Genomic DNA, 54,167 nt, shown 5'->3' on the forward strand with positions numbered 1-54,167 from the left:
CCTGATGACGGCGGCCGGCTTGCTTTAGTTGCCGTTCGTCCTAATAAGGACACCGGCCGTGCTCCCGCGGGAATTCCGCGGGAGCGTTTTGTTTTTTCGAGATGGCATTCGTCGATGACGACACGCTGTATTCCCGACCATGATCGTGGTCTTTCGATTGCCGCCGCCGGGCGGCAAGGGCGCGAAGTCTGAGCCGATGCAGTTCGCGGCCGACATCGCAAGCCCGGGCCTGCCGCCGAGGACGCGCCGCAGGGCGCGCCGGCGCGCTGCGTCATGGATCGTTGCCGCCGCTATCTTCGTTTCGCTGCTGGCCCTGCTGCCGCTTGCCTTCATCGTCTGGGTCGCCGTGCAGACCGGTTGGGAAACCGTCTCGGCGCTGGTTTTCCGGCCGCGTGTCGGCGAGCTTCTGGCCAACACCGTCCTGCTTGTCGCGCTCGCCGTGCCGATCGCCATCATCCTGTCGGTGGCGCTGGCCTGGCTGACCGAACGCAGCGACCTGCCCGGCGCCCGGCTGTGGGCCTGGCTATGCGTGGCGCCGCTCGCCATTCCCGCCTTCGTGCACAGCTATGCCTGGATCACCATGGTGCCCGGGCTGCATGGCTTGTGGGCCGGCGTGCTTGTCTCTGTCATAGCGTATTTCCCGTTCCTTTATCTGCCGGTATCGGCGGCCCTGCGCCGGCTCGATCCGGCGCTCGAAGACGCCGCGGCCGCACTCGGCCTTGGTCCCTGGCGTGTGTTCTGGCGCGTCGTGCTGCCGCAGCTCAGGCTTGCCATCTGTGGCGGCGCATTGCTGGTCGGCCTGCACCTGTTGGCCGAATACGGCCTTTACGTCTTCATCCGCTTCGACACCTTCACCACGGCGATCGTCGACCAGTTCCAATCGACCTTCAACGGGCCGGCCGCGAATATGCTGGCCGGCGTGCTGGTGAGCTGCTGCTTCGTGCTGCTCGGGCTGGAGGTGCTGGTGCGCGGGGAAGAGCGCTATGCCCGCGTCGGTTCGGGCGCCGCGCGCCACCAACAGCGCGCGCCGCTCGGCCGGGCGACCGTGCCTTGCCTGCTGCTGCTTGCCGCCACCACGCTTCTGGCGCTCGGCGTACCGTTCGTCACCATCGGACGCTGGCTTGCCGCCGGCGGCGCCGAGGTCTGGCGGCTCGACGAGATCGGCCTGGCGCTCGGCCAGACGTTGTTCCTGGCGCTCGCCGGCGCGCTGCTCGCCACCGTCGCCGCCATGCCGATGGCCTGGATCTCGATCCGCGCGCCGGGGCCTCTGCAGCGCTTGCTGGAGGGCTGCAACTACATCGTCGGATCGCTGCCCGGGGTCGTGATCGCACTGGCGCTGGTCACCATCACCGTGCGCATCGCCCTGCCGCTCTATCAGACCCTGTTCACCATCCTGGTTGCCTATGCCTTGATGTTCCTGCCCCGCGCCCTGATCAGCCTGCGGGCGTCGATCGCGCAGGCGCCGGTCGAGCTCGAGCGCGCCGCGTCCAGCCTCGGGCGGTCGCCGCTCCATGCATTGTGGTCGACGACGATCCGCCTGTCGGCGCCGGGTGCCGCCGCCGGCATGGCGCTGGTGGCGCTCGGCATCATGAACGAGCTGACCGCGACCCAGATGCTGGCGCCGAACGGCACCCGCACGCTCGCGATGGCATTCTGGTCCTACAGCGGCGAGATCGACTACGCTTCGGCAGCACCTTACGCCTTCATCATGGTGGCGATGTCGCTGCCCCTGACCTGGCTGCTCTATGTCCAGTCAAAACGGATGGCAGGACGATGAGCTTTCTCGAACTCAGGGGCTTGCACAAGCATTACGGCCCCGTCGCGGCGCTTGCCGGCATCGATCTCGACGTCGCCAGCGGCAGCCGCACGGCCATCGTCGGGCCGTCCGGCTGCGGCAAGACCACCTTGCTGCGGCTGATCGCCGGTTTCGAGGCGCCCGACCAGGGCAGCATCGTGCTTGACGGAAAGATGCTGGCCGACAGCGGCGGCGCCGTTCCGGCGCACCGCCGCGGTATCGGCCTGGTTGCACAGGACGGCGCCCTGTTTCCGCACCTGACGATTGGCGACAATATCGGTTTCGGGATGGACCGCCGGCTGGACAAGCGATCCGAGCGCATCGTCGAGCTCGCCTATATAGTGGGGCTGGACAAGGCGATCCTGAAGCGCCGCCCGCACGAACTCTCCGGCGGTCAGCAGCAACGCGTGGCGCTCGCCCGCGCCATGGCGATGAAGCCGCGGCTGATGCTGCTCGACGAACCGTTCTCGGCGCTCGACACCGGCCTGCGCGCCTCCATGCGCAAGGCCGTGGCGGAACTGCTCGAAGCCGCCGGCATCACCACCATCCTGGTGACGCACGATCAGGCCGAGGCGCTGTCCTTCGCCAGCCAGGTCGCTGTGATGCGCGAGGGCCAATTCTCGCAGGTCGGCACGCCGCGCGAACTTTATCTCAAGCCGAAGGACAGGATGATTGCCGAGTTCCTTGGCGACGCCATCATCCTGCCGGCGAAGATAGCGGGTGGTTTCGCCACGTCGCCGCTTGGCCGCATCGCCGTCGATACATCGGACAGCCGCGATGTCGCCCGCATCATGTTGCGGCCGGAGCAGATCGGACTGAAGCGGACATCGCGCGAGGGCATGTCCGGCACGCCGGACATGCTGTTTGGCGAGGTAACGGAATCCGAATTCGCCGGCTCGACCTGCACGGTCGCGGTGCGGTTGCTCAACAGCCCCGACCCGCCGGACGCCGCCGCCATCGGCAGTACGCCGCTGATCCTGCGCAAGTCCGGCATGGACGCCCCGGCGGTCGGTGAGATCGTCCGGCTCACCGTGTCGGGACAGGCGCATGTATTCGCCTGACCGGCCGACGGTTCGCGGCTCGCTAATCGGCATGCAAGATTGGCGTCAGTCGACCCTCTTTGCAGCCTGATCGAACCAGTGAAGTTTCTCGGCCTTGGCCACGACGCGCAACTGGTCGCCGGGCTTGGCTGTTGCGCGCGCGGCCACACGCACGACGATGCGGTCGCCTCCTGCCGCACAGTGAAGAAAGCTGTCCGCTCCCACCGGCTCGACCGCCTCCACCATTGTCGGCAGCACGAGCGCGCCGGACGGTGCCTCGGCCGCGAAAGTGACATCGGCATCCTCGGGGCGGAAGCCAAGCGTGACGGCATTCGCAGGCGCAAAGTCGCTCGTCTTGCTGCCGGTCAGCGCCGGACCCGAAAGGGACAGAAGATTCATCGGCGGTGCGCCGATGAAAGAGGCGACGAACGTCGAGGCCGGCTTTTCGTAAATGTCGAGTGGCGCGCCCGACTGCTCGACCAATCCGCCATTCATGACGACAAGGATGTCGGCCAACGTCATCGCTTCCAACTGGTCATGGGTGACGTAGACCGAGGTGACACCGAGCGAGCGCTGCAAGTTCTTGATTTCGACCCGCATCTGGCCGCGCAGCTTGGCATCGAGATTGGAGAGTGGCTCGTCGAACAGGAAGACTTTCGGATTGCGCACGATGGCGCGGCCCATGGCGACGCGCTGGCGTTGACCGCCTGAAAGCTCGCGCGGGCGCCGGTCAAGCAGCGCTGAAAGCTCCAGCACCTTGGCGGTCGAACGAACCCTGCTGTCGATCTCGTCCTTGGGCGTACCGCGATTGCGTAGCCCGTAAGCCATGTTGTCGTAGACTTTCATATGCGGATAGAGCGCATAGTTTTGGAACACCATGGCGATGTCGCGCTCGGTCGGGCCGATCGTGTTGACGATCTTGCCGTCGATAGCGACCGTGCCGGAAGAAATGGTCTCCAGCCCGGCGATCATCCTCAAAAGCGTGGACTTGCCGCAGCCGGACGGCCCGACCAGCACACAGAGTTCCTTGTCGGGAATGGCAATGGAGACGCCCTTCACGGCTTCGACGCCGCCGGCATATACTTTCTTCACGTCCCTCAGATCGACCGTCGCCATCGGCTTCTCACTTTTCGGTGTCGACCAGTCCGCGCACGAACCAGCGCTGCATCAGCACCACAACCAGGATTGGCGGCAAGATTGCCAGGATCGCCGTGACCATGACCAAATGCCATTGGGTGTCGGCATCGGCGAAGGAGACCATCTTCTTCAGTGCGATGACGATGGTGTTCATATCGTTGCTGTTGGTGACCAGCAGCGGCCACAGATACTGCGTCCAGCCGTAGATGAAAAGAATGACGAACAGCGCCGCGATATTGGTGCGCGACAATGGCAACAGGATATCGAAAAAGAACCGCCATGGACCGGCGCCGTCGACGCGCGCCGCCTCGACCAACTCGCCCGGGATGGTCATGAAGAACTGGCGGAACAACAACGTTGCGGTGGCCGAGGCGATCAGCGGGATGATCAGTCCGGCATAAGTGTCGATCATACCGAGGTCGACCATTACCTTGTAGGTCGGCAGGATGCGCACCTCGACGGGAAGCATCAGGGTGATGAAGATCAGCCAGAAGAAAGTCATGCGCAGCGGAAAACGGAAGAAGACGATCGCATAGGCCGACAGGATCGAGATGAATATCTTTCCGACCGCAACGCCGAGCGCCATGATCGTGGAGTTGAGGAGCAGCCTGCCGACGCCGAGCCCGCCGATGCGGCCGACGCCGCCGAACAGCGCCTCGCCGTAATTGTTCCAGAACTCGCTGCCCGGCCGGAAAGGCAGTGGCGGCCTAAGGATGGTTTGCAGCGTCTGCGTCGAGGCAACGAAAGTGTAGTAGATCGGAAAGGCCACGATCAGTATGCCGAGGATGAGCACGGCATGTGCAAGGAAAATGCGAAACGGGGATTGACCGATCATCGCGCTCCTCAGCCGTAATGAACCTTCCGTTCCACGTAGCGGAACTGGATGGCGGTGAGCGCGATGACGATGACCATCAGGATGACCGACTGCGCCGCCGAATCGCCGAGGATCAGATTGACGAAGCCGTCATTGTAGACCTTGTAGACCAGTGTCTCGGTGGCCTTGCCCGGCCCGCCGCCGGTGACGGCGTGGACGATGCCGAACGTGTCGAACAGCGCATAGACGGTATTGACGACCAAAAGGAAAAACGTCGTCGGCGCCAAAAGCGGGAAGACGATGGTCCAGAAGCGCTTGGTTTCGCCGGCGCCGTCGATCGCCGCCGCCTCGATCAGCGTTTTCGGCACCGCCTGCAGCCCGGCGACGAAGAACAGGAAATTATAGCTGATCTGCTTCCAGGCGGCCGCCGCCACCAGAAGGATCATGGCGTCGGTGCCGTTGAGCAGCGGATCCCAGGCGACGCCCAAACGTCTCAGCAGATAAGACAGCGAGCCGATCGATGGATTGAACAGGAACAGCCACAGCATGCCTGCAATCGCCGGCGCCACCGCGTAGGGCCAGATCATCAGCGTGCGGTAGAGGCCTTTGCCGCGCACCACCTTTTCCGCCATCACGGCAAGGAGCAGCGCCACGCCCATGGCAACGATCACGGTCGCGAGCGAAAACACCACTGTGACCTTGATCGAGTTGAGATAGGCCGGGTCGGCAAGCACCTTGCGGAAATTGGCAAACCAGACGAACCTGCTCCTCAGCCCGAACGGGTCCTGCCTCAGCATCGACTGGTAGAGCGCCTGCCCGGCCGGCCAGTAGAAGAACACCAGCGTGATGGCAAGTTGCGGCGCCACCAGGAGATATGGCAAGACTTTGTTGGGAAAGACGACGCGCGGGGTCAATGCGCCGCTCCGGCGTGGAAAGCCGAGCGGCACTCTACGGCGCTCACCGCTGCCCTGCCGGGCATCTCCCCCTCTTGGAGGAAGATTGGCAGTTCCTGCGGCAGCTGCCATTCTCCAGCTTTGACAATTGCCGAAAACGGTCGCGACAGCCAGTCTCCCCCCTCCAGGGGGAGATGCCCGGCAGGGCGGAGGGGGGTCTCGTAGAGCAAGGACTATAACTCGATAGGCTCGACGCGCCCTAATTCCCCAGCGCTTCCTTGATCGCCGCGTTGCCACGCGTGACCGCATTGTCGAGCGCCTGCTGGGCGGTTTCCTGGCCGGCAAGCATCTTTTCGAACTCCTCGTTCTGGATGTCGCGCACCTGCGGCAGGTTCGGCAACCGCACGCCCTTCGAATTGTCGGTCGGCGCCTTGCCCGTCATCTGCAGGATCGGCGTCTCGCGACCGGGATTCTTGTCGTAGAAGCCGGACTTTTTCGTCGCCTCATAGGCGGCGAGCGTCACCGGCAGGTATCCCGATTTCTGGTGCAGATATTCCTGCACATCGGTCTTGGACAGATAGGCGAAGAAAGCCGCGACGCCTTTGTACTCCTCGTCGGACTTGCCGCCGAAGACCCAAAGGCTGGCACCGCCCGGCGTCGTGTTCTGCGGCGCGCCCTTGGCGTCGCTGTCATAGGGCAACTGGCCAATGCCGTAGTTCATGCCCGACTTGACGATGTCGCCTAGGCCGCCCGAGGATTCGGTGAAGATGCCGCATTCGCCGGCGAGGAATATCTGCTTGGCTTCGGAGGTGCGCCCGCCATATTTGAAGGTGCCGTCCTTGGCCAGATCGGCGAGCGCCTGGAAATGTTTGACGAAGATCGGCGAGTTGATCTTGAGTTCGACATCACCGCCGGCCAGGCCATTCTGCTGCGTGGCCCACGGCACATCGTTCCACGCCGCGAAGTTTTCCAGGTGTATCCAGGTCAGCCAGGTCGAGGTGTAGCCGCAAGCGGCGGCGCCGCTCGCCTTGATCTTTTTGGCATCCTCCCACACCTCGTTCCAGGTCTTGGGTGGGTTGTTCACATCGAGCCCCGCCTTCTGGAAGATGTCCTTGTTGTAGTAGAGGATCGGCGAGGAGGAGTTGTAGGGGAAGGACAGCATGGTGCCGTCCGGCGTCGAATAATAACCGACGATGCCTGGCAGATACTGGCTCTTGTCAAAGTTCATCCCGGCGCCGGTCAGCACCTCGGCCACTGGCTTGATCGCGTCCCGGGCCGCCATCATCACGCCGGTGCCGACATCGAACACCTGGATGATGTCAGGCGACTGGCCGGCGCGATAGGCGGCGATGCCGGCATTCAGCGTTTCGGGATAGGTGCCCTTGAAAACCGGAACAATCTGGTAGTCGCCCTGGCTGGCGTTGAAATCCTTGGAAATCTTGTCGACGACCTCTGCGTTGGCGCCGGTCATGGCGTGCCACCAGCTGATCTGCGTGACGGCGAAGGCGGAGGTTGTGGAAAGCAGGGTCACGGCGACACCGGCCGCGAAGCCAAAGAACTTCATGTTTCGTCTCCCGTTCTCATTGCTTGTCATTGGCGAAAGGGGCACTCCCGCAATGGCACTATGTGTCGTTCGCGCGCAGCGGACAACGGTTTTGTTGCGGGCAGGCGCACTTCATGTCCGGCTAAAGTAGCGTTCACTTCCGGATGAAAGTGACCCGGAAAAGGATTGCATAGCGGCTTGCTGCTTGAATTGATGTACCAGGGACCTGTCTCGAGACGGTCAGCGACCTCACCGACGAACGGCGTCTAACAGCACATGACAACGCTGACATGACAACGCTGAAAAAGGCGTCGGTTTGCTCGGTCGATGCGTGGAAATTCCCGTCCCGCGCTCAGCCTGACGGATTTGACATCGGCCAATCAGTCTGCTGGCCGGGAATGGGTCTGCCGCCGCTCAGTTCTGCTGCCGCTGGGTTCCAGAAGCGCGCGGCAAGTAGAGATGCAGGCTTGTTCCCTGACCGATTTCGCTATCGATTCGGACATGCCCACCGGATTGCTTGATGAAGCCGTAAACTTGGCTTAGCCCGAGTCCCGTACCCTGCCCTTCCGATTTTGTTGTGAAGAACGGCTCGAAAACGCGCGCCAGGGTGTCCTTGCTCATTCCACAGCCGGTATCGCGTACAGTCACGCGAACAAATGAAGCCGCCGCTGAACGCAAATCCTCCAGATCATTTGGAAAATTGCTGGTCTCAATCGTGAGGGTGCCACTGCCTTTCATTGCATCTCTGGCGTTCACCGCAAGGTTAAGAACGGCGATGTCGAGCTGGTTGGCATCGATAAGGATAGGGTCCAAGGCTGGATCCAGATTGCATTGCACCCGGATACCGCTCCCCAACGTCCGTTCCAGCAGCGTCGTCAGCCCCTTGATACGTTCATTGAGATCAATCTGTTCCGGGACCAGGGATTGGCGTCGCGAAAAGGCAAGCAGTTGCTGTGTTAGCGCTCCTCCATTTTCGATCCGCCTGAACATCTCCTCGACCAGCAGAGTGACTTTCTCATCCGCAGGATCTTTAGCGATCTGTTTCTCCAGAAGCCGAAGGCCAGACCCGAAAACGGCGAGTAGGTTGTTGAAGTCATGGACAATGCCAGCTGCGAGGCGTCCAATGGCTTCGAGCTTTTGTGACTGGCGTGCGTTTTCTTCTCTTGATCGCTGGGCCGAGACATCGCGCAGGCTGGCAAGCAATGCGGGCCTGCTGTCCCAGGTAACCTCGACCGTACGCATTTCCACTTCTGCCGGCTTGCGGCCGGAACGGTGAACGGTGATCTCGGCGATCTCTCCGGAGACGACCGGACGGCCGAGCGGAACGTGGAGGAGTTCGTCAAGCGGCTGTCCAAAAATTACGGCTGCCGCAGGATTGGCATAGAGCACTGTTCCGTCCAAATCGACCACCAGCATCCCGTCGGCGGTATTTTCGATCAACTGGCGAAAGCTGAGCTGGCTGATGCCAGCCGGAGATGCATCTCCGGGCGATTCCAGCATTTCGGCGGCGTTTTGCGCCGTATTCAAGGCGCTCTTCATGTCGACGTGTTGTCCACGGCGGAGTCGCCGAACACATCAGGCGCGCTGTCAAAGGGCTTTCCAAGATGCATACCGCCACTGTCGATGGTGAAGCGCCGTATCTGTTTGTCGTGTTCGCTGCCGCGCATTTTCAGCACCATCATGCCGCGATGCATGAATTCTTCCTGCTGAATGTAGCGCAACAGAATGATCGAATCGGTGAGTGTGGAAATATGCTGCTCGCTAGCGCTCTGGCCTCCGACAAGCGATTTGTTGGTAGCGGTGCAAAGGCCGGCAATTTCGCGCTTCTTTATGAAGGAGGTGACGCTGATCAAGAACTCACGAAACCCGGTTTCTGGCGCGATGCGCTCCAATGCCGACAAGCTGTCGATTGCCATGCGATCGGGTTTGAACTCCGCCACCAGTTCGCGGATCATCAGAAGGTGATCCGGCAAACTCTGCGCTTCCGGATAAAGGCAGACTACCTTCAGGCGACCATCCGCCTCCATCGCTTCGAAATCGACGCCCCAGCTACGCGCGTTGCGGAAAAGCTGGCCGCGGCTCTCCTCATAGCCGACGAGCAAGGCGCGTTCGCCCGCAGCCACTCCGCCCGCTAGAAAGTTGGTGACAAGTAGAGTCTTTCCGGTGCCTGTGGCTCCACTGACAAGGGTTACGCTGTCGCGAAAGAACCCGCCGCTGCACATTTTGTCGAGTTCGGAATTACCACTGGTGACCCGTTTCGTGCTTGATTGCTGCTCCAGGCGCAACGATGACAGAGGCACAGCTACGATGCCCTGTTCGGCGACCAGCGTTATGGGCACTTCGCCCTCAACGTGACGGCTGCCGCGCATTTTCAGGACTTCTATGGTCCGCCGACGGCGCTCGCGATCAAGGGCATTGCGAAGGATCACGACATTGTCTGCGACGAACTCCTCTATTCGGTGACGGGAGATTTCACCATATTCACTGTTGCGTTCCGCGGTCATAAGGACCGTCAGCCCTTCTTTCTTCAGCGCGGTCGCAATACGTAGAAGTTCGCGGCGCACTGCCGTCTGCTCGGCTACGAAATGATCGAAAAGTTGGGTAACCGAATCGAGCACGATGCGCTTTGCCCCGGCGCTTCGGCTCGCGTGCAGAATGCGGGTCAGAAGACCGGCGAGGTCGAAATCGCCCACAACCACCTGGTCCTGATCGCGCGGGCTCGCATCGACGAAAACAAGCTTGTCCGCCGCTCGCCAGCCGCGGATGTCCCAGCCGAAGCTCGCCATGTTCACCTCGATCTCGGTTGGCGACTCCTCGAAGGTGACGAAGACACCGGCCTCATTGAGACCGGTGATGCCATGCGCCAGGAACTGCGTGGCGAATACGGTCTTGCCGCTACCGGGCGTGCCGCCCACGATGGTGGTGCGTCCGCGCGGCAAGCCACCCATCACCAAGTCGTCAAAAGCTTCGATCCCTGTATTGACGCGTTCAAGAACCGGGTCGATAGAGATCTCATCCGTCGCGGTCATGAATATCATCCTTCTTGCGAAAACCGAAATAGTCCAGAACCTGAGCGATATTGCTGATGTCGCCCACCAGACGGCGCGGGGGATCGGCGGATTCGTCGGAGAGCGTCGGCGTTGCTAGTATCCCTGCTCGCTCCGCCTCATGAGGATGTTCCAGGATATCGAAGATCTGGATTTCAATGGATGCGCTCATCTCCTCGATTATCTTCAGGCGGCTTTCCAGTGCCCGACGAGCACCGGGCGTGTCTCCGGCGATGTAGAGCCGGAGAAGGGGATGGGCCCCTGAAGCGGGCGGTTGTTCCGGGTTCATATCTCACGCTGGTTGCACGGGTTCAGTATCGACGTGCTCTACGCGACACGCCAGCAATTCAACCGCAGGGCTTTGTTGTCCGCCTTGGGCGATCTTCTAGCATTTCGCCTGGAGCCGACGCGCCACAGCTCGCGCTCGATGGGGTCTGGATCAGCACCCCTGTCACTTCTTAGACATTCGCGCTTTGCGCGTCTGCGCACTAGTGGACATTTCTCCGGTTATTGGGATATGGGCCGCAAGCGATCGTTCGGAGGAGTGTAAATGGAAGCCCGCGCCCACATAGACTCCGGCATGATCGGCAACAATCTTCTGCGGGCACTCACCGCGGCAGATTGGGCAATCCTCGAGCCTTGGCTGGATGAGTGGTCGGCCCCCACCGGAACACTGCTTTATGAACCTGGTGACACGGTTCGCCATGCATACTTCCCGAGAGGTCCCAGCCTGATTTCCTATCTCGTCGTGCTGAGCGACGGGCGTGCGATCGAGACGGCTCTGGTCGGACGAGAAGGGGCAATTGGCGGAGTTGTCAGCCAAGGCAGGCTCCCAGCTTACGCTCGCGCTGAAGTACAATTGGGAGGTTCGTTCTTCCGCATCGACCTGCTTAACCTTGAAGAGGCGAAGTCCAGGTCGTCGACGCTACGGAATCTGTTCGCGCGGTACGCGGACTGCCTGATGGCGCAGATGTTCCAGTCCGTCGCCTGCAATGCCGCGCATTCGATCGAGCAACGGACAGCGAAATGGCTGCTGGCCGCCATTGATCGGACGGGCACTCCCGATCTGGCGCTGACACAAGAACAGCTCGCCGTAATGCTCGGAGTCGGCCGGAGCTATTTGAGCCGCGTCATACGCGATCTGAAAGAACACGGTCTCATTGAGACCCATCGTGCCCGGATCGTCGTTCGCAAGGTCGACGGCCTGCGGTGGCTTGCTTGCGAGTGCAATGCGGCGGTCAGTCATCACTTCGACGAAGTATTGAAGGGCGTCTATCCCCTGCCGACCAACGGCTCGTCTGGCCGATAGCACAAACGGCTCCCCATATATGTCCTTAAGGTGAGTCCCTGGACGCCGAGGCTTGGACTACTATCTCGGCAAGCCGGCGCTGATCCAGGCATTCGACGAATTGACCGGGTCGGCTCAGGCCGCCGCGGATGGGCTGGGCGGAACCGTTGCGTGGTCAAGCCGCGCTTGCGCCCAGCCTTGTCCCAGCCTCTTCAAGACCCGAGCGCGGCCTCGACAAGCCGCTTGGCGTCCGGCCCCGACCACTCGGCCGGGCCGTTCATATGGGCGATCAGGCAGCCTTCGCCGTCGATCAGCATGGTGACGGGCAGGCCGAGCGCCAGGCCGCGCGTCTTGAGTTCGTTGAACAGCGCCATCGTCGAATCCCTGTAATAGCCGAGCGCCTCGACGCTGGTGTCCTTGAGGAACTTCTTCGGCTTCACGTCATCGCCGGCATCGACGTTGACGGCGACGACCTGGAACGCATCGCTGCCTTTCTCCTTCTGCAAGGCGTCCAGCGCCGGCATTTCGGCGCGGCATGGCGCGCACCATGTCGCCCACAGATTGAGCAGCACCGTCTTGCCGGCATGGTCGGCGATGGTCATCGGCTTGCCGTCCGGGCCGTTGAAGGCGAGGCTCTTCATCGATTGCGGCGGATCGGCTGGCAAGAGCGCCGCGACCTCGCCGGTGGCGGCTGCGGCGATCTTCTTGGCGCGTTCGCTCTTGGCGGCGCAGGCGACATCGTCCTTGCTGTCTCCGACGGCGACTTGCGACGCGGCGTTGTTGCCAGACCGGCTCTCGCTGACATATACCGCGACCGCGCCGGCCAGCGCTCCCGCCACCAGGGCGGCGAGGATCAGGCGCGGGGCCGGGAAAAATCTGTTTCCGTCTGCCATTTTCTCAAAACTGCTCCGAGCACGGGTTTTATAGCCATGAGCGACAAGAAGACCAGCAACCAGATGTGGGGCGGACGATTTGCCTCGGGTCCGGCCGCGATCATGGAAGCGATCAACGCGTCGATCTCGTTCGACCGCAAACTCTATGCGCAGGACATCAGAGGTTCGATCGCCCATAGCGCGATGCTGGCGCAAACGGGCATTATTTCGGCGGCCGATCAAGAGAAAATCGCTCACGGCCTGAACACGATCTTGAAAGAGATCGAGGCGGGCACGTTTGAATTCTCGACCAGGCTGGAAGACATCCACATGAATGTCGAGGCCCGCCTCGCCGAGCTGATCGGTCCGGCCGCCGGCCGGCTGCACACGGCCCGCTCTCGCAACGACCAGGTTGCAGTGGACCTCCGGCTCTGGGTCAAGGACGAGTGCTTTCGTGTCGCCGAGGCCTTGAAGGGCCTGGTCGGTGCGTTGCTGGAGCGGGCCGAGCAGCATGCCGCGACGGTGATGCCGGGCTTCACTCATATGCAGGCGGCGCAGCCGGTGACATTCGGCCACCATTGCATGGCCTATGTCGAGATGTTTTCGCGCGACCTGTCGCGGGTGCGCGACGCCGTCGAACGCATGGACGAGAGCCCGCTTGGTGCGGCCGCCCTTGCCGGCACCAGCTTTCCGATCGACCGCCACCAGACCGCCAGTGCGCTCGGCTTCCGCGAGCCGATGCGCAATTCGCTGGACAGCGTCTCGGACCGCGATTTCGCGCTGGAATTCCTGGGACTGGCGGCCATATGCGCCACGCATCTGTCGCGGCTGGCGGAAGAAATCATCATCTGGTCGACGCCGCAATTCGGCTTCATCAGGCTGTCGGACAGCTTCTCCACCGGCTCCTCGATCATGCCGCAGAAGAAGAACCCCGACGCCGCCGAACTGGTGCGCGGCAAGACCGGGCGCGTCACCGGCCATCTGGTCGGCCTGCTGACGGTGATGAAGGGCATGCCTTTGACCTATGGCAAGGACATGCAGGAAGACAAGGAATCGGTGTTCGATGCCGCCGAGACGCTCGACCTGATGCTGGCGGCGATGACCGGCATGGTCTCCGATATGACGGTGAACGCGGCGGCGATGAAGAAGGCTGCCGGCTCCGGCCACGCAACCGCGACCGACCTTGCCGACTGGCTGGTGCGCACGCTCGGCCTGCCGTTCCGGGAAGCGCATCATGTCACGGGACGGGCGGTGGCGCTGGCCGAAGAGAAGAAGCTGAGCCTGGAGAAGCTTGCGCTGGAAGACTTGCAGTCGATCCACCCCGGCATCACGAAGGACATTTTTTCGGTGCTGGCCGTGCAGAACTCTGTGAAGAGCCGCACCTCCTTCGGCGGCACCGCACCGTCGGAAGTCAGGAAGCAGATCCGCTACTGGAAAAAGCGGCTGGCCAAGGCGTGATGCCGGACATTGCGGCCAGCCATATCCCGGATATTGCAACCGCCAATATCCACGATATTGCAACGGCAATATCCAGGGTGCAATGCGCCGAGAACTCGGCTAAAAGCAGCGGCGGAAAAAAGTTTCGGACGGATGGATCGATGACCGGAAGCAGGATTTTGGTGACACTGACGCTGCTTGCGGCGGTTGCCGCCGTTACGGCTTGCGGCAGAAGGTCCGGTCTCGACACGCCTTACGAGGCGGCCGTGCAGGCGCGCAAGGACGCCGAGAAGGCACACCAACCCGTGCCGCCGGAACCGGAAAAACCGGTCGCGGACAAGAAGTTCATTCTCGACCCGCTGCTCTAGAGCCGGTCAGAGCGGTTTAGAGTGCTAAACCCGCTCCTACCCTGCTCCAACTTTTCGGAACCACTCTCGTGAACCATTTCGACTACCGCGACGGCGTGCTTCATGCCGAGGACGTGGCGATATCGGACATCGCCGCAACCGTCGGCACGCCATTCTACTGCTATTCGACGGCCACGCTGACCAGGCACTACCACGTCTTCGTCCAGGCATTTGCCGGGCTCGATGCACTGGTCTGCTACGCCATGAAGGCGAATTCCAATCAGGCGGTGCTCAAGACCTTGGCCAGGCTCGGCGCCGGAGCCGACGTGGTGTCGGAAGGCGAGTTGCGGCGCGCGCTGGCAGCCGGCATCCCGGCCAGCAAGATCCTGTTCTCCGGCGTCGGCAAGACCGCGCGTGAGATGGACTTTGCGCTGGCAGCCGGCATCCTGTGCTTCAACGTCGAATCCGAGCCCGAACTCGAACTGCTCTCGTCGCGCGCAGTTGCCCTGGGCAAGGTGGCGCCGGTCTCGCTGCGCATCAATCCGGATGTCGACGCCAGGACACACAAGAAGATCTCGACAGGCAAAGCCGAGAACAAGTTCGGCATCCCATGGCGGAAGGCGCGTCAGGTCTATGCGCGCGCGGCTGAATTGCCGGGCATCAAGGTCACCGGCATCGACACCCATATCGGCAGCCAGATCACCGAGCTGCAACCCTTCGACGATGCCTTCGCGCTTTTGGTGGAACTGGTCGGCGCGCTGCGCGCCGACGGCCATGCCATCGAGCATGTCGATCTCGGCGGCGGTCTCGGCATTCCCTACCGCGTCGACAACAACCCGCCGCCCTTGCCCGATGCCTATGCCCAGGTCGTCCGCAAGCACGTCACCAAGCTCGGCTTGAAGGTGATGTTCGAGCCGGGCCGGCTGATCGTTGGCAATGCCGGTATCCTCGTCTCGCAAGTGATCTTCGCGAAAGAAGGTGATGCCAAGAATTTCCTCGTCGTCGACGCCGCCATGAACGACCTGATCCGGCCGACGCTCTACGACGCCTTTCACGACATAAGACCGGTGGTGCTGCCGCCCGCCGACGCGCCGCGCATGACGGTCGATATCGTCGGCCCGGTCTGCGAGACCGGCGACTATCTCGGCCTCGACCGCGACCTGCCAAGGCTCAAGTCCGGCGACCTGATCGCCATCGCCACCGCTGGCGCCTATGGCGCGGTGCAGGCCGGCACCTACAACACCCGCCTGCTGGTACCGGAGGTGCTGGTCGACGGCGATCGTTTCCACGTCGTGCGCCCGCGCCAGACCTATGACGAACTGATCGGCCTGGATTCGATCCCCGACTGGCTTGCATAGAAGCCAAACGACGGAGGTCCTACAGTCGGTTCTGGATCAGCGCTCTCGCCTCGGCGATCCTGCCCTCGTCGCGGCGATAGAAGGTCCATTGCTTGGTGCGCTTGGTCCGTAACAGCCCTGCCTGCGTGAGCACACGCATGTGCTCGCTGAGCGTCGCCTGCGTAATGCCGAGCTTTTCAGCGATCAGCAGTGCACAAACACCGTCCTCGACCAGATCGCCATCCGCCTGGGCCGGGAAATGCGCGCGCGGATCCTTCAGCCAGTCGAGGATCCGCAGCCTTCGTTCGTTGGCAATCGCCTTGAACACGTCAACCTCTTGCATTTAGGCATTTTGCCAAGTTACTAATTGCTGTCAATCCCAAGGAGATGGCCATGACCGACGGCAGCACCATAACGCGCGAACGCATCGCGGCGATGGAACCGCGCATCCGCCCCTATGTGCGCCAGACGCCGGTGCTGCGCGTCGACATGGCCGATTTCGACCGGCCGCCGCTGGCGGTCGACCTCAAACTCGAATGCCTGCAGCATTCCGGTTCGTTCAAGGCGCGCGGCGCGTTCACCAATCTTCTCGAGCGGCAGGTCCCCGAGGCCGGTGTCGTCGCCGCCTCGGGCGGCAATCATGGAGCGGCGGTGGCGTATGCCGCCATGCGGCTCGGCCATAGGGCGACCATCTTCGTCCCGGAAGTGAGCCCGCCGGCCAAGCTGGAGCGCATTCGCAGCTACGGTGCCGAGCTGGTCGTCGGCGGCGCCCGCTATGCCGAGGCGCTAGCCGCCAGCGAACGTTTCGCCGAGCAAACCGGCGCCTTGCAGATCCACGCTTTCAACCAGGAGGAAACGCTTATCGGGCAAGGCACGCTCGGGCTGGAAATCGAGAACGACGTGCCTCAGATCGACACTTTGCTGGTCGCCGTGGGCGGCGGCGGCCTGATCGGCGGCATCGCCGCCTGGTTCGCCGGCCGTATCCGCATCGTCGCCGTAGAACCCGAGGGCGCGCCGACACTCTATCGCGCCCTCGAGGCCGGCCATCCGGTCGATGCGCCGGCCGAGGGCATCGCCGCCGATTCCCTGGCGCCCAAACGTGTCGGCGAGATGATGTTCCCGATCGCCGAGGCCTTCGTGGAACGCTCCATCCTGGTCAGCGACGACGACATCGCCGCCGCCCAGAAGGCGCTGTGGGACCGGGTGCGGATCATCTCGGAACCCGGTGGCGCCGCGGCGTTCGGCGCCATCCTGTCCGGCCGCTATGCGCCTGCACCCGGCGAACGGCTCGCCGTCCTGGTCTGCGGCGCGAACGCAAACCCGGCGAAATTCTGATCGCCGCGCCTTTCTCTCCTTCACGTTTTTCAGGAACTGCCTCGCCTTCGCCGCGTTTGCTGGGTATTCTTCGAGTCGTGAGGTTCGGGCCATCCCGCCCGCTCCCGTGGAAGGGCCGATGACGGAACGACCGATCTTCAGCAGCGATCGTGGTCTCGCCGGGCGCCTGGCGCTCAGCCGGCTGGCGACGCGGGTGTCGATGATGGTCGAACGGGGCTGGCCGCTCCTGCTGCCGCTTCTCGTCGTCGCCAGCCTGTTTCTCAGCATTTCCTGGCTAGGGCTTTTCCCGCGCCTGCCCGATGCCGCGCGCATCGGGCTGGTCGCCGCCTTCGGCGTCGCGACACTGGCCGCGCTCTACCCGCTGCGCTTTTTCCGCATGCCGGGCGGCGCCGAGATCGACCGCCGCATCGAGGCGGCCAATCACTTGCTGCACCACCCCGTCCAGACCCAGACGGACCGGCCGAGCGGCCGCGAAAGCAGCTTCTCGCAGGCGCTGTGGCGCGAGCACCAGAAGCGCATGGCCGACAGGCTCGACAGCCTCGGCGCCGACGTGCCGCGCACGCGCGTGCCGGAACGCGATCCCTGGGGATTGCGCGCCGTGGCAGCGCTTCTGCTCGTCACCGCCTTCGCTTTTTCCTTCGGACCGACTGGTGGCCGGATAGCCGACGCGTTCAGCGCCCAGGACGCGCATGACGCCGTGCCGCCGCGGATCGATGCATGGGTGACGCCGCCCGCTTATACCGGCAAGCCCCCGATCTTCCTTACGGCAGACGCCAACCAGGCGGCGCCGGCTTTCCACGTTCCCGAAGGCAGTGATGTTTCGCTGCGCGTCACCGGCGGCTCGGGCGAGGAGACGCTTGCCTATGCCGACAAGGATGGCAATGCCCGCGCCATCGATCCCGCCGACCCGCAGGCGGCCGCGGCCAAGCCGGCGGCAAGCCCGGCAGCGCAATCCAAAGTGCGCCAGTTCATCGGCAAGCTGACGAGCGATGGCACGCTGACGCTGAAGTCGGGCGAGGACCAACTCGGCCGTTGGGCCTTCGCGGTGATCCCGGACAAGCCGCCGCAGATCCGTTTCGTCGGCGAGCCGAAGCGCGCTGTCAACGGCGCTTTCGAGCTCAATTACCAGATCGACGACGATTATGGCGCCGCCAACGCCAAGGCCGTGTTCGCGCTCGCCGATCCGCAGGCTCCCGATGCGCGTCCGCTCTACGGTCCGCCTGACATGCCGCTGACGCTGCCGCGCCGCGGCGGCAAGGCGAATGCCGCCAGGACCTCGAAGGACCTGACCGAGCACGTCTGGGCTGGCGCCGAGATCAAGTTGACGCTGGTCGCCACCGACGATGCCGGGCATACGGCGAGCAGCGAAACCAAGACGTTGGTGATGCCGGAGCGGCCGTTCTCCAATCCGCTGGCGCGAGCCGTTATCGAGCAGCGCCGCCTGCTGGCGCTCGACGCCAACGCCAAGCCGCGCGTGCTCGACCTGATGGATGCGATCACGCTGCGGCCCGAGGACACGTTCGACAACATGTCCCACTACCTCGCCATCATGAGCGCGCGCAGCCGGTTGAAGATGGCCGACAGCGACGACCAGTTGCGCAACGAGGTCTCCTATCTCTGGGAAATCGCGCTCGGCATCGAGGAGGGCAATCTCTCGGCTGCCGAGAAGCGGCTGCGCCAGGCGCAGCAGGCTTTGCAGGACGCTATCAAGAACGGCGCCAGCGACGCGGAGATCGAAAAGGCGATGAAGGAACTGCGCGAGGCGATGAACCAGTTCCTGCAGGAATTCGCCGAGCGCGCCAAGCAGAATCCCAACGCCCCGCAGATGCAGCAGAACGGCCAGGAACTGCGCCAGAGCGACATCGATCGCATGATGGACCAGATCGAGAACCTGGCGAAGTCCGGCGATCGCGACAAGGCGCAGCAATTACTGTCGCAGCTGCAGGACATGATGAACAACCTCCAGGCAGGCCGCCAGCAGCAGGGTGGCCAGCAGGACAGCCAGATGCGCCAGCAGATGGACAAGCTCGGCGACATCCTGCGGCGCCAGCAGGAGATGATGAACGATACCTTCCGCATGGACCAGATGCAGCGCGGCGAGCGCCAGCGCGGCCAGAACCGCGACGAACAGCTCGGCGAAGGCGGTGGCGAGGATCAGGACAAGCCGGGCGCAGGCGAGAACCGCGATCCGCTCGCCGGGCAAAAGCCGATGACGCCGCAGGAATTCGCCGACGCGCTGAAGCAGTTGCAGGAAGGCCAGGGCCAGCTGAAGAACGACCTTGAGCAGTTGAAGAAGGGGCTCGAGGGCATGGGCATGGAGCCCAATGAAGGCTTTGGCGAGGCCGGCAAATCAATGGGCAATGCCGAGCAGGCCCTGGGCGATGGTGAAGGTGATCAGGCCGTTGGCCACCAGGGCCGCGCTCTGGAGGCGCTGCGCAAGGGTGCCAAGGACATGATGAAGCAGATGCAGGCCATGCAGGGCGACGAAGGCGGCAGCGAGGAAGGCGGTCGCCAGCAGAACGCCGATCGCGATCCGCTCGGCCGGCCGCGTGCCAGCCAGGGTCCCGATTTTGGCGATTCGGTGAAGGTGCCGGACGAGATCGACGTGCAGCGCGCCCGCCAGATCCTGGAAGCGATCCGCAAGCGGCTCGGCAATGCGCTCAGCCCCGATATCGAGCGCAGCTATCTGGAACGGCTGCTGGAACTGAAATAGGGATCGCCGCCGCGGCATCCGCTGGGAGCGGCTGCAACATCATGCCCAAACTCGGCACAGTGACGCCCATCCTGCGCATCTTCGACATTGCCAAGGCCCACGAGTTTTACGTCGGCTTCCTCGGCTTCCAGGTGCTGTGGGAGCACCGCTTTGACGACAACGCGCCGCTTTACATGGCGGTCGGCCGTGACGGCTGCATCCTGCATCTGAGCGAACACCATGGCGACGGCGCGCCCGGCATCGCCATGCGCATCAAGGTCGAGGACATCGCCGCCCTGCATCGCGAGCTGATCGGCAAAGCATACCGTTTCGCCAGGCCGGGCCTGGAAAAGACGCCGTGGAAGACCCGCGAGGTGTCGGTTGCCGATCCGTTCGGCAACCGGCTGCATTTCTACGAGGATGCGGCCGGCTGAGTCTGCCTGTTGACGAACGCCTCGCGGATCGCCTCTTGCATGCCGTCGATCGCCTCGCCCGACGCATTCGGGTTGCGATGCATCACCACATTCGAGGAATCGATGTCGCCGAAACCGTCGGCGGACGTCAACTCGCGGCAGCCGTCCGGAATGTTGCTGCGCGAAATCGGTGCGATCGCCAGTCCCGAGGTGACGGCAAGCTTCAGGCCGCCGGTCGTGTCGCTGGTGTAGGCGACACGATAGCCGAGCCCGCGCTGCTCGAGCGATTTGATGGCGAAATCCTTGCACCAGCCGGCCCGGTTGTAGAGCGCGATCGGCACCGGACGCTCCTCATGCATGTTATGCAGGATCGATGTCACCCACACCGTCGGATCGTGCATCAGCACTTCGCCGCCTGAAGGATCCTGCCATTCGAACACCACGCAAAGATCGAGCTCGCCGGCGGCAAGCGCCGCTATCTGCGCCCCCGAATGGGCATAGCGCACGGTGACCTCGACCTTGGTGTGACGCTTTGAGAATGCGCCGAGCGCGCGCGACAGGATGGCATGGCCATATTCCTCCGGAATGCCGATCCGCACCGGCCCGCCGAGCGGCGCCGCCGCCATCGACGCTGCCGTCTCGTCGAGCAGCGAGACGATGCGGCGGGCATTGACGATCAGATCGCCGCCGCGCCGCGTCAGCGCCACGCCGCGCGACCCACGCTCGAACAGGCTGTCGCCGATGACGCTTTCGAGCTTCTTCATCTGCATCGAAACCGCCGATTGGGTGCGACCGGCCTGCTCGGCCGCCTTGGTGAAATTGCCTGCTTCGACAATGGCCACGAAGGTGCGCAGGAGATCGCTGTCGAGAGTGGGCCGCATCCCGTCCGCCATAAGGAATTTTGATTGCTGGTATCATTCCAATTCGTTTGCAACATGTCAAACACGGGATGATAGTTGGTTCACCCATTGGATATGTGGCTGAGGATTCGGCCACGGACCAATCAACAGTCCTCACTCATGCCCGCTGCCCGAAACGGTGGCGGGTTCTTTTTAGCTTGCTGCAAGCTTGCTTGCGTCCTGGTACGGGAGCTTGGGATCCTTATGCGCAATCGGATGGTGCTCGGCATGCTGAGCCTGTGCCTGGGCGTGTTGGTCTTCTCGTTGCAGGACCCGCTGGTCAAGGCGGTGTCGGGCGGCTACCCCGTGACCGAGGTGATGGCCATCCGCGCGGTCGTCGCCCTGCCGATCCTGATCGTGCTCGTCCATGCCGATGTCGGGCTGCGTGCGATCCTGTCGCGGCGGTTCGGCATGCTGACCATGCGCGCCTTCATTCAGTTCACCTCCTACACCATGTACTACCTCGCCATCGCCGCCTTGCCCCTGGCCGATGCCGTGGCGCTCTATTTCATGGCCCCGCTCTGCATCATGGTGCTGGCCGGGCCCTATCTTGGCGAACGGGTCTCCTGGCAGACGCTGGCGACCGTGTTGATCGGGCTGCTTGGCGTCGTCGTGATGCTGCGCCCGGGTGCGGGACTGTTCGACTGGGCGGCGCTGCTGTCGCTGGGCTCCGCGGTGCTCTACGGCTTCTCGCAACTGATGGCGCGTAAGATCGGCGACACCGAATCTTCGACTGTGATGGCTTTCTACCAGAACGGTGCCTATCTCGCCGGCGCCGCACTGGTCGCAAGCCTGTTCTGGCTTGCCGGCATCAATCATGCCGCCCATCCCAGCCTGGAATTCCTGGTGCGGCCCTGGCTGTGGCCGACGCTGCCGGATTTCCTCAAGATGGCCGCCTGCGGCTTCGTCGCCTCCGCCGGCATGATCTTGCTGTCGCAGGCCTACCGGATGGCGCCGGCAAACCGCGTCGCCACCTTCGAATACACCGGCATCCTGTGGTCGCCGCTGTGGGGTTTTCTGTTCTTCGCCGAAGTGCCGCGGTCGACGACCGTGATCGGCGCCGCCCTTATCATCGGCGCCGGCCTGCTTGCGCTCAACACCGGACGGCGCAAGCTCCCGGTACTCGTCGCTGCCGATCCCGCCTGATCAGGCGAAAATGCTCAGCGCCCGTTCGACGCGTGAACGGATTTCGGCCAGCGTGAACGGCTTCTGCACGACGTCGAGGATGATGCCGTTCAACTCCTCGGCGCGCTCGCGCTGATCGGCATAGCCGGTCATCAGCAGTATCTTCATCGACGGGAAAAATGCCGAAGCTGCAATCGCCATCTCGATGCCGTCCATCTCGGGCATGCGGATGTCGGAGACGACGAGATCATAGGCGCCCTTCGCGGCGCGTATCAGCGCCAGCCCTTGCGCGCCGTCGGCGGCGATGTCGATTGCGTGCCCGGCGCGTTCGAGCGCCCGGGCTGCGAGGGTGCGGACGGACTCATCGTCCTCAACGATCAGAAGCTTTGCCATGGCCGGCATGTTTGGCGAGCAAACGTTGACTTTTTCTGAAGGGCCCGGCGCTCCGGCATGGGTTATTTTCTTGAAGCCGTTAAGGCCTTTTTCAGTATTTGCCGCTGCCTCACGCATCGCCTTTGACGACGCCGACGAACGGCAGTTCGCGAAAGGCGTGCGCGACATCCATGCCGTAGCCGACGACGAAATAGTCGGGGCAGTCGAAGCCGACATAATCGGCATTGAGGGTGGTCTGGCGACGCATGCGCTTGTCGAGCAGCACCGCGATGGCGCAGCTTCTGGCGCCGCGTGACAGCATCAGGTCGCGGGTGAAGCTCAGCGTCTTGCCCGACTCCAGAATGTCGTCGATCAGAAGCACGTCGCGGCCGGCGACCTCGTTGTCGATGTCGCGCAGCACCCTCACCTCGCCGCTTGTGGTGCCGGCGCCGTAGCTGGAGATGAAGATGAACTCGACCTCCGGCGACAGGCCGACATCATGCATGGCGCGGATAAGGTCTGCGGCGAAGATGAACGAGCCCTTCAGCACCGAGATCACCAGAAGATCGTGATAGTCGTGCCCGGCGATCTCCTTGGCGAGTTCGAGATTGCGTCGGGCGATGGCCGACGCCGAAAACAGGACCTCGATGTCCTTGCCGCGCACAACTGGCATTCTTCGTCCCTTCAAGATTTTCAAAGGCCTTCGCGCACCGGAAGCGCTGACATCAGCCGTTTGCGGGCCGGCCTCACCTGTCGCACATGCTATTCCGCGAAGGTGACCGACACCGTCCTTACGCCGTTTCTAGGGACGTCGAGCCGGCTGGCAAAGCCGAATCTTTCACTTGGCGCCAATGAGCGGCTGGATGTCCCCAAAGTATAGCGCGTTGTGCGCCCATCATTGCCGGTGACGCGGATCTCGAGAGGCGGCAGCGTCGCCGGACTTGCACCGTCATTGGCGGCCTCGCCGTCGACGAACAGCACGGGGTTCGCCCCAGACGCGTCCACGCGTGACGTCACCCCTGAAATGCTCAACGCCGAGGCCGGTCCGCCCGCGGCGGGCGGCGCCTGGCGCACCAGTGCATGCCCGCCGGAGATCCAGAAGACGGCAAAGGCGGCGCCGACACCGGCGATCCAGAAGATCGGACCGCCGCGCGGCGCCGGCGGCCGCACCGGCGGCGGCTCGGGCTTGCGCAGCATGTCCATGCCTTCGAGGGATGGCATGGACATCACGCGCCGCGGTGAAATGGCTTCGGCATGGGGCATGGCCCGCGGCACCACCACATAGTCGGCATCGACGATATCCGCCGCGCCAGCGCGCAGGATACGCTCCGGCGCGGCATTTGCCGGCGGGTCGGTCATGATTTCGCCGGAAACCGGGCGCGCGGTTCGATCCTCAGCCATCATGGCCCCAGCATTGCAGCACGTTCGCTTTTCGTTTCTTTTGCGTAAAGGCAAATGGTTAACGCTTCCCCACCGGAGCCCTTGTGACGAGCCGAAACAACCCGCTAATTAACCGCCGGTTAACCATGCCGGCCGATGGTCTTTTCCCAGAACAGGCCGGCTTGCCGCCGACGGATTCCGATTTCAGGTCAAATCGACCTGAAATCTGAATCCGCCTCCGAATTAGAGTGATAGAGCATGATGTCGCCCGAAAACCGCCTCACACTTTTCGGCATCACGCTCTAGGAATTTCAGGTCGCCGAAAGTGATTCGCTTCGAAAATGTCGGCCTCCGCTATGGCATGGGTCCGGAAATCCTCCGCGACATTTCCCTGCACATACCGGAGCGCTCGTTCCAGTTCCTGAGCGGGCCTTCGGGCGCCGGCAAGACGACGTTGCTGCGGCTTCTCTTCATGTCGCTGAAGCCGACGCGTGGGCTGATCACCATCTTCGGCAAGGACCGCTCCCGCATCTCGCGCGCCGAACTGCCGCATCTCAGGCGCCGTATCGGCGTGGTGTTCCAGGATTTCCGCCTGCTCGACCACATGACCACCTATGAGAATGTCGCGTTGCCCTTGCGCGTGCGCGGGCGCGAGGAAGCGAGCTATCGCACCGACGTCACCGAGCTGTTGAAATGGGTCGGGCTCGGCGAACGCATGCATGTGCTGCCGCCGGTCCTGTCGGGCGGCGAGAAGCAGCGGGCCGCGATCGCCCGCGCCCTGATCGAGCAGCCGGAGATCCTGCTGGCCGACGAGCCGACCGGCAATGTCGATCCGCCGCTGGCGCGACGCCTGCTCAGGCTTTTCATCGAACTCAACCGCCTGGGCACCGCCGTGGTGATCGCGACCCACGATCTCGGCCTGATGGAGCAGGTCGATGCGCGCCGCATGATCCTGGCCGGCGGGAGGCTTGATATCTATGACTGAGCTTTCCGCCGAACACCTCGACGCACAGGCCGACGAAGCGGCCGCGCCAAGGCCGCGCGTCCAGCGCAAGATGGCGCCCATCGTGCCGGCGCAGAACATCGCCGGCCGCGCCCTGGTGCTGGTCATCGCCATCATGACCTTCCTGTCCTGCCTGACCTTCGGCGCGGTTACCCTGGTGCGCGACACCGCCTCGGTCTGGGAAAACCAGATCTCGCGCGAGGCGACGATCCAGATCAAGCCGGTCGACGGCCTCGACATGGAGGCAGCCCTTGCCCAGGCCTCGCAGATCGCCGGCGAATTCCCCGGCGTGAAGGCGACCAGGATCATCGACCGCGACGCCACCGCCAGATTGCTGGAGCCGTGGCTGGGTTCGGGCCTCAACATCGACGAACTGCCGGTGCCGCGGCTGATCATCGTCACCATCGACGAGAGCAACCCGCCCGATTTCGCCGCCATGCGCGCCGCGATCACGCCGAAGCTGCCGAGCGCATCGCTTGACGATCACCGCACCTGGGTGGACCGGCTGGTGGCCATGGCCCGCACCACGGTGACCATCGGTATCGCGGTGCTGGCGCTGATGCTCTCGGCGACGGTGCTGACCGTGGTGTTCGCCACGCGCGGCGCCATGGCCGGCAACGGCCACATCATCGAGGTGCTGCATTTCGTCGGCGCCGAAGCGCGTTTCATCGCCCGCGAGTTCCGTCGCCATTTCCTGATCACCGGCATGAAGGGCGCGGCCGCCGGCGGAGCCGCCGCGGTCGCCGTCTTCATCGTCTTTTCCTGGTGGTCCTCGCGCAACATGGCGACCCCGCAGGCCGACCAGGCGACTGCGCTATTCGGCAACTTCGCCATCGGCTCGGCCGGCTATCTCGGTGTCGTGCTGATGGTGCTGGTCATCGGCGCGCTGACGGCTGCAACCTCGCACGCCACCGTCGTCGCCTATCTCAGCGACATCGACGTGCGCCAGCCTGAAGCATGACGACGTCGAATGACCAGGATCGATCACGCATGAAGAACCGCCGTAACGCAAATTGCGATTTTTACCTACCAAAGGCCGCATTTCGGGATTAACCATGTCATGATGGAGGTGCGGGACTCGACCAGTACCGTTGGACCGATGCCGGCGTTGGCGGCGCGTTCGCATGGACGCGGCCGGGTTTCGGCCGTGCTGCGCGTTTCTTCTTTCGCCTTGCTTGCCCTGGTCGCCCTGTTTGCCGGCGGCTTCGGCTGGTTCGCCAACACCGTCAGCCATCTGACCACCCCTGCCAACCCGGCCAAGGCCGACGCGATCATCGTGTTGACCGGCGGCCAATCGCGCCTCGATGCGGCGATGGAACTGCTGGCGTCCGGCAAGGGCGCGCGGCTTTTGATCAGCGGTGTGCATCCCTCCGCCAGCCGGCATCAGCTTCAGGCCGCGACCGGCGGTGACATCAGGCTGTTTTCCTGCTGCGTCGACATCGACCGCGCCGCGCTCGACACGATCGGCAATGCCGAGGAAAGCGCCAAATGGGTCGAGAGCCATGCCTACGGCACGGTGATCCTCGTCACCAACAATTACCACATGCCGCGCAGCCTGCTGGAAATGGGCCGGCTGCTGCACAAGGCCAAGCTCGAACCCTATCCGGTGGTCAACAGCAATCTCGACAATGGCGGCTGGCTGACCAAGCCGCGGGCGCTGCGCGTGCTGTTCACCGAATACAATAAATATCTGCTCGCATTGGCGCGCGGCATCGTTCCGGTGAAGCCGACGCCGGACGGCATCGCGTTGGCCGAGATCGCCGCCGGCAGCTGAACCTGCTCGTCATTTGGTGACGACGGATCCCGGCGCCTGCCGCAGGCGAGCGACTTCCTGTTCGAGCCGTTCGATCCGCCTGTCCCGTTCGGCCAGCGCCGCCGCCACGTCGGCGGCCTCGAAACGCTGCGGAATGTGCTGCGGACAATTGGCATCCCAGGTCGCCACGGTGAACAGGATGACCTGTTCGGGCCGTGCCGCATAATCCCGCGGCATCAGCCTCGCCATCAACTCGGCGTCGCCTTCCACCACGCGCGCGCTGCCCCAGATCTTGACGCGCCGGCGATGGGCATAGTCGATGAGGAACAGGAAGGCCTGCGGATTGTCGGCGAGATTGCCCTGGGTGATGAACTGTCTGTTGCCGGCGAAATCGGCGAAGCCGATCGTCTTTTCATCGAGCACCTTGAGGAAGCCGGCCGGCCCGCCGCGATGCTGGATATAGGGCTGGCCAACACCGTTGGCCGTCGACAGGAAGACGCTGGTCTGCATCTCGATGAAGGCCGCAAGGTCCGATGTAATCACCGACTGCCAGCCACCGCGTTCCTCGACCCGGGAATAGGCCTGGCGAGAGCCCTTGCGGGCCTGGATCGCCTTGACGGTCGGCGTGAAAGCGACGTCGCTGGTAAAAGCATGCGCGTCCATCGATAGCCTTTCTTACCCGGAGAGGTTAAAGCCCGAGTTCAGACAGCGACGGATGGTCGTCCGGCCGTCGGCCGAGCGGCCAGTGATATTTACGGTCGGCAGCGCCGATCGGCAGGTCGTTGATGCTGGCGATGCGCAGCCGCATCAGCCCATGTTCGTCGAATTCCCAGTTCTCGTTGCCATAGCTGCGGAACCACGAGCCGCTGTCGTCATGCCACTCATAGGCGAAACGCACCGCGATACGGTTGCCATGGAAAGCCCAGACCTCCTTGATCAGCCGGTAGTCGAGTTCCCGGCTCCATTTGCGCGTCAGGAAAGCCTGGATGGCATCGCGGCCTTGCAGGAACTCGGCGCGATTGCGCCAGCGGCTGTCTACCGTATAGGCAAGCGCGACACGGGCTGGATCGCGCGAGTTCCAGGCATCCTCGGCCATGCGCGCCTTCTGCGCGGCGGTTTCCGCGGTGAATGGCGGCAGCGGCGGGCGCTCTTGCGACATGACAATTCCTTCTTGACCCGGGTCGTCTGCGTCACGGCCAATATGGAGGCTTCCATCAGACAGATGTAGATGCCATATTTGTAATCTATCCTTCCAATTTCCGGAAGAATCGATGGACCGGCTCGAAGCCATGTCGCTCTTTGTCGCCGCGGCGGAGGCCGGCAGCCTGTCTGCAGCCGCGCGCCGTTTTCGCATTCCGCTGGCGACGGTCAGCCGCAAGGTTTCCGACCTGGAACGACATCTCAAGACCCGCCTTCTGAACCGCTCGACACGCCGGCTGACGCTGACCGATGCGGGCCAGGCGTATCTTCCCGCCTGCCGCCGCATCCTGGGCGAGGTCGGCGAGGCCGAGCGCATGGCGGCCGGCGAATACAGCGCCCCGACGGGCGAACTGGCCATCACCGCGCCGGTAGTCTTCGGCCGCCTGCATGTGCTGCCGGTCGTGACCGGCTTCCTCGCCGCCTATCCCGACGTAGACATCCGCCTGACGCTGGCCGACCGCATAACCCAGTTGGTCGAGGACCATTTCGACCTCGCCATCCGCATCGGCCGGCTTCCCAACTCCAGTTTTGTCGCCATGCGGATCGGTACGATCCGCCGTGTCGTTTGCGCGAGCCCCGGCTATCTGGCCGAACGCGGCGCCCCGACGGCGCTTGCGGACCTCGAGTCCCACAGCTGCATTACCTTCGAAGGGCCGGGCGCGCTCTCGACATGGAGCTTCACCGTCGGGAAGGCCGAGATGCCGATTCGGGTCCGCTCGCGGCTTCAGGTCAACACCGCCGAAGCTGCGATCGATGCCGCGCTCGCCGGCGTCGGGCTGACGAGGGTGCTGTCCTACCAGGTCGACGCGGCGGTGCGGTCAGGCGCGCTGCGCGTGCTGCTGCGGGAGTTCGAACCGGAACCCTGGCCGGTAAGCCTGGTGCACGCAGGCCACGGCTTGCTGCCGGTCAAGCTGCGCGCATTTCTTGACTTCGCCGCCCCGCGCCTGAAAGAAAGACTGGCGCGGCTGATGTAGCGCGGCTGGGCCGTGGGCGAAGCCGAAATGTCTTTCGGCGCCGTTCGGGGGCATCTTCGGCCATTTCCTTTTTGCGCCCGCTTGGTGTAACCAACGCACACCTCCTTACCGGGCCTCCCCCAATGCTCCAAGTCCGATCGCTGGCGTTCAACTTCGTCTTCTACATCAATCTGATCGTCCAGATGATCCTCTGGACTCCCTATTATTTCCTGTCGCCGCGCCATCGCGCCTGGTTCGTGCCGAAGTTCTGGTCGCGCACCTCGATGTGGCTCTACGACAAGATCGCCGGGACCAAGAGCGACATCATCGGGGTGGAAAATCTGCCCGAAGGTTCCTTCATCCTGGCGCCCAAGCACCAGTCCTTCTGGGACGCGATCGCCTTCTTCCCCTATCTCCAGGATCCACTCTACATCCTGAAGCGCGAGCTGACCTGGATTCCGTTCTTCGGCTGGTACATCCTGAAAATGCGCATGATCCCGGTCGACCGCGGCAGCCGCTCCAAGGCGCTGAAGGCGGTGGTTGCGGCGACCAAGGAAGAAATCGCGCGCAACCCGCGGCAGCTCATCATCTATCCCGAAGGCACCCGCCGCGCGCCCGGCGACGAACCCGCCTACAAATACGGCATCGTCGAAATCTATGCGCAGCTCGGCATTCCCGTGGTGCCGGTCGCCCATGTTGCCGGCCTCTATTGGCCGCGCCGCAAGTTCCTGCGCTATCCCGGCACCATCAAGGCGCGCTTCCTGCCGCCGATCCCGCCGGGCCTGGACAAGGAGGAATTCATGCGGCGGCTGATCGGCGAAACCGAAACCGCCTGCGACCAGTTCCTCATCGACGCGTCCCGTGCACCCAATCCGCCCGCCTTGCCGCCGACGGCGGTCAAGCGGCTGCGGGAACTCGGCGCCAAAGCCTGAAGTGCGGCCTTCGGCGCGCCGATGGCGGCTCGCGCAACGTTCAAGCGAACACAGCCAGTGCGGTCGTCAGCACCAGCGTCGCGGCAAAGACCAGATTGATGATGCGCGAAGCCACCGGCCTGCGAAGAAAGCGCGCGAAAGCAGCGCCCGCAAGCAGCCACACGGCATGGATGGCGACGATCATGAATGCGAGAGCGGTCAGCTTCGGCCCGGTGCCGATGGCGCCGGCGCCCGAATCCGCGGACGCGCCGGCGAACACCGCGGCGATGGCCACATAAGCCTTCGGGTTGCCCACCGCCAGCAGGAACCCGCCGGTGAATGTCGGTCGCGCGGCCTCGCCGGCATTCGCCGCCAGGGGCGGCGCGCTGGCAATCTTGAACGCGAGATAGAGGATATAGGCAGCCGACGCCGCGACAAGCAGCGGCGCGAGCCGCGGCATCGTGGCAAGCATGGCGCTCACCCCGCTTGCCACGACCAGAAGCACGGCGATCGTGCCCAGGATGACCCCCAAGGCGTAGCTCAGGGAACGGCGCAGGCCGAACGCCGCGCCGACGGCGGTGACGCTTATCGTCGCCGGTCCCGGGCTGCCCATGACGGCCGTGGCGGCAAGCATCAGCGCAACGAGCTGACGCCACATATCCGGCTGCGAAAAAAGCGGGCCTGCCATCCGCGCCTCCTGTCTTGCCAAGCGTCAATGACGGTATGGCAAGGTCGGGGCGACCGTCTTGGACGATCGTGCGCGGTGCTGACGGCTCAGCCGCTCGCCTTGTCGAGCTCGGCCATGTCGTCGGCGCTCAGCTCCAGCGACACCGCCTTGATCAGGCTGTCCATCTGTTCAGGCTTGGTGGCGCTGGCGATAGGCGCGGTGACGCCCGGCCGGGCAATGACCCAGGCAAGCGCCACTTCCGCCTGTTTGGCCGAATGCCTGGCAGACACCGCATCGAGTGCCGCGAGGATGCGCATACCGCGCGCATTGAGGTAATCTTTCACGCCGCCGCCGCGCGGGCTTTGACCGAGATCGGCCTCGCTGCGGTATTTGCCGCTCAAGAAACCCTTGGCCAGGCTGAAATAGGTGATCACGCCGATGTCCTCCGCCATGCAGAGATCGCGCAGCGGGCCATCGAACGACGAGCGGTCGTAGAGATTGTATTCCGGCTGCAGCACTTCATAGCGCGGCAGGCTGCGCAGGCTTGCCACGTCGAGCGCGGCGCGCAACTGGCCGGCGTCGAGATTCGAGCAGCCGGCATAACGGATCTTGCCCTTGGCGAGCAGCTTTTCATAGGCGCCGAGGGTTTCCTCATAGGGCGTGGTCGGATCCGGCCAGTGCGACAGATAAAGATCGATGAACTCGGTCTGCAGCCGCTTCAGCGAAGCATCGACGGCCTTTTCGATGTAAGCGGCGGACAGGTCCTTGTGGCCCTGTCCCATATCCGAGCCGACTTTGGTGACCACCACGACCTTATCGCGGTTGCCGCGGTCCTTCATCCATTTGCCGATGATGGTTTCCGATTCGCCGCCCTGGTGGCCAGGCACCCAGCGCGAATAGGCGTCCGCTGTATCGACCGCGTTCAGCCCAGCGCCGACGAAGCGGTCGAGCAGGTCGAACGAGGTCTTCTCGTCGGCCGTCCAGCCGAAGACATTGCCGCCCAGAACCAGCGGCGCGATGGAGAGGTCGGTGCGACCGAGACGGCGTTTCTGCAAGGCTGATCTCCGTGGGTGGGATTGGGCGGCTGCCGCCCATTGCGGGTTCGAGGCCTAAGCTAGGTCTTGCCGCATCGAGGTCAAAGGCCTCACCGGGCTTTTCCGCAGAGCCAGCGCTTCACAAAGGCGCGATCCGCCTGGCCACGTCTTCCAACCAGTGATCGCGGATGCCGAGCGCCCGGAGATGGTCCAGCGTGCTCGACACATAATCCTCATTATTGCCGGACTGGCCGACAGCGCCGCGCACCACATCAGCGGCGTGGGCCGCATCGAGCGCACCGGCATACTGCTCATGATTGCGGTCGACGATATAGGCCACGGCCTCGACCGTGCCGCCGCCGTCAAGGCGGACATTGAGCATGCGCTCGAGATAGACATTGGTGACCAGCTCGCGCTCACGCAGATAGGCGATGACCTCGTCCCGCAACTCGCCCGGCACCCGGAAAGCCAGCCCGACGCAGGAACCCCCGCGGTCAAGGCCGAGCACCAGCCCCGGACGTTCCCGCGTGCCGCGATGCACGAAGGAATAGACGCACAGCGCGCGACGATAGCCATGCAGGCGCGCCCGCCTTGTCTCGACATGCGCGAACCCCGGCCGCCATATCAACGAACCATAGCCAAACACCCAAAAATCGCCCATATCGCCGTGCCTGATTGCGTAAGAATGGCAACACCACACCGGAATCGGTGTTTTTTCCGTCCATCTCTGTCTACCTATTGTCGTTGCCAGAATCGACAGCCCGCCCACAGCCCCCATGCGTGAACGAGAACCGCAGCATGACGTCCACTGACGAACGCCAGCCGAAGCATCGCCGCCGCCTGTTCTGGCTTGCAGCGTTTGTCATCGCGCTGTTCGCCATCTACAGCGGCGGCTGGTTCTATCTCGCCGACAGGGTCCGGAGCGAAGCCGACAAGGCGGTCGCCACGCTCAACAAGAGTGGCATCGAGGCCGGCTGCGCCAATCTCCAGGTCAGCGGTTACCCCCTGAGCTTCGCCGTCTCCTGCGACAATCTTGCCTATGAGGACGATGCCAAGAACGTTGCCGCCTCTGCCGGCTCCTTCAACGCCGTCGCCCAGATCATCCAGCCGCTGTCGCCGGTCGCGGACCTGCGCGGTCCGCTCAGGACCTCGGTTCCGGGCATGGTGCCGCTGTGGATCGACTGGGATGATCTTAAGGCCAACGTCAAGCTCTCATGGCCGCTGCCACGGCGCATTTCGCTCACGGCCGAGGGCCTGTCCGGCCAGACCGATCCGGCCGACGACACCGATCCGGTGCAACTGTTCAGCGCCGGCAAGGCGGCGGGCCAGCTGCAGCCGAACGGCAGGGATATCGACTATATCGGCAGCTTCGGCGATCTGGAGATCGACCCCGATGCGATCGGGGGCCGCGTCCTGCCGCCGCTCGACGCCAGTGGCGAGGCGACGCTGAAGAACGGCCTGGCCCTGATCGGCACGCAACTGAAAAGCCTGCGCGGCCAGGCCGTCGAGATCCGCAGGCTCGATTTGTCGTCGGGCACGGCGCATGTCGCCGTTTCCGGGCCGCTGTCGGTCGACGCCGAGGGCCTGGTCGATGCCGACCTGATGATCAGACTGAAAGACCCGAAAGCCGTGGCCGCCATTCTCGGGGCCGCCGTACCCGAACAGAAGAACCAGATCGAACAAGGCTTTGCCGCCCTGGCACTGCTCGGCAACGAACCGTCGATGCCGCTCAAGGTGGTCAAGGGCAAGGCCTCGCTCGGCTTTATCCCGCTGGGCAAGATCAAGCCGGTCGACTAAGCATCCCCAATGGACAGACCGGCAAAACTCCTGAGCGTCGGCGCGCTGACGCTCGACACCATTCTCCGCGTCGAAGCGCTTCCCGTCCATCAGGGCAAGTTCATGGCCGCCGATGGCGTCCAGATCGCTTCCGGCATGGCCACGAGTGCCGCCTGCGCCGCACGCCGGCTGGGCGCCGAAGTGTGGCTTTGGGCGAGCGCCGGCGATGATCAGGTCGGCGACCAGCTGATATCGGGCATCGAGGCGGAGGGCGTTGATTGCAGCCTCGTCCGTCGCGTCGCCGGAGCGTCCTCGGCGCTGGCCGCGATCCTCGTCGATGGCCATGGCGAGCGCATCATCGTGCCTTTCTACGATCAGCGCGCCCAGGCCGATCCCGACGGCTTGCCGGTCGCCGATCTCACCGCTTTCGATGCCGTGTTGGTCGATGTGCGCTGGCCGGGTGCGGCAGCGCTGGCCCTCAGCGCTGCGCGCGCTGCCCGCCGCCCCGGGATCCTCGATGCCGACACCGCGCCATTGGCAGTGCTGGAGCGGCTGTTGCCGCTCGCCTCGCACATCGTCGCCTCCGAACCGGCGGCGCGCATCGTCTGCGGCCAGGCGGTGGACCCGCAGACCGCATGCGCCGACCTTGCCTCGTGCACCGACGCTTTCGTCGCGGTAACCGCCGGCGGGGCTGGAACCTGGTGGCATGACAGGCAGGCCGGTTGCGTACGCCACGTCGCTGCGCCAAAGGTCAAGGTGGTGGATACGCTGGCAGCCGGCGACGTCTTTCATGGCGCATTCGCAGCCGGATTGGCGCAAGCCATGCCGATCGAGCAGGCGCTACGCTTTGCCAGCGCGGCCGCAGCGCTCAAATGCCAGCGCTTCGGCGGCAGGCTGGGCGCGCCCGATCGTGCCGAGACACTGGCGATGATGGCGGCGACCTGGCCTGAAGGAGCCTAGTTTTTCGCCGGATGCTCGACCGCCTGGCGGCCGAAATCCGGCACGTCGATGTCCTGGCCGGCCTCGATGATCGAGCGGCGCACGGCGCGGGTGCGGGTGAACAGGTCGAACAGCTTGTCGCCGTCGCCCCAGCGGATCGCCCGCTGCAGAAAAGCCAGATCCTCCGAGAACCGCGCCAGCATTTCCAGGATCGCGTCCTTGTTGTGCAGGCACACGTCCCGCCACATGGTCGGATCTGAGGCGGCGAGACGCGTGAAGTCGCGGAAACCGGAAGCGGAATATTTGATGACTTCCGTCTTGGTCACCGATTCCAGGTCATCGGCGGTGCCGACGATGTTGTAGGCGATGATGTGCGGCAAATGCGAGACGATGGCCAGTGTCATGTCGTGATGCTGCGGATCCATCGTGTCGATGTTGGCGCCACAACGGCGCCAGAATTCGGAAAGCCTTTCCAGCGCGTCCGGATCCGTGTCCGGCAGCGGGGTGAAAATGCACCAGCGGTTGTCGAACAGATCGGCGAAACCGGCATCGGGCCCAGATTTCTCCGTGCCGGCCAGCGGATGGCCGGGAATGAAATGCACCCCACCGGGTATATGCGGCTGCATCTGTGCGATCACGGAAGCCTTGGTCGAGCCGACATCGGTGACGATGGCGCCCCTCTTCAGCGCCGGCGCGATCTCTTGCGCCACCGCGCCGGACGAGCCGACCGGCACCGAGACGATAACCAGGTCGGCATCGCGGACCGCTTCCTTGGCATCTATGGCGTAGGAGGAGCCCAGCCCAAGCTCTTGCGCCCGCGCCAGCGTTGCGGCGCTGCGCGTCGAGATGGCGACATGGCCGGCCAGGCCCTCGCGGCGGATGACGCGGGCCAGCGACGAGCCGATCAGGCCGATGCCGACCAGCGCGATCTTTTCGAACATCGGTGATGCCATGGCGTTCTAGCTTTTCAGGAATGTCGTGAGTGCCGCGACAACGCCGCGATTGGCCTCTTCGGTGCCGACCGTCATACGCAGTGCGTTGGGAAAGCCATAGCCCGAAACACGCCGCAGTATGTAGCCGCGCTGGGTGAGATAATCGTCCGCCGCCGCGGCCGAATGCTTGCCGTCGTCGGGAAAATGAATGAGGAGGAAATTGCCGACGCTGGGCGTCACCCGCAACCCGAGCCCGGTCATCTGTTCGCTCAGCCAGGCCAGCCAGGTCTCGTTATGCGCGACGCTGCGCTCGATATGGGCGCGGTCGCGGACGGCGGCGATGCCGGCCTCGATCGCCGTCGCATTGACGTTGAAGGGACCGCGTACGCGGTTGATCGCGTCGACGATGTGCATCGGCCCATACATCCATCCGATCCGCGCCCCGCCAAGTCCGATCTTGGAGAAGGTGCGGGTCATGACCACGTTCTGAGAGCTGCCCGCGAGCTCGATGCCGGCCTCATAGTCGTTGCGCCTGACATATTCGGCATAGGCGGCATCGAGCACCAGAAGCACGTTCTTCGGCAGGCCGGCATGCAGGCGACGCACCTCCTCGAACGGCACGTAAGTGCCGGTCGGATTGTTGGGATTGGCGAGGAACACGATCTTCGTACGTGGCGTGACGGCCGCCAGGATCGCATCGATGTCGGCGCGCTCCTCGGTCTCCTTGACCGCGACAGGCGTCGCACCCGCCGACTGGATGTAGATCTTGTAGACCATGAAGGCGTGTTCGGTGAATATGGCCTCGTCGCCGGGCGCCAGATAAGTCTGCGCCAGCAGGCCGAGGATCTCGTCGGAGCCGTTGGAACAGATGATGTTCTGTGCGTTCAGACCATGCACCTCGGCGATTGCTTCGCGCAGGCGCCGGGCGGTGCCGTCGGGATAGACGTCGAGCTTGGCGGCGACCTCGCGCGCGGCCTCGATTGCCTTCGGCGAGGGGCCGAGCGGGTTCTCGTTCGACGACAGCTTGTGGACCTTGTCCACCCCGGCGGGGGCCGAGCTCTTGCCCGGCACATAGGCCTCGATGTCCATGATGCCCGCGCGCGGGGTTGGACGTGCCTTGTCCGGGGTCTGGCTCATATCGCAAATCCGTCGAGAACGCTTCCGTCCTGGAAGCCGCTGCGGAAATACAAGCCATGGCCGGCAATGTCGAGAGGTGGCAGTGGTGCCAGCAGTTGGCATTGACGGCGGGGCAGGTGAGTTCTAGAAGGGCAGCAACAGTTCCGTGGTGATTTGGCCGGTCGGCTTGCAGCCACGTTAAACAATTCGCTAAAGGGCCGTTTGCGTGACGTAACCGGCTTTGCGAAGGCATTGCCGGTTTTTTATTGTCCGCGGCCGGCCGGACGAACGCATCGGCCGCGCTGACATCGGTAGCGATTTCCGTAAAAGGCAAGGGTGCAGCAAGAGAGACGAGATGGCCGCTCAGCGCGCTGGCAGAACCAACAACGAGGCAGACCAACCGTCGAGTCCGGTCGTGCGCTTCGGCGCCGACAAGCCGCTCAAGCTCGACGCCGGCACGCTGCTGTCGCCGTTCCAGATCGCCTACCAGACCTACGGCACGCTGAATGACGCCCGTTCCAACGCCATTCTCGTATGCCACGCTTTGACCGGCGACCAGCATGTGGCCAGCACCAATCCAGTGACCGGCAAGCCGGGTTGGTGGGAAGTGCTGATCGGCCCCGGCAAGATCATCGACACCAACCGTTTCTTCGTCATCTGCTCAAACGTCATCGGCGGCTGCCTCGGTTCCACCGGCCCGGCATCCACCAATCCCGCCACCGGCAAGCCTTATGGGCTCGACCTTCCGGTCATCACCATCCGCGACATGGTGCGTGCCCAGCAGATGCTGATCGATCATTTCGGCATCGAAAAACTGTTTTGCGTGCTCGGCGGGTCGATGGGCGGCATGCAGGTGCTGCAATGGGCGTCGAGCTATCCGGAGCGTGTTTTCTCGGCGCTGCCGATCGCCACCGGCGCGCGTCATTCCTCGCAGAACATCGCTTTCCACGAGGTCGGCCGGCAGGCCGTGATGGCGGACCCCGAATGGCATGGCGGCAAGTATTTCGACCACGGCAAACGCCCGGAAAAGGGGCTCGCCGTGGCGCGCATGGCCGCCCACATCACCTACCTGTCGGAAGCCGCCTTGCACCGGAAGTTCGGCCGCAACCTGCAGGACCGCGAAGCTCTGACCTTCGGCTTCGACGCCGACTTCCAGATCGAGAGCTATCTGCGTCACCAGGGCATGACTTTCGTCGACCGCTTCGACGCCAATTCCTATCTCTACATGACGCGGTCCATGGACTATTTCGACCTCGCCGCCGACCATGGCGGCAGGCTGGCCGATGCTTTTGCCGGCACCAAGACACGCTTCTGCCTGGTTTCGTTCACCTCGGATTGGCTGTTTCCGACAGAGGAGAGCCGCTCGATCGTCCATGCGCTGAATGCCGCCGGCGCGTCGGTGTCCTTCGTCGAGATCGAGACCGATCGCGGGCACGACGCCTTCCTGCTTGACGAGCCGGAACTGTTCGCCGCCATCAATGGCTTCATCGGCTCGGCCGCGCGAGCGAGAGGGCTCGGCGCATGACCCGGCAAAGTTACAGTCTTGTGCATCAAGGATCATGCGCCACGACAAGGGGCAAGCCATGAGCGTCAACCGCGCCCAGCGCGTCGATCTCGAGGTGATCGCCGGTCTGATCCCTCCGCAATCGCGGGTGCTGGACGTCGGTTCCGGCGACGGCTCGCTGCTCGAGCTTTTGCAGGAGACCAAGCAGATCGACGGCCGCGGACTGGAGCTGTCGCAGCGCGGCGTCAACGAATGTGTGGCGCGCGGCCTCTCGGTCGTGCAAGGCGACGCCGACAAGGATCTCGAATTCTATCCCGACAAGGGTTTTGATTTCGTCGTCCTGTCGCAGACCTTGCAGGCGACCCGCAACCCGAAGCTCGTTCTCGACGAACTGCTCAGGATCGGCGAACACGCCATCGTGTCCTTCCCCAATTTCGGCCACTGGCGGGTGCGCCTGTCGCTGTTCGTCAAGGGCCGCATGCCGGTGACCAAGGACCTGCCCTATTCCTGGTACGACACGCCAAATATCCACTTCTGCACCATCCGCGACTTCGTCAATCTGTGCGAGGAGCTTGGCGCGACCGTGGAAAGGGCGACCGCGCTCGACGCCAACGGCCAGAAGATCGGCCTGTCGATGCCATGGTGGTTCTGGAACTTCTTCGGCCAGCAAGCGGTGTTCTTGTTGAAGCGATAAGGGCCATCCCGGAGGTGGCTATGACACCCCCTTTTCGGGCGAAGTCGAGCTGCAAGCTGATCTCTGCGACGAAGGTCATCAGCAGGTTGGAATGCATAGCCCGGCGAAGGCTCAGCGATCGAGCTCCGGGAAATACGGATCCGACAAGAACCGTCTGTCGCGTTCGCCTTGCAGGCAGTCGATCGGAGCCTCGGCTTCGGCGGGAATGATCCTGGTCTCGTTCTGAACGCCGCTCACTTCGAGAATCAGCTTGCGCCGGATTGCCGTCGAAAATTCGGCGGCTGTATAAATCGGCAGCACGAAGGAGCCCGGCCCGCCGGTGACGCACTGGGCGTAATACCGGTCGAGGTGGCTGAAGGTGGGCGATGGATTGATCAGGATCGGCAGGCCGTTGATGACGATGCCTCTGGCGTTTGCCGCATCCCGCGTGGCGGTGACGGGCGGCCCGATATTGTTCGGTCCGTCACCGGAAATATCGATGACGCTGCGTTCGCTTTCGTAAGCGGTGCGGTCGAAGAGCCCCGCGCCGAAGGCGAGCGCGCCGGAGATCGACGTGCCGCGGAAGCTGCGGAACGGACGAGCCGCTATCTTGTCGGCAAAGGCGTTGGCGCTCTCGGCGCCGTCGATGACCTGCCAGCCGATGAGCGCGTCATCGCGCACAGTGCCGGCCCATTCGAAATAGGTGAGCGCGATGCGACCGGCGTTCCCGGCGCGGACCGCCTTGATGAAGTCGGGATGACGCAGCGCCTCCACATAGCCGGCGCGCTGCAGGGCGAACTCCTTCTCGTCCATCGACAATGAGATATCGACCGCCAGCACCAGTTGGACATCAACGGCCAGACTATCCGGCGCAGGCGCAGTCACGGCGGCCTCGGTGCAGGCCAGGCAGGCAAGCAGGCTGAGAGCATCAAGCATCGCCGGCTCAAGCTATGTTTCCGGTGCGATCTTCCCTCGCGATCACGGCGAAATAAAGCTGCCGCGTGGCGTGGCGCGGGCTGGTCCGAATAGATGCCGGAAGTGCTATTTCTTGCGGCGAGGAGCGGCCGGCGGCGGCTCGATTGCGCCTGCCCTTATGCGCGCGGGCTTCAGAGCCGGCACGCCGGACGCCTTCACGATGGTCAGTGCGCGCGGGAAGAATTGATTGTTGTGCTGGCCGCGGCCTATATTGAGGATCGTCGCCCCGCCCAGCCGCTTCTCCAGCATCGACAACACCCGCCGCAGTGTCGGTCCGTCGAAGGCATCGAGAGCCTCATCGATGATCACCCATTTTGGTTGGCGCAGCACGAGGCGGGCAAAGGCCAGCAGGCGCAGTTCGTCGTCGGCCAGTTCATGCTCCCAGCGCGCGCTGCGGCCGAGCGACGACGACAGGTGTTCCAGGCCGATCTCGGCCAGCACGGCTGAGATATCGGCATCGCTTGCCGGCGCAACCCCGTCCACGCGGTCGAGCACTTCGCGCAGCGTGGCGGTTGGGAAGTAAGGCGTGCGCGGCACGAAGATGGGCGTCTCTCCCGCCGGCATGCCGATGCGCCCGCTCCCCCACGGCCACAGGCCGGCAATGGCGCGAAAGAACAGCGTCTTGCCCGCGCCAGGCTCGCCGGTGAGCATGACGCGTTCGCCGGCGTGGATCTCGACATGCTGGTCGGCGAGCCTCGTGCAGCCCTCCGGCGAGGCCACTTCGAGTTTCTCGAAGGTCAGCTTGCCGTTTGCATTCTCGCCGAATTCGATGCGCCTTTCCTGGCCGTGCAGCACATCGGTCTCATCCAGCGCAATGCGGAAATCGGCGACGCGCATCAGCGTCGCTCGCCAATCGGCGATGCTGCCGATATTGTTGATGAACCAACGCAATGAAGAATGGACCTGATTGAAGGCGCCGACCGCCATCATCAGTCCGCCGAAGCTGATATCGCCCGCGAAATAGACCGGCGAAGCGACCAGGATGGGAGCCACCACGGTGATCCAGCCATAGGTGTCCGTCACCCAGGCGAGATTGATCTGGGCGTTATAGATGCGTCGCATGGCGCCGAGCACGGTGCCCAGGTCGGTTTCCAGCCGCCGCCTGGCATCGGGCTCGCTTCGGGCGAGCGCGATGGCATCGATGTTCTCGTTGACGCGCACCATCGAGGAACGCAGCTCCGCCTCGCGTGTGTAGCGGTCGCTGTTGAGGTGGATCAGTGGCCGTCCGACCAGCCAGCTCAGCCAGGAAGCCGTTCCGGCATAGAGGATGGCCGCCCACACCATGTAGCCCGGTATGGCGAGCGACGTCCCGCCGACATGGAAGACGAAGCCCGAGGACAGCTCCCATAACACGCCGACGAAGGAGGCGAGCAGGATTAGGGATTGCAGCAGGCCAACGCCAAGATCCGTCGACAGGTCGGAAAGATGGCTCGCGTCCTGCTGCATGCGCTGGTCGGGATTGACCCCGATGGCGCCTGCATGCGCCAGGCGAAAAGCGCGCGCCGGCCGCATCCATCCATCGATCAGATCGAGCGTCAGCGCCTCGCGCAGCTTCAGCCGGATCGTCTGATTGAGCCAGGTCTGGCCGACATTGAGCACAAGAAGCCCACCGGCAATCGCGGCAAAAACGGCGAGCTGGTGCAGGAAGGCCTGCATGTCGCGGCGTGCAAGCGCATCGTAGAAAGGCTGGTTCCAGCGGTTGAGCAGAACCTGGCCGATCGAGGTCGCGACAATGACGGCAACCATTCCGATGGAGGCCCAGCGTAGCCCTTTGCGGACCGGCGACCCGGCAAGCACCAGCTTGATGGTTGCCACCTGATCACGCAGGCTCGAAGCTTCGACCGCAGCGATAGGCCGGGCAGAGGCATCATTGTCCGGATAATCGGCCATGAGCTGAAGTCCTTGCGTTCAAAAGCGGTGCTGAAAACCGGATGAAGTGTAGTGACGCCACTGGTCACTCAGCCAGGCTGCGAGCCCGTCAGCGACAGATAGGTCGCGAAATGCCGTCCGGCGCAAGTTTCTGGCATGATCACGAAGGTGTCATTCGCGGACCCGGCGATGTCGTGCCCCCGGTCTCTATTCGCCGGCCGAGCCGCGTTGCTGCATGCGGCGAAAGCACCGGCACGAAAACCCGTCGGGAAGCGCGCTGGGCGGCCGGCACGCCCTGATAGAGCCGCTTCTGCGCCTCGACCACGATGACGCCGGAAAAGATCGGCCACAGCCGCCGGCCGGCGCGCTCCACCATATTGTGGAAGCGCATCATGAAACGCCGCCGCGATGGCGGAAAGAACAGGGCGTCGGACCAGGCGGCGGGCGTGAAATTCGCCTCGCGCAGCAACTCGGTGAGCTGACCGCGCGAGAACGGCCTGCCATTGCCAAACGGCGTGTGCTCGAACCGCGCCCAGACGCCGCGCCGGTTGGGCACGACGATGACCACCCGGCCGGCCGGCGACAGCACGCGCCAGATCTCGTTCAGCGTTTCGCGCGGGTTTTCGACATGCTCGAGCGAATGCACGAGCAGCATGCGGTCGATGCAGGAATCGACCAGCGGCAGTTCCTCGTCGAAAACCAGAGCCGTCGCCGTCGGTCCCGCCGCCGGCCAGACCACGGCGCCCTGCGTCGCCGGCATGAAGGCGAACACCCGCTCGGCGTCGCTGCCGAACCGTTCCAGCCAAGGCAAGGTGTAGCCGAGCCCGACAAGCCGCTCATTGGGCACGGTGGCCCATATCGATGACAAGGCCATGGTGATCGAATGCTCGGCGAAGCGACCGAGCGCTGTCGAATAGAAGGAGCGGAGATCGACGATGTCGGAATGCATGTCAGGGATGTAGCCGCGATATCGGCGGGTTTCAACAAAAGGCCGCGACGTCCCGAGATCCCGGATGTCGAATGACATCCTGACATTAGTCATCTCCGGGATGACATCCGCGCGTCGGCGTCCTATGTCTGCGGCGAAAGATGGAGAGATGCGATGGCGGTCGAAATCGAACAGTTCATGTGCCGCAGCGACAATTTCGGCGTGCTGGTGCATGACCCCAAAAGCGGTCAGACCGCGCTTATCGATGCGCCGGAAGAAGCGGCGATCCTGGCTGCGGTCAAGCGCACCGGCTGGACGCCGACGATGATCCTGACCACGCATCACCATGCCGACCATGTCGAGGCCAATCTGGCGCTGAAGCAGCGCTTCAAGCTGCGCATCGTGGGTCCCGAAGCCGAAAAGGCCAAGATTCCCGGCATTGACGACACTGTCGAGGACGGTTCGATCCTGCATCTCGGCGAGGAGCGCATCGAAGTGATCGCCACCCCCGGCCACACCGCCGGCCACGTCTCCTATCACCTGCCGGCATCGAAAGTGGCGTTCACCGCCGACACGCTGTTCGCGCTCGGCTGCGGGCGGCTGTTCGAATGCAAGCCGCCGGTGATGTATGGATCCCTGAAGAAGCTCGCGGCACTGCCTGCCGCGACCGTGATCTATTGCGGGCACGAATACACGCTCGCCAACGCCCGTTTCGCGCTGAGCGTCGACCGGACCAATTCGGCATTGAAGGAACGCGCGGCAAAAATTGAAGCGCTGCGCGCCGATAACAAGCCGACGCTGCCGACCACGATCGGCGAGGAATTGTCGACCAACCCTTTCCTGCGCTGGCACGATCCGGCAATCCGCAGGCATCTCGGCATGGAGAAGGCGTCGGATGTCGAGGTTTTTGCCGAGATCCGCAAGCGCAAGGATAATTTCTAGGCCAAGCGACACTGGTCGAAACCATGACGAGTTCCGCAGAAATCATCGTCATCCTTGGCATGAAGCCGCATCCGGAAGGCGGCTGGTACACGGAAACCTTTCGCGACGGTGGCGGCGGAGCTCGAGGCCACTCGACGGCGATCTATTTTCTGCTGGAGCAGGGCCAGGTTTCCGCCTGGCATCGCGTCAGGGATGCAGCCGAGGCCTGGCACTTCTACGCCGGCGCGCCGCTGGCGCTGTCGATATGGGAAGAAGGCGGCCCAAAGGCTAACCGGGTGATCGAGCAGGTGCTCGGCATCGAGCTTGCGGCCGGCGAGCGGCCGCAAATCGTCGTGCCGGCGGGCTGGTGGCAATCGGCGCGCAGCCTGGGCGAGTGGACCCTGGTCGGCTGCACCGTGGCGCCGGGCTTCGACTTTGCGGCGTTTGAACTGGCGGAGCCTGGTTGGCGGCCTAAACAGCTCTGACGCAGCCGGAAACCCTTAGCGCAGCAGGAAACCAAGCGTGATCACGAGCTGCGCGGCGTAGTAAAGCACCCAGACCGCCAAACGCATCCAGGCGCGATGTGGCGAAATGGCGGCCGCCAGGAAGCGTTCCGTGGCCAGCAGCGCGTCGGACGCCATGAACAGCACGGCACCGCCGATAACAGCGGCACTGCTCGTCGTCAGCGCCGAAATGCCCATGGCGAGGATGGCCGCGACATAGCCCGCGATCGGCGCTCGCAGGGCCGGGCCGACGCGGCGCCACAGCGCCGCCAGCATGAGAATAACGAATACCGCCATCGCAAGTGCGATTGCCGCGCGCCAAGGTTCGGCCCCCAGCACTCCCATCCCCCCGCCGCTGCGCAGGAACAGCACGACGTAGACGATATGCGCGGCGAGAAAGCTGCCCAGCCCGCCCAGAAACATCTTTTCGCCATCCCGCGACAGGAAGGCGTCGCCGATGGCGCTCAGCGCAAGAGCGGCGACCAGTAGCAGCGGCCCGCCCTGCATCGCCGCCAGCACGGCAAGCATGGCCACGGCGAGCGTTTTTGCCGCCGAACGGGCGAGCGTCGGCGCCATGCCTGATGTGAAGGCGTAGACAACCGCCGCCACCAGCGAAAAGATCAGCGTCGCATTGGCGTTGGCGTCGATGCCGCCTGGAAACGGCATCGTCACGCCCGGGCTCCGCCTTCGGATGCACCGGCTCCGCTTTCGGAAGCAGCGGGCTTGCGCAGGAACAGCGACTTTGCCGCCAGGGCAGCGCCGCCGGTGATGAGCACGCAAGCGGCGAGGATGCGCAGCGACGGTTCGGCGACGCCGGCCGCGATCAACACCAGCGTCGACAGGAGCGGCGCGGCATAGCTTGCCGCGCCCAGCACCTGGATGTTGCCGCGCTTGACCCCGACATCCCAGGCATAGAAGGCTGCCCCCACTGGCATCAGGCCGAGCCCGAGCACGGCAAGCCATTGCCCGGCACTCGCGGGCAGCACCGTCTCTTCCAGCGCCAGATGGCAGGCAAGCGACAACAGCGCGGTCGCCGCGCAGAACCAAGTGACGATGCTGGTCGGCACTGACGGGAAACGCCGCGACAGGAGCGAATAGGACGACCACAGCACGGCGCAGACGGCAGCCATGGCGTAGCCGAAGGCATAGCGCGCGTCGAAGGCGAGGCCGCCGCCCTTGGTGACGATGAGGACGGTGCCGGCAAGGCCAAGCAGCGCGCCGACGATATGGTTCCAGGCCAGCCGCTCGCCCGGCATCAGCGCCGAGCCGAGCACGATCAGCAGCGGCCACAGATAGGCGATCAGACTGGCCTCCACCGCCGGCGCGTTGCGCAGCGCGGTGAAGTAGAAAAAGTGGTAGCCGAAAAGGCCGGCAATGCCGATCACCCAGACCTGGCGAGGTATCCTCTGGCTTTTATCCGCGGCCGACATGAAAAGGCGCGCGAAAAGCCCGACCCCGGTGCCGATCGAGAAGGTGATCGCCGACAAGAGGAACGGCGGCACCTTGCCGGATGCGTCCGTAAGCAACGCCAGCAGTGCCCACATGGCCACGGCCGAAAAGCCGATCAGTGTCGCGCGCCCCATTCTGTCTCCAGCGGCGCGCGTGGCGCCTTATTGTATTGCTTCGAAACGCCTGGCGCTGATGGTCAAGGTGCCGATCTGCGTCCCGACCGTCGCGCGGATCGGCGCATATACCCCGGTTTGGCCGAGCGGCGCAAATGTCACCATTATGCGGCTTTTGTTCTTGAGGTAGTTGAGCGCCTTGCGGCCCTTGCGGTAGCCCGCCACCGGCTCGAAACCCATCCGGCATGTGACGGTGTCGCCCTTGTAGCCGGGCACCGAGATCGACCCTTTTGAAGCGTAGCTCAGCGTCAGGTTGGCGCGCATCTCGCCGTCATACAGCCTCACGGTGCGGCCGCAGACCTTGTCGAGGCTGCCGGCATGGATGACGGTTGCCGCCATCGGATCGAGCACCGATGCCAGGTCGCCGGCGCCAAGCGGCACCCAACTGTCGGGATCGCGCTTTTCCGGCGCGGGAACGACCGTCGTCGAGATGACGTTGCCATTGGCAAAACGAATGTCGATGGCGGAGGCTTTCTTGCCGGAAGTGTAGTCCGCGCGGAACGCCTGCGGCACCATCTTCTGGCCCGAAATCGTACCCTTGGACGAGATCGTGCCGCGCGTGTCATCGAACAGCTTGGCGAGACCAGCCGCGGAAACGCTGCCGTCGATCGAGTAGACGCCGTTCTCATAATGGCTTGAAAAGCTTGATTTCGCGATAGAAAGGCCCAGAAACGACACTGTGTATTCGCCCCTGAAGGACTGCGGCGAGGCGGCCGTCGCAGGCGACGGCGAGGCGACGGCCAGCGCGGCGGCAAGGGCATGGGGCAAGCGAAGCATGGCGCGATCGGATCCTTGATTTCAACCGGAAGCGGACAACTCCGGTCTGGCATGTCCCTATGGAACCGCTTATACGACGAATTCCGGCCTTAGTATGAAATGCCGCTGGGCCAGGCTGGAGCTTGACGCATGGGCGAAATGCAACTATGGAACGCCAACTTTTTCCATAAGGCCGCTTGACCAGAACCGCGCGCCACCCGGCGTGGGCACGAAGGTTTGGCAGGTCCCCGAGAGAACTGAAGGTTAGAACCATGTCCCGCACCTGCGAACTCACTGCCAAGGCAGTCCAGACCGGCAACAATGTGAGCCACGCCAACAACAAGACCAAGCGTCGCTTCCTGCCGAACCTCGTCAATGTGACGCTGATTTCGGAAGCGCTGAACCAGAATGTGCGCCTGCGCATTTCCGCCAACGCGCTGCGTTCGGTCGAGCATCGCGGCGGTCTCGACGCCTTCCTGGCCAAGGCTGACGTCAAGGAGCTGTCGCAGCGCGCGCGCCTCTTGAAGAAGCAGATCGCCAAGAAGCTCGCCGAGCAGGCTGCCGCGTAAACTGCCTTCAGGCGGGGGACAACCGCCCTGGCCAACCTCTTGTTGGCCTTGGACATCGGGTCGCCGTCCGCAAGGCGGTTTCGGAAATCCGATGCTCGAACAAAGCGAGCGCGATCCGGTTTCGGCATGACGCTCCGCTGGTTCCATTACCCAGGATAAAAAAATGACTTCCTTCTCGCGATACCTGCCCTTCGTGGCCGCCATGGCGCTTGTCGTCGTGGCATCGAATATCCTCGTGCAGTTCCCGATGCAGGGTCGGATCGGCGGCTTGTCGCTGGCCGACCTGCTCACCTGGGGCGCGTTCACCTACCCGTTCTCCTTTCTGGTCACGGACCTTGCCAACCGCCGCTACGGGCCTGCCGTGGCGCGCCGGATCGTCTTTGTCGGCTTCATGACGGCGGTGGTCTGCTCGGTCCTCGTGCCGCCCTTCCTGTTCCGCCATGGTTTCATCGAGTTCGAGACCGCCGCCGACCGGCTGGTGCGCATCGCGGCGGCGTCCGGCGCGGCCTTCCTCACCGCGCAATTGCTAGACGTGACCGTGTTCAACCGTCTGCGCCGACAGAGCTGGTGGCGGGCGCCGATCGTCGGCACGCTGGTCGGCTCGGTGTTCGACACCGTCGTGTTCTTCAGCGTCGCTTTCTCCGCGGCTTTCGCCTTCGTTGGCCCAAGCGACAGTTTTGCGCTGGAAACGGCGCCGCTGATGGGCGTGCTGCCGGTCGAGGCCATGCGTTGGGTCTCTTGGGCGCTTGGCGACCTCAGCGTGAAGCTGATCATCGCCGTCGTGGCACTGATCCCCTATCGGCTGCTCGCCGCCCGCTGGAGCCAGCCGGCTGTTGCTGCGGTCTAGGCCGTGATTCCCTGGATCCAGCTGGACTCCGCGAAAACCCCGGATGGCGCGCAGGAGCTTCGGCTCAAGCGGCGCGGTTCCGAATTCTCGATCATGCTGGGCACCAACGAGTTGATGAACAGCCGCCTCAGCGGCTCGGAAGAAGCGTTGGCCAGGCTCTCCTGTCGGAGGATCGCCGGCCGCAGACAGCCGAGAATGCTGATCGGCGGGCTTGGCATGGGTTTTACGCTGCGCGCCGCTCTCGCCGAGTTGGGCGAGAATGCCGAAATCACTGTCGCGGAGTTGGTGCCGGCGGTCATCGCGTGGGCGCGAGGGCCGATGGCCGAACTGTTTGGTGGCTGTCTCGACGATCCGCGCGTCATCGTCCGGGAGGCCGATGTCGGGCAGTTTATAAGATCCCGGCCCGCGGTCTGGGACGCCATCCTGCTCGATGTCGACAACGGCCCGGACGGCATCGTTCACAAATCCAACGACGCGCTGTACAGCCTGCAGGGTCTGGCGGCAGCGCGCACCGCACTGAAGCCCGGCGGCGTGCTTGCCGTGTGGTCGCAAGGGCCGGACAGCGGCTTCACCCGGCGGCTGAAGCAGGCAGGTTTCGCGGTCGAGGAGGTGAGCACGCGCGCCAACGGCAAGCGCGGCGCGCGTCATGTCATCTGGATCGCCACCAACGGCTCGCGACCCTGAGCGGACGCCGTCATTTGATGAATAGCCGACCAAATCGAAGCCGGCGTTGAATACCTTCAACTTCAGCTTCGCAGTTGGAGCGCCAAATCAGTCCTGGTGCAAAATGAATTCCAGATAGAGATTGCGCTGCAGGATCGAGTGGTTGTCGTCGGAGATCAGCGACACCATCAGCGCGCCGTCTTCGCGCTTCCAGACGTCGAGCCCTTCCATATTGTCGATCTGGTAGCCCATATCGGCTTCCAGCAGCACCGGACCGTCGGCGACCGCGCCCTTCTCCACGGTCTCGCCCTCAACGCGCCGCAGCCGCATCTTGAGGCCTCCTGCCATCGTGAAACTGCGCTCCAGCAGCAGAAGGTCGCCATCCGGCAGGAAAGCCCCATCGGTGATATCGAAATCGCCGTTGCGCTTGACGGTGAAGACGCCCTTGTGCGGACCTTCGATGATGGCGGCATAGATGTTGCCGGCCTTGTCCAAGCTCTTTTCCGACACCACGACCAGGCCGCCTTGGTGGCGGCCATTGGCATTGGCGTGGGTGACGGTCTCGAAGCCTCGGTTCCGGCGCAGCTCCCATGCCGGAACCAGGAAATCCATCTGCCTGAACGGCGCCTTCATATCGTCGGAGCCAATTTTGAACTGGGCGACGCGATGGTTGCGCTCGAAACCCACGGTGGCAATGCCGTCCTTGACGGAAAGCCCCTCGGCATCGACTTCCGATTTCTCGTCGATCGGCTGGCCCGATGCATCGACCATCTGTTCCATGCGGAAGTCCCCGATGCCTGACGGGCGCTTGTCCGCATCATGGGTCACGGTGCCGAAGAACCAGAATCCGGTATCGGCGACGCCGACGAAGTCGCGACCGCCTTTCAGGAAACGGAAGGCCGACAGCGCGCCGAAATCGCGCGACGGCGACGTCATCTCCAGCCCGCCGACGAATTCGAGCGGACCGAATTGCTTGTCGGCACGGCCTATACGGAATTCGGTGATCGGGCGGGCCGAGACCTCGACCGGTTCAACCGAGGTCGCGCTGGCCGAACTGGATGGCACCGGGGCTGCACCGGCAAACAGGGCGATGGCGGCGAAAAGTGCTTGTCGAAATCCGCCGTGCGAAAAGATCATCCGGCGCGCCGCATGCCGCCGCGCCGCGTATCGCGTGCGCTTTCCTCGGCGAACAGCGAAGCCAATTGCTCGGTCATGGCGCCGGCCAGTTCCTCGGCATCGACAATGGTGACGGCGCGCCGGTAATAGCGGGTGACGTCATGGCCGATGCCGATGGCAAGCAGCTCGACCGGCGAGCGCGTCTCGATCAGCTCGATGACGGCGCGCAGATGGCGCTCGAGATAATTGCCCGGATTGACCGACAGCGTCGAATCGTCGACCGGCGCGCCGTCGGAGATCATCATCAGGATCTTGCGCTGCTCTGGCCGGGCGATCAGCCGGTTATGCGCCCACAGCAGCGCCTCGCCATCGATGTTTTCCTTGAGCAGGCCTTCGCGCATCATCAGGCCGAGATTGCGCCGTGCCCGCCGCCAGGGATGGTCGGCCGACTTGTAGATGATGTGGCGCAGGTCATTCAGCCGGCCCGGATTCGGCGGCTTGCCGTCCTTCAGCCACTTCTCGCGGGCCTGCCCGCCTTTCCAGGCGCGCGTGGTGAAGCCCAAAATCTCGACCGAAACGCCGCAGCGTTCCAGCGTGCGCGCCAGAATGTCGGCGCAGGTGGCGGCCACGGTGATCGGCCGGCCGCGCATGGAACCCGAATTGTCGAGCACCAGCGTCACCACCGTGTCGCGGAATTTGGTGTCGCGCTCCTGCTTGAAGGACAGCGGCTGCATCGGATCGATGACGACGCGCACCAACCGTGCCGGGTCGAGATAGCCCTCTTCCAGGTCGAAATCCCACGACCGGTTCTGCTGCGCCATCAGGCGGCGCTGCAAACGGTTGGCCAGCCGGCCGACGACGCCGGACAGGTTGGCGAGTTGCTTGTCGAGGAAAGCGCGCAGCCGGTCGAGTTCTTCTTCCTCGCAAAGCTCCTCCGCCCCCACCGTCTCATCGAAAGCTGACGTGAAGACCTTGTAATCGATCTCCTTCGGCAGGTTGGTGAAAGGGTTGTCGTTGCGGCGCGCCTCGCCGGGCGTCTCGGCATCGGCATCGTCGTCGTCGGACAAATCGTCGGCAGTGGCGTCGGAGGCTTCGGTCTCGGCCGACTGCTCGTCGTCAGCGGAAGCCTCGGCATCCTCGGACTGCGACTGTTCGGAGCCGGAATCGTCCTCGCCGCCTTCCTCGCTCTGTTCCTCGCCTTGCGGCTGGTTATCGTCATTGTCCTCCGAGTCTTCGGTCTCCTGCTCGTCGCCGAGTTCCTCGGCCATTTCCATGGAGGCGAGCATTTCACGCACGACGCGGGCGAAGGCCTGCTGGTCGTCGAGCTTGGACGACAGCCCGTCGAGGTCGGCGCTCGCCTTTTCCTCGACCCAGGGGCGCCAGAGCTCGACCAGCCGCTCGCCGCTCTTGGGGATCGGCCGGCCGGTCAGTTTCTCGCGCACCATCAACGCCAGCGCCTCCTCGATCGGGGCGTCGGCCTTGTCCTTGACGTCGACGAGATTGGCCTTGGCGTATTTGTCCTCCAGCATCGAGCCTATATTGTCGGCGACCCCTTGCATGGCGCGGCTGCCGATCGCCTCGACGCGCGCCTGTTCGACCGCGTCGTAGATGGCGCGGGCCGCCTTGCCTTCCGGCGCCAGTCTGCTGTGGATGCGCACGTCATGGCAGGCGCGCTTGAGCGCCATGGAATCGCCGAGGCCGCGGGTGATGGCTATGTCGGCCTTGGACGCTTTCTTGGGCAATTCCGGCAGCCGGGCGCGGCTGCCGGCGAGCGCCGGGCGGTCCTTGGCGAAGCCGACTTCCAGCTCCTTGTCTCCGGCGATGGCGCGCATGCAGACGGTGACAGCACGCTTGAAGCTGTCGGCTTCAGAGCCCGTCTTCGACTTGTTGCGCGTATTGTCGCCCGGACCCGCCATCGAGGCTCTGCTTAGCCCAGCACCACATTGGCGGCGCTCTCCGGCAGATCCTCGCCGAAGGCGCGCTGGTAGAACTCGGCCACCACCGAGCGCTCCAGTTCGTCGCATTTGTTGAGGAAGGTCAGCCGGAACGCCATGCCGATATTGCCGAAGATCTCGGCATTCTCCGCCCAGGTGATGACGGTACGCGGGCTCATCACGGTCGACAGATCGCCATTGATGAAGGCCGAGCGCGTCATGTCTGCGACGCGCACCATCTTGTTGACGATGTCCTTGCCCTTGCCGTCGCGATAGTGCTTGGCCTTGGCCAGCACGATGTTCACCTCATTGTCGTGCGGCAGGTAGTTCAGCGTGGTGACGATCGACCAGCGGTCCATCTGCGCCTGGTTGATCTGCTGGGTGCCGTGATAGAGGCCGGTGGTATCGCCCAACCCGACCGTGTTGGCGGTCGAGAACAGCCGGAACGCCGGATGCGGACGGATGACGCGGCTCTGGTCGAGCAGCGTCAGCCGACCCGACGATTCCAGCACGCGCTGGATGACGAACATCACGTCCGGACGGCCGGCGTCATATTCGTCGAAGCACAGCGCCACATTGTGCTGATAAGCCCAAGGCAGGATACCGTCGCGGAATTCGGTGATCTGCAAGCCATCCTTGACCACGATCGCGTCCTTGCCGACGAGGTCGATACGGCTGACATGGCTGTCGAGATTGACGCGCACGCAAGGCCAGTTGAGGCGGGCCGCGACCTGCTCGATATGGGTCGATTTGCCGGTGCCGTGATAGCCCGAGACCATGACGCGCCGGTTGTAGGCGAAGCCGGCGAGGATCGCCATCGTCGTCGCCTTGTCGAAAAGATAGTCGGGATCGATGTCGGGCACATGTTCGCTGGTGACCGAATAGGCCGGCACCACCATCTTGGAGTCGAAGCCGAATTTGTCCTTCACCGACACCGTGGTGTCGGGCAGGTTGGCGATGTCGCGATCGACCTTGTTCATCTCTATCCACGTCTCCACGGGCGAAACGACTGATTTCGCCGGCAATCGATTTTCTCCGGGGGCGGTCTTAGAGCCTTTTCCACCCTTGTGAAAGTTGGAAAACGACACGAACCGTTGGGTCGCTCAGCACAAACCCGCCTGCTTGAGCACGCGATAGGCCTGGAGCACATCGCGGAACCGGTCTTCCGAACCTCTGTCGCCGCCATTCGCATCCGGATGGTGACGCTTCACCAGTTCCTTATAGCGCGCCTTGATCTCCTTGCCAGTCGCCTTTGTATCAAGGCCAAGCGTTTCCAGCGCCTTGGCCTCAAGCGGCTTGGCCTTGCGCTCGCGCACCTCCCGGGGATCCTTCGGCCCCTTGAACAGGTCGAACGGGTCGCGCATCCGGTTGTAGTAGCCGGCGCGGCCGGAGCGCATCTGCGCCATATCGGGAGACGAGCGCGTCGAGGCGCCGTTGACGCCCATCTTCCAGGTCGGCCGATGGCCGGTCATCGCCTCCTTCTGGAAACGGGCGACCTCGGTGTCCGGAACGCCGGAAAAATAGTTGAAACCCTTGTTGTACTCGCGCACATGGTCGAAGCAGAAGCGGAAATACTCGCCCTCCTTCATGCGCCCGACCGGAGCGCGATGGGTGCCCGCCTCCTTGCAGCCATCCCACTGGCAGATCGGCGCGTGCGACTTCAGCTCCGCGTCCTTCTCCTGGCGGATGCGGATCTTCTCGAAATATTTGGGATACGGCTTCATCTAACCCATTTATGGGGCGTTCGCAGATGCGAAACAAGAATTGACATTTTCGCGATGATCGCCCTAACCGCTGAATCGCGGCATAAAGCAGGCGGAGGACCGATTTTGTTGAAGCGCGGCATGCAACGAAGTCGGTTCGGCTTCCGCGATCCCGCTGGCGATATGTGGTGAAGGGAGACGGCAATGTCCATACAGGCAACCATGGAAGACAAGTTGAGCAAGGCATTTTCGCCGGAGCGGCTGGTCGTCATCAACGAAAGCCATCTGCACGCCGGCCATCATCATGTGGAATCCGGCCACCAGGCTACGTTCGACGGCACCGGCGAGACGCATTTCCGCGTCCGCATTGTTTCGCAGGATTTTGCCGGCATGAGCCGCATCGAGCGCCACCGCGCGGTCAACGCGCTTTTGGCCGACGAATTGAAGGCTGGCCTGCACGCGCTGGCGATCGAACCGGCGGCTCCCGGCGAAAAGACGCGCTGGTAGGCCGGTCCTCCTCGCTCCTCGCGGTGACGTTCAGAGCTCCGTTTCGATGCCGCAATCACCCAACCGCCGATTTCAGGAATGCCAGTGCCGCCCCGGTCAAGGCGTCGCCATCCTCGCCGAAATCGCGGTTGATCGACATGTGCGTATAGGCGCTGCCGTCGAACAGCGTCACCTTGGTGCCGGTGGCGCGCAAGCGCTCGGCGAACGCCTTGGAGTCCCCGTCCCGGCCCGAAGCGCCTGAGTAGGCGATGAAGGTCGGCGGGTGCTTGTGGCCATCTACATAACTGGCCGGCGACAACGCCGCCCATTGCGCGGGATCGGGGAAGGCCCGCGCATAGGCCCCCGCCATGCCGCCATTCCTGGAAAGCGCGGTGAGGTTATAGGCCCTGGTGTCGTCGAGAAGCAGCGCGGCCACACCCGGTAGACCGCCACGCATGCCGGTCAGCGCAACGAGGTGGCAACCGGCCGAATGGCCCATGGCCACGATCCGCCTGGCATCGCCGCCATGCCGGGCAATGTTGGCGCGGACATAGGCATAGGCCTTTTCGACATCGTCGGCCTGGGTGGCGACCTCCGCTTCGGGCAGCATGCGATAGTCGATGGAGACCAGGCAAAACCCGTTGGCGAGCAGGAAGGCCGGCTTCGCGTTGACCTGCGAGCGCTTGCCGGAGCGCCAGGCGCCGCCATGGACGAAGAAGACGACCGGCAATCCGCGTGCGCCATCCGGCGCATAGATATCGAGCTTGGCCGGCCCGTAATCGAAGGTTGTCGGCACGGGTTGGCGCTGGCCCCATGCGACCGATGTGCCCAATGGCAACATCGCCGCCGCGGAGACCAGAATAAGGCTTCGTCGATCGATCATCGCAATCTCCCGATCGTTGGGCCCGATATGTAGACGAGGAATGCCCGCACGCACCACGAGCATCCCGTTAGACTTGGGAGTGCTCAACGATCTGATTCAACACCGTACCAGCCGCATCAATGCACTCGCTTTGCCGTTCGGTTCACGAAATCGATATTTGCCCTT

General features: G+C 63.8%; 57 protein-coding genes and 1 riboswitch (1 of these 58 only partly in view). Of the genes, 26 read left to right on the forward strand and 31 right to left on the reverse strand.

The window, feature by feature from the left end; translation table 11 throughout:
* The 3 genes from FJ426_RS21160 to FJ426_RS21170 form a co-directional block, all read left to right on the forward strand.
* A protein-coding gene (locus FJ426_RS21160) for an iron ABC transporter substrate-binding protein (RefSeq protein ID WP_140525437.1) crosses the window boundary here: on the forward strand, positions 1-28 show its final stretch. 980 nt of this gene lie to the left of the window's left edge; only the last 28 of its 1,008 coding nucleotides appear in the window; its start codon lies beyond the left edge, outside the window; the stop codon is at positions 26-28.
* 168 nt (positions 29-196) lie between these two features.
* Positions 197-1,777 (forward strand): iron ABC transporter permease, encoded by a 1,581-nt coding sequence (locus FJ426_RS21165; RefSeq protein ID WP_181165391.1) that lies wholly within the window; start codon positions 197-199, stop codon positions 1,775-1,777.
* A complete protein-coding gene (locus tag FJ426_RS21170; RefSeq protein ID WP_140560184.1) occupies positions 1,774-2,856 on the forward strand; it encodes an ABC transporter ATP-binding protein in 1,083 nt (360 codons plus the stop codon). The genes FJ426_RS21165 and FJ426_RS21170 overlap by 4 nt, the downstream gene beginning before the upstream one ends.
* Before the next feature lie 45 nt (positions 2,857-2,901).
* Here the strand turns inward: FJ426_RS21170 and FJ426_RS21175 are convergent, their stop codons facing one another.
* The 7 genes from FJ426_RS21175 to FJ426_RS21205 form a co-directional block, all read right to left on the reverse strand.
* Positions 2,902-3,951, reverse strand: coding sequence for a sn-glycerol-3-phosphate import ATP-binding protein UgpC (locus FJ426_RS21175; RefSeq protein WP_140560183.1), 1,050 nt, complete (start codon positions 3,949-3,951; stop codon positions 2,902-2,904).
* Between the two features lie 7 nt (positions 3,952-3,958).
* Complete coding sequence (ugpE, locus tag FJ426_RS21180) at positions 3,959-4,807, reverse strand: sn-glycerol-3-phosphate ABC transporter permease UgpE (RefSeq protein ID WP_140500807.1); 849 nt, start codon at positions 4,805-4,807, stop codon at positions 3,959-3,961.
* 8 nt (positions 4,808-4,815) lie between these two features.
* Positions 4,816-5,700, reverse strand: a complete 885-nt coding sequence (gene ugpA / locus FJ426_RS21185; protein ID WP_140513871.1) for a sn-glycerol-3-phosphate ABC transporter permease UgpA — start codon at positions 5,698-5,700, stop codon at positions 4,816-4,818.
* Between the two features lie 238 nt (positions 5,701-5,938).
* A complete protein-coding gene (gene ugpB / locus FJ426_RS21190; protein ID WP_140500805.1) occupies positions 5,939-7,243 on the reverse strand; it encodes a sn-glycerol-3-phosphate ABC transporter substrate-binding protein UgpB in 1,305 nt (434 codons plus the stop codon).
* Positions 7,244-7,636: 393 nt separating this feature from the next.
* Positions 7,637-8,761: an ATP-binding protein gene (locus tag FJ426_RS21195; protein ID WP_140560182.1), complete on the reverse strand. Its 1,125-nt coding sequence runs from the start codon at positions 8,759-8,761 to the stop codon at positions 7,637-7,639.
* Positions 8,758-10,251 carry a circadian clock protein KaiC gene (gene kaiC / locus FJ426_RS21200; RefSeq protein ID WP_140500803.1) on the reverse strand — a complete coding sequence of 498 codons (1,494 nt, stop codon included), beginning with the start codon at positions 10,249-10,251 and terminating at the stop codon, positions 8,758-8,760. Before kaiC ends, FJ426_RS21195 begins: the two co-directional genes overlap by 4 nt.
* Positions 10,235-10,558, reverse strand: coding sequence for a circadian clock KaiB family protein (locus FJ426_RS21205; RefSeq protein ID WP_140500802.1), 324 nt, complete (start codon positions 10,556-10,558; stop codon positions 10,235-10,237). Before FJ426_RS21205 ends, kaiC begins: the two co-directional genes overlap by 17 nt.
* A 261-nt stretch (positions 10,559-10,819) precedes the next feature.
* On the opposite strand from FJ426_RS21205, the gene FJ426_RS21210 reads away from it, so the two are divergent.
* Positions 10,820-11,578, forward strand: a complete 759-nt coding sequence (locus tag FJ426_RS21210) for a Crp/Fnr family transcriptional regulator (RefSeq protein WP_140513873.1) — start codon at positions 10,820-10,822, stop codon at positions 11,576-11,578.
* A 191-nt stretch (positions 11,579-11,769) separates the two neighbouring features.
* Here the strand turns inward: FJ426_RS21210 and FJ426_RS21215 are convergent, their stop codons facing one another.
* Positions 11,770-12,450 (reverse strand): TlpA disulfide reductase family protein, encoded by a 681-nt coding sequence (locus tag FJ426_RS21215; RefSeq protein ID WP_140560181.1) that lies wholly within the window; start codon positions 12,448-12,450, stop codon positions 11,770-11,772.
* A 36-nt stretch (positions 12,451-12,486) separates the two neighbouring features.
* On the opposite strand from FJ426_RS21215, the gene argH reads away from it, so the two are divergent.
* The 3 genes from argH (at position 12,487) to lysA (ending at position 15,571) form a co-directional block, all read left to right on the forward strand.
* A complete protein-coding gene (argH, locus tag FJ426_RS21220; protein WP_140560180.1) occupies positions 12,487-13,887 on the forward strand; it encodes an argininosuccinate lyase in 1,401 nt (466 codons plus the stop codon).
* Positions 13,888-14,027: 140 nt separating this feature from the next.
* Positions 14,028-14,234: a lipoprotein gene (locus tag FJ426_RS21225; protein WP_140500798.1), complete on the forward strand. Its 207-nt coding sequence runs from the start codon at positions 14,028-14,030 to the stop codon at positions 14,232-14,234.
* Between the two features lie 68 nt (positions 14,235-14,302).
* Positions 14,303-15,571, forward strand: coding sequence for a diaminopimelate decarboxylase (gene lysA, locus FJ426_RS21230; RefSeq protein WP_140560179.1), 1,269 nt, complete (start codon positions 14,303-14,305; stop codon positions 15,569-15,571).
* A 19-nt stretch (positions 15,572-15,590) separates the two neighbouring features.
* Here lysA and FJ426_RS21235 read toward each other — a convergent pair whose 3' ends face one another.
* Positions 15,591-15,893, reverse strand: a complete 303-nt coding sequence (locus FJ426_RS21235; RefSeq protein ID WP_140500796.1) for a metalloregulator ArsR/SmtB family transcription factor — start codon at positions 15,891-15,893, stop codon at positions 15,591-15,593.
* A 50-nt stretch (positions 15,894-15,943) separates the two neighbouring features.
* Here FJ426_RS21235 and FJ426_RS21240 point away from each other — a divergent pair, with 50 nt between their 5' ends.
* From FJ426_RS21240 to FJ426_RS21250, 3 genes are all read left to right on the forward strand, one after another.
* Complete coding sequence (locus FJ426_RS21240) at positions 15,944-16,885, forward strand: threonine/serine dehydratase (RefSeq protein WP_140560178.1); 942 nt, start codon at positions 15,944-15,946, stop codon at positions 16,883-16,885.
* A gap of 118 nt (positions 16,886-17,003) precedes the next feature.
* Positions 17,004-19,598, forward strand: a complete 2,595-nt coding sequence (locus FJ426_RS21245) for a TIGR02302 family protein (RefSeq protein ID WP_140560177.1) — start codon at positions 17,004-17,006, stop codon at positions 19,596-19,598.
* A 41-nt stretch (positions 19,599-19,639) separates the two neighbouring features.
* Positions 19,640-20,011, forward strand: coding sequence for a glyoxalase superfamily protein (locus FJ426_RS21250; protein WP_140500793.1), 372 nt, complete (start codon positions 19,640-19,642; stop codon positions 20,009-20,011).
* Here the strand turns inward: FJ426_RS21250 and FJ426_RS21255 are convergent.
* Positions 19,990-20,871: a LysR family transcriptional regulator gene (locus FJ426_RS21255; protein WP_140500792.1), complete on the reverse strand. Its 882-nt coding sequence runs from the start codon at positions 20,869-20,871 to the stop codon at positions 19,990-19,992. The genes FJ426_RS21250 and FJ426_RS21255 overlap by 22 nt on opposite strands.
* 222 nt (positions 20,872-21,093) lie before the next feature.
* Here FJ426_RS21255 and FJ426_RS21260 point away from each other — a divergent pair, with 222 nt between their 5' ends.
* A complete protein-coding gene (locus tag FJ426_RS21260) occupies positions 21,094-22,035 on the forward strand; it encodes a DMT family transporter (protein WP_181165387.1) in 942 nt (313 codons plus the stop codon).
* Here FJ426_RS21260 and FJ426_RS21265 read toward each other — a convergent pair whose 3' ends face one another.
* The 3 genes from FJ426_RS21265 to FJ426_RS21275 form a co-directional block, all read right to left on the reverse strand.
* The gene (locus FJ426_RS21265; RefSeq protein WP_181165388.1) at positions 22,036-22,407 is read right to left on the reverse strand and encodes a response regulator; all 372 of its coding nucleotides are present in this window, start codon (positions 22,405-22,407) and stop codon (positions 22,036-22,038) included.
* Between the two features lie 109 nt (positions 22,408-22,516).
* A complete protein-coding gene (hpt, locus tag FJ426_RS21270; protein WP_023677924.1) occupies positions 22,517-23,059 on the reverse strand; it encodes a hypoxanthine phosphoribosyltransferase in 543 nt (180 codons plus the stop codon).
* Positions 23,060-23,148: 89 nt separating this feature from the next.
* On the reverse strand, positions 23,149-23,790 hold the full coding sequence (locus tag FJ426_RS21275) for a hypothetical protein (RefSeq protein ID WP_140500790.1): 642 nt from the start codon (positions 23,788-23,790) through the stop codon (positions 23,149-23,151).
* Between the two features lie 301 nt (positions 23,791-24,091).
* Here FJ426_RS21275 and ftsE point away from each other — a divergent pair, with 301 nt between their 5' ends.
* From ftsE to FJ426_RS21290, 3 genes are all read left to right on the forward strand, one after another.
* Positions 24,092-24,751 (forward strand): cell division ATP-binding protein FtsE, encoded by a 660-nt coding sequence (ftsE, locus tag FJ426_RS21280; protein ID WP_027023302.1) that lies wholly within the window; start codon positions 24,092-24,094, stop codon positions 24,749-24,751.
* Positions 24,744-25,730 carry an ABC transporter permease gene (locus FJ426_RS21285; protein ID WP_140500789.1) on the forward strand — a complete coding sequence of 329 codons (987 nt, stop codon included), beginning with the start codon at positions 24,744-24,746 and terminating at the stop codon, positions 25,728-25,730. Before ftsE ends, FJ426_RS21285 begins: the two co-directional genes overlap by 8 nt.
* 99 nt (positions 25,731-25,829) lie before the next feature.
* Positions 25,830-26,543 carry a YdcF family protein gene (locus FJ426_RS21290; RefSeq protein WP_140560176.1) on the forward strand — a complete coding sequence of 238 codons (714 nt, stop codon included), beginning with the start codon at positions 25,830-25,832 and terminating at the stop codon, positions 26,541-26,543.
* A 9-nt stretch (positions 26,544-26,552) separates the two neighbouring features.
* Here FJ426_RS21290 and FJ426_RS21295 read toward each other — a convergent pair whose 3' ends face one another.
* Together FJ426_RS21295 and FJ426_RS21300 are read right to left on the reverse strand one after the other, a co-directional pair.
* Positions 26,553-27,185: a pyridoxamine 5'-phosphate oxidase family protein gene (locus FJ426_RS21295; RefSeq protein WP_140560175.1), complete on the reverse strand. Its 633-nt coding sequence runs from the start codon at positions 27,183-27,185 to the stop codon at positions 26,553-26,555.
* 25 nt (positions 27,186-27,210) lie between these two features.
* Positions 27,211-27,681, reverse strand: coding sequence for a DUF1348 family protein (locus FJ426_RS21300; RefSeq protein WP_140500786.1), 471 nt, complete (start codon positions 27,679-27,681; stop codon positions 27,211-27,213).
* Positions 27,682-27,793: 112 nt separating this feature from the next.
* Between FJ426_RS21300 and FJ426_RS21305 the strand changes: the two genes are divergently transcribed.
* Together FJ426_RS21305 and FJ426_RS21310 are read left to right on the forward strand one after the other, a co-directional pair.
* The gene (locus FJ426_RS21305) at positions 27,794-28,696 is read left to right on the forward strand and encodes a LysR family transcriptional regulator (RefSeq protein ID WP_140560174.1); all 903 of its coding nucleotides are present in this window, start codon (positions 27,794-27,796) and stop codon (positions 28,694-28,696) included.
* A 122-nt stretch (positions 28,697-28,818) separates the two neighbouring features.
* Positions 28,819-29,607, forward strand: a complete 789-nt coding sequence (locus FJ426_RS21310) for a 1-acyl-sn-glycerol-3-phosphate acyltransferase (RefSeq protein WP_140560173.1) — start codon at positions 28,819-28,821, stop codon at positions 29,605-29,607.
* A gap of 40 nt (positions 29,608-29,647) precedes the next feature.
* Here the strand turns inward: FJ426_RS21310 and FJ426_RS21315 are convergent, their stop codons facing one another.
* The 3 genes from FJ426_RS21315 to FJ426_RS21325 form a co-directional block, all read right to left on the reverse strand.
* Complete coding sequence (locus FJ426_RS21315) at positions 29,648-30,274, reverse strand: LysE family translocator (RefSeq protein WP_140560172.1); 627 nt, start codon at positions 30,272-30,274, stop codon at positions 29,648-29,650.
* An 86-nt stretch (positions 30,275-30,360) separates the two neighbouring features.
* The gene (locus FJ426_RS21320) at positions 30,361-31,308 is read right to left on the reverse strand and encodes an aldo/keto reductase (protein WP_140560171.1); all 948 of its coding nucleotides are present in this window, start codon (positions 31,306-31,308) and stop codon (positions 30,361-30,363) included.
* 118 nt (positions 31,309-31,426) lie between these two features.
* A complete protein-coding gene (locus tag FJ426_RS21325) occupies positions 31,427-31,948 on the reverse strand; it encodes a gamma-glutamylcyclotransferase (protein ID WP_140500781.1) in 522 nt (173 codons plus the stop codon).
* 137 nt (positions 31,949-32,085) lie between these two features.
* Between FJ426_RS21325 and FJ426_RS21330 the strand changes: the two genes are divergently transcribed.
* Both FJ426_RS21330 and FJ426_RS21335 read left to right on the forward strand, forming a co-directional pair.
* The gene (locus FJ426_RS21330) at positions 32,086-33,084 is read left to right on the forward strand and encodes a DUF2125 domain-containing protein (protein ID WP_140560170.1); all 999 of its coding nucleotides are present in this window, start codon (positions 32,086-32,088) and stop codon (positions 33,082-33,084) included.
* 9 nt (positions 33,085-33,093) lie between these two features.
* Entirely contained in the window at positions 33,094-34,023 is a 930-nt protein-coding gene (locus FJ426_RS21335) for a sugar kinase (RefSeq protein WP_140560169.1), read from the forward strand.
* Here FJ426_RS21335 and FJ426_RS21340 read toward each other — a convergent pair.
* Together FJ426_RS21340 and hisC are read right to left on the reverse strand one after the other, a co-directional pair.
* Complete coding sequence (locus tag FJ426_RS21340; protein ID WP_181167284.1) at positions 34,020-34,955, reverse strand: prephenate/arogenate dehydrogenase family protein; 936 nt, start codon at positions 34,953-34,955, stop codon at positions 34,020-34,022. The genes FJ426_RS21335 and FJ426_RS21340 overlap by 4 nt on opposite strands.
* 6 nt (positions 34,956-34,961) lie before the next feature.
* Positions 34,962-36,071, reverse strand: coding sequence for a histidinol-phosphate transaminase (hisC, locus tag FJ426_RS21345; protein ID WP_140560168.1), 1,110 nt, complete (start codon positions 36,069-36,071; stop codon positions 34,962-34,964).
* Positions 36,072-36,206: 135 nt separating this feature from the next.
* A riboswitch (SAM riboswitch) is annotated at positions 36,207-36,284 on the forward strand.
* A 121-nt stretch (positions 36,285-36,405) separates the two neighbouring features.
* On the opposite strand from hisC, the gene FJ426_RS21350 reads away from it, so the two are divergent.
* Both FJ426_RS21350 and metW read left to right on the forward strand, forming a co-directional pair.
* Entirely contained in the window at positions 36,406-37,575 is a 1,170-nt protein-coding gene (locus FJ426_RS21350; RefSeq protein WP_140513895.1) for a homoserine O-acetyltransferase, read from the forward strand.
* A gap of 58 nt (positions 37,576-37,633) precedes the next feature.
* Positions 37,634-38,248 carry a methionine biosynthesis protein MetW gene (metW, locus tag FJ426_RS21355; protein ID WP_140500775.1) on the forward strand — a complete coding sequence of 205 codons (615 nt, stop codon included), beginning with the start codon at positions 37,634-37,636 and terminating at the stop codon, positions 38,246-38,248.
* Positions 38,249-38,359: 111 nt separating this feature from the next.
* On the opposite strand, the gene FJ426_RS21360 is transcribed toward metW, so the two are convergent.
* From FJ426_RS21360 to FJ426_RS21370, 3 genes are all read right to left on the reverse strand, one after another.
* Positions 38,360-39,163: a DUF1194 domain-containing protein gene (locus FJ426_RS21360; RefSeq protein ID WP_140560167.1), complete on the reverse strand. Its 804-nt coding sequence runs from the start codon at positions 39,161-39,163 to the stop codon at positions 38,360-38,362.
* 105 nt (positions 39,164-39,268) lie between these two features.
* The gene (locus FJ426_RS21365; protein WP_140560166.1) at positions 39,269-41,092 is read right to left on the reverse strand and encodes an ABC transporter ATP-binding protein/permease; all 1,824 of its coding nucleotides are present in this window, start codon (positions 41,090-41,092) and stop codon (positions 39,269-39,271) included.
* Between the two features lie 139 nt (positions 41,093-41,231).
* A complete protein-coding gene (locus tag FJ426_RS21370; protein WP_140525413.1) occupies positions 41,232-42,020 on the reverse strand; it encodes a methyltransferase domain-containing protein in 789 nt (262 codons plus the stop codon).
* A 153-nt stretch (positions 42,021-42,173) separates the two neighbouring features.
* Between FJ426_RS21370 and gloB the strand changes: the two genes are divergently transcribed.
* Positions 42,174-42,941 (forward strand): hydroxyacylglutathione hydrolase, encoded by a 768-nt coding sequence (gene gloB / locus FJ426_RS21375; RefSeq protein ID WP_140560165.1) that lies wholly within the window; start codon positions 42,174-42,176, stop codon positions 42,939-42,941.
* Positions 42,942-42,964: 23 nt separating this feature from the next.
* A complete protein-coding gene (locus FJ426_RS21380; RefSeq protein ID WP_140500770.1) occupies positions 42,965-43,405 on the forward strand; it encodes a cupin domain-containing protein in 441 nt (146 codons plus the stop codon).
* A 15-nt stretch (positions 43,406-43,420) separates the two neighbouring features.
* On the opposite strand, the gene FJ426_RS21385 is transcribed toward FJ426_RS21380, so the two are convergent.
* Genes FJ426_RS21385 through FJ426_RS21395 form a run of 3 tightly spaced genes read right to left on the reverse strand, consistent with a single transcriptional unit; the run spans position 43,421 to position 45,822 of the window.
* Positions 43,421-44,095: a lysoplasmalogenase family protein gene (locus tag FJ426_RS21385; protein ID WP_140500769.1), complete on the reverse strand. Its 675-nt coding sequence runs from the start codon at positions 44,093-44,095 to the stop codon at positions 43,421-43,423.
* Positions 44,092-45,006 (reverse strand): EamA family transporter, encoded by a 915-nt coding sequence (locus FJ426_RS21390; RefSeq protein WP_140560164.1) that lies wholly within the window; start codon positions 45,004-45,006, stop codon positions 44,092-44,094. Before FJ426_RS21390 ends, FJ426_RS21385 begins: the two co-directional genes overlap by 4 nt.
* Positions 45,007-45,033: 27 nt before the next feature.
* Complete coding sequence (locus FJ426_RS21395) at positions 45,034-45,822, reverse strand: DUF3108 domain-containing protein (RefSeq protein WP_140500767.1); 789 nt, start codon at positions 45,820-45,822, stop codon at positions 45,034-45,036.
* A 251-nt stretch (positions 45,823-46,073) separates the two neighbouring features.
* On the opposite strand from FJ426_RS21395, the gene rpmB reads away from it, so the two are divergent.
* The 3 genes from rpmB (at position 46,074) to FJ426_RS21410 (ending at position 47,901) form a co-directional block, all read left to right on the forward strand.
* Positions 46,074-46,370, forward strand: a complete 297-nt coding sequence (gene rpmB / locus FJ426_RS21400; RefSeq protein ID WP_140500766.1) for a 50S ribosomal protein L28 — start codon at positions 46,074-46,076, stop codon at positions 46,368-46,370.
* A gap of 163 nt (positions 46,371-46,533) precedes the next feature.
* Positions 46,534-47,217, forward strand: coding sequence for a queuosine precursor transporter (locus tag FJ426_RS21405; RefSeq protein ID WP_140500765.1), 684 nt, complete (start codon positions 46,534-46,536; stop codon positions 47,215-47,217).
* Between the two features lie 3 nt (positions 47,218-47,220).
* A complete protein-coding gene (locus FJ426_RS21410; RefSeq protein ID WP_140500764.1) occupies positions 47,221-47,901 on the forward strand; it encodes a hypothetical protein in 681 nt (226 codons plus the stop codon).
* Between the two features lie 87 nt (positions 47,902-47,988).
* Here the strand turns inward: FJ426_RS21410 and FJ426_RS21415 are convergent, their stop codons facing one another.
* From FJ426_RS21415 to FJ426_RS21430, 4 genes are all read right to left on the reverse strand, one after another.
* Positions 47,989-49,017 (reverse strand): esterase-like activity of phytase family protein, encoded by a 1,029-nt coding sequence (locus tag FJ426_RS21415; protein ID WP_140560162.1) that lies wholly within the window; start codon positions 49,015-49,017, stop codon positions 47,989-47,991.
* Positions 49,014-50,912 carry a cobaltochelatase subunit CobT gene (gene cobT, locus FJ426_RS21420; RefSeq protein ID WP_140560161.1) on the reverse strand — a complete coding sequence of 633 codons (1,899 nt, stop codon included), beginning with the start codon at positions 50,910-50,912 and terminating at the stop codon, positions 49,014-49,016. Before cobT ends, FJ426_RS21415 begins: the two co-directional genes overlap by 4 nt.
* A gap of 11 nt (positions 50,913-50,923) precedes the next feature.
* Positions 50,924-51,910, reverse strand: a complete 987-nt coding sequence (gene cobS / locus FJ426_RS21425) for a cobaltochelatase subunit CobS (RefSeq protein WP_140500761.1) — start codon at positions 51,908-51,910, stop codon at positions 50,924-50,926.
* Positions 51,911-52,033: 123 nt separating this feature from the next.
* Complete coding sequence (locus FJ426_RS21430; protein WP_140500760.1) at positions 52,034-52,654, reverse strand: J domain-containing protein; 621 nt, start codon at positions 52,652-52,654, stop codon at positions 52,034-52,036.
* A 183-nt stretch (positions 52,655-52,837) separates the two neighbouring features.
* On the opposite strand from FJ426_RS21430, the gene FJ426_RS21435 reads away from it, so the two are divergent.
* On the forward strand, positions 52,838-53,140 hold the full coding sequence (locus tag FJ426_RS21435) for a BolA family protein (protein ID WP_140560160.1): 303 nt from the start codon (positions 52,838-52,840) through the stop codon (positions 53,138-53,140).
* A 55-nt stretch (positions 53,141-53,195) separates the two neighbouring features.
* On the opposite strand, the gene FJ426_RS21440 is transcribed toward FJ426_RS21435, so the two are convergent.
* Positions 53,196-54,002: an alpha/beta hydrolase gene (locus tag FJ426_RS21440; protein WP_140560159.1), complete on the reverse strand. Its 807-nt coding sequence runs from the start codon at positions 54,000-54,002 to the stop codon at positions 53,196-53,198.
* Positions 54,003-54,167 lie beyond the last annotated feature (165 nt).

It is taken from the genome of Mesorhizobium sp. B2-6-4, assembly GCF_006441495.1.
Lineage (GTDB): Bacteria > Pseudomonadota > Alphaproteobacteria > Rhizobiales > Rhizobiaceae > Mesorhizobium.

What these genes read in the sequence shown, in the direction of transcription:
- FJ426_RS21165 (WP_181165391.1), top strand. Translation starts at nt 197, where the DNA reads ATGCAGTTCGCGGCCGACATCGCAAGCCCGGGCCTGCCGCCGAGGACG.
- FJ426_RS21170 (WP_140560184.1), top strand. Translation starts at nt 1,774, where the DNA reads ATGAGCTTTCTCGAACTCAGGGGCTTGCACAAGCATTACGGCCCCGTC.
- FJ426_RS21175 (WP_140560183.1), bottom strand. Translation starts at nt 3,951, where the DNA reads ATGGCGACGGTCGATCTGAGGGACGTGAAGAAAGTATATGCCGGCGGC.
- ugpE (WP_140500807.1), bottom strand. Translation starts at nt 4,807, where the DNA reads ATGATCGGTCAATCCCCGTTTCGCATTTTCCTTGCACATGCCGTGCTC.
- ugpB (WP_140500805.1), bottom strand. Translation starts at nt 7,243, where the DNA reads ATGAAGTTCTTTGGCTTCGCGGCCGGTGTCGCCGTGACCCTGCTTTCC.
- FJ426_RS21195 (WP_140560182.1), bottom strand. Translation starts at nt 8,761, where the DNA reads ATGAAGAGCGCCTTGAATACGGCGCAAAACGCCGCCGAAATGCTGGAA.
- kaiC (WP_140500803.1), bottom strand. Translation starts at nt 10,251, where the DNA reads ATGACCGCGACGGATGAGATCTCTATCGACCCGGTTCTTGAACGCGTC.
- FJ426_RS21205 (WP_140500802.1), bottom strand. Translation starts at nt 10,558, where the DNA reads ATGAACCCGGAACAACCGCCCGCTTCAGGGGCCCATCCCCTTCTCCGG.
- FJ426_RS21210 (WP_140513873.1), top strand. Translation starts at nt 10,820, where the DNA reads ATGGAAGCCCGCGCCCACATAGACTCCGGCATGATCGGCAACAATCTT.
- FJ426_RS21215 (WP_140560181.1), bottom strand. Translation starts at nt 12,450, where the DNA reads ATGGCAGACGGAAACAGATTTTTCCCGGCCCCGCGCCTGATCCTCGCC.
- argH (WP_140560180.1), top strand. Translation starts at nt 12,487, where the DNA reads ATGAGCGACAAGAAGACCAGCAACCAGATGTGGGGCGGACGATTTGCC.
- FJ426_RS21225 (WP_140500798.1), top strand. Translation starts at nt 14,028, where the DNA reads ATGACCGGAAGCAGGATTTTGGTGACACTGACGCTGCTTGCGGCGGTT.
- FJ426_RS21235 (WP_140500796.1), bottom strand. Translation starts at nt 15,893, where the DNA reads ATGCAAGAGGTTGACGTGTTCAAGGCGATTGCCAACGAACGAAGGCTG.
- FJ426_RS21240 (WP_140560178.1), top strand. Translation starts at nt 15,944, where the DNA reads ATGACCGACGGCAGCACCATAACGCGCGAACGCATCGCGGCGATGGAA.
- FJ426_RS21245 (WP_140560177.1), top strand. Translation starts at nt 17,004, where the DNA reads ATGACGGAACGACCGATCTTCAGCAGCGATCGTGGTCTCGCCGGGCGC.
- FJ426_RS21250 (WP_140500793.1), top strand. Translation starts at nt 19,640, where the DNA reads ATGCCCAAACTCGGCACAGTGACGCCCATCCTGCGCATCTTCGACATT.
- FJ426_RS21255 (WP_140500792.1), bottom strand. Translation starts at nt 20,871, where the DNA reads ATGCGGCCCACTCTCGACAGCGATCTCCTGCGCACCTTCGTGGCCATT.
- FJ426_RS21260 (WP_181165387.1), top strand. Translation starts at nt 21,094, where the DNA reads ATGCGCAATCGGATGGTGCTCGGCATGCTGAGCCTGTGCCTGGGCGTG.
- FJ426_RS21265 (WP_181165388.1), bottom strand. Translation starts at nt 22,407, where the DNA reads ATGGCAAAGCTTCTGATCGTTGAGGACGATGAGTCCGTCCGCACCCTC.
- hpt (WP_023677924.1), bottom strand. Translation starts at nt 23,059, where the DNA reads ATGCCAGTTGTGCGCGGCAAGGACATCGAGGTCCTGTTTTCGGCGTCG.
- FJ426_RS21275 (WP_140500790.1), bottom strand. Translation starts at nt 23,790, where the DNA reads ATGATGGCTGAGGATCGAACCGCGCGCCCGGTTTCCGGCGAAATCATG.
- FJ426_RS21285 (WP_140500789.1), top strand. Translation starts at nt 24,744, where the DNA reads ATGACTGAGCTTTCCGCCGAACACCTCGACGCACAGGCCGACGAAGCG.
- FJ426_RS21290 (WP_140560176.1), top strand. Translation starts at nt 25,830, where the DNA reads ATGATGGAGGTGCGGGACTCGACCAGTACCGTTGGACCGATGCCGGCG.
- FJ426_RS21295 (WP_140560175.1), bottom strand. Translation starts at nt 27,185, where the DNA reads ATGGACGCGCATGCTTTTACCAGCGACGTCGCTTTCACGCCGACCGTC.
- FJ426_RS21300 (WP_140500786.1), bottom strand. Translation starts at nt 27,681, where the DNA reads ATGTCGCAAGAGCGCCCGCCGCTGCCGCCATTCACCGCGGAAACCGCC.
- FJ426_RS21305 (WP_140560174.1), top strand. Translation starts at nt 27,794, where the DNA reads ATGGACCGGCTCGAAGCCATGTCGCTCTTTGTCGCCGCGGCGGAGGCC.
- FJ426_RS21310 (WP_140560173.1), top strand. Translation starts at nt 28,819, where the DNA reads ATGCTCCAAGTCCGATCGCTGGCGTTCAACTTCGTCTTCTACATCAAT.
- FJ426_RS21315 (WP_140560172.1), bottom strand. Translation starts at nt 30,274, where the DNA reads ATGGCAGGCCCGCTTTTTTCGCAGCCGGATATGTGGCGTCAGCTCGTT.
- FJ426_RS21325 (WP_140500781.1), bottom strand. Translation starts at nt 31,948, where the DNA reads ATGGGCGATTTTTGGGTGTTTGGCTATGGTTCGTTGATATGGCGGCCG.
- FJ426_RS21330 (WP_140560170.1), top strand. Translation starts at nt 32,086, where the DNA reads ATGACGTCCACTGACGAACGCCAGCCGAAGCATCGCCGCCGCCTGTTC.
- FJ426_RS21335 (WP_140560169.1), top strand. Translation starts at nt 33,094, where the DNA reads ATGGACAGACCGGCAAAACTCCTGAGCGTCGGCGCGCTGACGCTCGAC.
- FJ426_RS21340 (WP_181167284.1), bottom strand. Translation starts at nt 34,955, where the DNA reads ATGGCATCACCGATGTTCGAAAAGATCGCGCTGGTCGGCATCGGCCTG.
- hisC (WP_140560168.1), bottom strand. Translation starts at nt 36,071, where the DNA reads ATGAGCCAGACCCCGGACAAGGCACGTCCAACCCCGCGCGCGGGCATC.
- FJ426_RS21350 (WP_140513895.1), top strand. Translation starts at nt 36,406, where the DNA reads ATGGCCGCTCAGCGCGCTGGCAGAACCAACAACGAGGCAGACCAACCG.
- metW (WP_140500775.1), top strand. Translation starts at nt 37,634, where the DNA reads ATGAGCGTCAACCGCGCCCAGCGCGTCGATCTCGAGGTGATCGCCGGT.
- FJ426_RS21360 (WP_140560167.1), bottom strand. Translation starts at nt 39,163, where the DNA reads ATGCTTGATGCTCTCAGCCTGCTTGCCTGCCTGGCCTGCACCGAGGCC.
- FJ426_RS21365 (WP_140560166.1), bottom strand. Translation starts at nt 41,092, where the DNA reads ATGGCCGATTATCCGGACAATGATGCCTCTGCCCGGCCTATCGCTGCG.
- FJ426_RS21370 (WP_140525413.1), bottom strand. Translation starts at nt 42,020, where the DNA reads ATGCATTCCGACATCGTCGATCTCCGCTCCTTCTATTCGACAGCGCTC.
- gloB (WP_140560165.1), top strand. Translation starts at nt 42,174, where the DNA reads ATGGCGGTCGAAATCGAACAGTTCATGTGCCGCAGCGACAATTTCGGC.
- FJ426_RS21380 (WP_140500770.1), top strand. Translation starts at nt 42,965, where the DNA reads ATGACGAGTTCCGCAGAAATCATCGTCATCCTTGGCATGAAGCCGCAT.
- FJ426_RS21390 (WP_140560164.1), bottom strand. Translation starts at nt 45,006, where the DNA reads ATGGGGCGCGCGACACTGATCGGCTTTTCGGCCGTGGCCATGTGGGCA.
- FJ426_RS21395 (WP_140500767.1), bottom strand. Translation starts at nt 45,822, where the DNA reads ATGCTTCGCTTGCCCCATGCCCTTGCCGCCGCGCTGGCCGTCGCCTCG.
- rpmB (WP_140500766.1), top strand. Translation starts at nt 46,074, where the DNA reads ATGTCCCGCACCTGCGAACTCACTGCCAAGGCAGTCCAGACCGGCAAC.
- FJ426_RS21405 (WP_140500765.1), top strand. Translation starts at nt 46,534, where the DNA reads ATGACTTCCTTCTCGCGATACCTGCCCTTCGTGGCCGCCATGGCGCTT.
- FJ426_RS21415 (WP_140560162.1), bottom strand. Translation starts at nt 49,017, where the DNA reads ATGATCTTTTCGCACGGCGGATTTCGACAAGCACTTTTCGCCGCCATC.
- cobT (WP_140560161.1), bottom strand. Translation starts at nt 50,912, where the DNA reads ATGGCGGGTCCGGGCGACAATACGCGCAACAAGTCGAAGACGGGCTCT.
- cobS (WP_140500761.1), bottom strand. Translation starts at nt 51,910, where the DNA reads ATGAACAAGGTCGATCGCGACATCGCCAACCTGCCCGACACCACGGTG.
- FJ426_RS21430 (WP_140500760.1), bottom strand. Translation starts at nt 52,654, where the DNA reads ATGAAGCCGTATCCCAAATATTTCGAGAAGATCCGCATCCGCCAGGAG.
- FJ426_RS21435 (WP_140560160.1), top strand. Translation starts at nt 52,838, where the DNA reads ATGTCCATACAGGCAACCATGGAAGACAAGTTGAGCAAGGCATTTTCG.
- FJ426_RS21440 (WP_140560159.1), bottom strand. Translation starts at nt 54,002, where the DNA reads ATGATCGATCGACGAAGCCTTATTCTGGTCTCCGCGGCGGCGATGTTG.